This window comes from Pseudoalteromonas sp. TAE56 (genome assembly GCF_000497955.1).
Classification (GTDB): Bacteria; Pseudomonadota; Gammaproteobacteria; order Enterobacterales; family Alteromonadaceae; genus Pseudoalteromonas.
Map to the genome: position 1 here is coordinate 57,672 of NZ_AUTN01000104.1, position 57,671 is coordinate 115,342.

46 protein-coding genes and 3 pseudogenes (2 of these 49 cut by a window edge) are annotated in these 57,671 nt (G+C 39.0%); 25 read left to right on the forward strand and 24 right to left on the reverse strand.

Features of this window, described 5'->3' with window-relative positions; genetic code table 11:
* From aceK to L656_RS0111770, 3 genes are all read left to right on the forward strand, one after another.
* Positions 1-1,772 carry the 3' portion of a bifunctional isocitrate dehydrogenase kinase/phosphatase gene (gene aceK, locus L656_RS0111760; RefSeq protein WP_024599362.1) on the forward strand. It extends 1 nt beyond the left edge of the window, so the window shows 1,772 of its 1,773 coding nt (coding positions 2-1,773); only part of the start codon is in view: it crosses the left edge, with 2 bases visible at positions 1-2; it ends in the stop codon at positions 1,770-1,772.
* Between the two features lie 64 nt (positions 1,773-1,836).
* Positions 1,837-2,799 carry a zinc-binding dehydrogenase gene (locus tag L656_RS0111765; RefSeq protein WP_024599363.1) on the forward strand — a complete coding sequence of 321 codons (963 nt, stop codon included), beginning with the start codon at positions 1,837-1,839 and terminating at the stop codon, positions 2,797-2,799.
* 62 nt (positions 2,800-2,861) lie between these two features.
* A complete protein-coding gene (locus L656_RS0111770) occupies positions 2,862-3,113 on the forward strand; it encodes a DUF2999 family protein (RefSeq protein ID WP_007582532.1) in 252 nt (83 codons plus the stop codon).
* Positions 3,114-3,192: 79 nt separating this feature from the next.
* Here L656_RS0111770 and L656_RS01000000122225 read toward each other — a convergent pair.
* A pseudogene (locus tag L656_RS01000000122225) lies at positions 3,193-3,658 on the reverse strand (fasciclin domain-containing protein).
* Between the two features lie 182 nt (positions 3,659-3,840).
* Between L656_RS01000000122225 and lepB the strand changes: the two are divergent.
* Positions 3,841-4,491 carry a signal peptidase I gene (gene lepB, locus L656_RS0111780; protein WP_024599364.1) on the forward strand — a complete coding sequence of 217 codons (651 nt, stop codon included), beginning with the start codon at positions 3,841-3,843 and terminating at the stop codon, positions 4,489-4,491.
* A gap of 36 nt (positions 4,492-4,527) precedes the next feature.
* On the opposite strand, the gene L656_RS0111785 is transcribed toward lepB, so the two are convergent.
* The 3 genes from L656_RS0111785 to metG form a co-directional block, all read right to left on the reverse strand.
* Positions 4,528-5,094 carry a bifunctional 4-hydroxy-2-oxoglutarate aldolase/2-dehydro-3-deoxy-phosphogluconate aldolase gene (locus tag L656_RS0111785; protein ID WP_050581865.1) on the reverse strand — a complete coding sequence of 189 codons (567 nt, stop codon included), beginning with the start codon at positions 5,092-5,094 and terminating at the stop codon, positions 4,528-4,530.
* A 197-nt stretch (positions 5,095-5,291) separates the two neighbouring features.
* A complete protein-coding gene (locus L656_RS1000000123095) occupies positions 5,292-5,441 on the reverse strand; it encodes a hypothetical protein (protein WP_241763433.1) in 150 nt (49 codons plus the stop codon).
* A gap of 128 nt (positions 5,442-5,569) precedes the next feature.
* Entirely contained in the window at positions 5,570-7,591 is a 2,022-nt protein-coding gene (gene metG / locus L656_RS0111790; protein ID WP_024599366.1) for a methionine--tRNA ligase, read from the reverse strand.
* A 187-nt stretch (positions 7,592-7,778) separates the two neighbouring features.
* On the opposite strand from metG, the gene apbC reads away from it, so the two are divergent.
* Positions 7,779-8,855 (forward strand): iron-sulfur cluster carrier protein ApbC, encoded by a 1,077-nt coding sequence (gene apbC / locus L656_RS0111795; RefSeq protein WP_024599367.1) that lies wholly within the window; start codon positions 7,779-7,781, stop codon positions 8,853-8,855.
* 6 nt (positions 8,856-8,861) lie between these two features.
* Positions 8,862-9,446, forward strand: coding sequence for a dCTP deaminase (gene dcd / locus L656_RS0111800; protein WP_007582539.1), 585 nt, complete (start codon positions 8,862-8,864; stop codon positions 9,444-9,446).
* Positions 9,447-9,462: 16 nt separating this feature from the next.
* On the opposite strand, the gene L656_RS0111805 is transcribed toward dcd, so the two are convergent.
* A complete protein-coding gene (locus L656_RS0111805) occupies positions 9,463-10,248 on the reverse strand; it encodes a CLCA_X family protein (RefSeq protein WP_024590432.1) in 786 nt (261 codons plus the stop codon).
* 24 nt (positions 10,249-10,272) lie between these two features.
* Complete coding sequence (locus L656_RS0111810) at positions 10,273-10,869, reverse strand: tRNA-uridine aminocarboxypropyltransferase (RefSeq protein ID WP_024599368.1); 597 nt, start codon at positions 10,867-10,869, stop codon at positions 10,273-10,275.
* A 137-nt stretch (positions 10,870-11,006) separates the two neighbouring features.
* On the opposite strand from L656_RS0111810, the gene L656_RS0111815 reads away from it, so the two are divergent.
* Both L656_RS0111815 and L656_RS0111820 read left to right on the forward strand, forming a co-directional pair.
* Positions 11,007-11,351, forward strand: coding sequence for an Hpt domain-containing protein (locus L656_RS0111815; RefSeq protein ID WP_007582543.1), 345 nt, complete (start codon positions 11,007-11,009; stop codon positions 11,349-11,351).
* A 105-nt stretch (positions 11,352-11,456) separates the two neighbouring features.
* Positions 11,457-12,674: a pyridoxal phosphate-dependent aminotransferase gene (locus tag L656_RS0111820; RefSeq protein ID WP_024599369.1), complete on the forward strand. Its 1,218-nt coding sequence runs from the start codon at positions 11,457-11,459 to the stop codon at positions 12,672-12,674.
* A 73-nt stretch (positions 12,675-12,747) separates the two neighbouring features.
* Here L656_RS0111820 and L656_RS0111825 read toward each other — a convergent pair whose 3' ends face one another.
* From L656_RS0111825 to L656_RS0111850, 4 genes are all read right to left on the reverse strand, one after another.
* Complete coding sequence (locus L656_RS0111825) at positions 12,748-13,215, reverse strand: glycine zipper 2TM domain-containing protein (protein WP_024599370.1); 468 nt, start codon at positions 13,213-13,215, stop codon at positions 12,748-12,750.
* 178 nt (positions 13,216-13,393) lie between these two features.
* Entirely contained in the window at positions 13,394-14,014 is a 621-nt protein-coding gene (lpoB, locus tag L656_RS0111830) for a penicillin-binding protein activator LpoB (RefSeq protein ID WP_007375407.1), read from the reverse strand.
* A gap of 11 nt (positions 14,015-14,025) precedes the next feature.
* Positions 14,026-14,451 (reverse strand): YcfL family protein, encoded by a 426-nt coding sequence (locus L656_RS0111835; RefSeq protein ID WP_007582549.1) that lies wholly within the window; start codon positions 14,449-14,451, stop codon positions 14,026-14,028.
* Positions 14,452-14,724: 273 nt separating this feature from the next.
* Positions 14,725-16,089 carry a COG3014 family protein gene (locus tag L656_RS0111850; RefSeq protein ID WP_024599371.1) on the reverse strand — a complete coding sequence of 455 codons (1,365 nt, stop codon included), beginning with the start codon at positions 16,087-16,089 and terminating at the stop codon, positions 14,725-14,727.
* Positions 16,090-16,597: 508 nt separating this feature from the next.
* Between L656_RS0111850 and L656_RS0111855 the strand changes: the two genes are divergently transcribed.
* Complete coding sequence (locus tag L656_RS0111855) at positions 16,598-17,467, forward strand: DMT family transporter (RefSeq protein WP_024590438.1); 870 nt, start codon at positions 16,598-16,600, stop codon at positions 17,465-17,467.
* Between the two features lie 23 nt (positions 17,468-17,490).
* On the opposite strand, the gene L656_RS0111860 is transcribed toward L656_RS0111855, so the two are convergent.
* The 7 genes and pseudogenes from L656_RS0111860 to L656_RS01000000122230 form a co-directional block, all read right to left on the reverse strand.
* The gene (locus L656_RS0111860) at positions 17,491-18,177 is read right to left on the reverse strand and encodes a M15 family metallopeptidase (protein ID WP_024599372.1); all 687 of its coding nucleotides are present in this window, start codon (positions 18,175-18,177) and stop codon (positions 17,491-17,493) included.
* On the reverse strand, positions 18,177-19,307 hold the full coding sequence (dapE, locus tag L656_RS0111865) for a succinyl-diaminopimelate desuccinylase (protein ID WP_024599373.1): 1,131 nt from the start codon (positions 19,305-19,307) through the stop codon (positions 18,177-18,179). Before dapE ends, L656_RS0111860 begins: the two co-directional genes overlap by 1 nt.
* Positions 19,307-19,651, reverse strand: a complete 345-nt coding sequence (locus L656_RS0111870) for an ArsC family reductase (RefSeq protein ID WP_024599374.1) — start codon at positions 19,649-19,651, stop codon at positions 19,307-19,309. The genes dapE and L656_RS0111870 overlap by 1 nt, the downstream gene beginning before the upstream one ends.
* Before the next feature lie 4 nt (positions 19,652-19,655).
* Complete coding sequence (locus L656_RS0111875; protein WP_007582561.1) at positions 19,656-20,153, reverse strand: PTS glucose transporter subunit IIA; 498 nt, start codon at positions 20,151-20,153, stop codon at positions 19,656-19,658.
* A gap of 3 nt (positions 20,154-20,156) precedes the next feature.
* Complete coding sequence (locus L656_RS0111880; protein ID WP_007582563.1) at positions 20,157-20,543, reverse strand: ACT domain-containing protein; 387 nt, start codon at positions 20,541-20,543, stop codon at positions 20,157-20,159.
* A gap of 226 nt (positions 20,544-20,769) precedes the next feature.
* Complete coding sequence (gene pta, locus L656_RS0111885) at positions 20,770-22,929, reverse strand: phosphate acetyltransferase (protein WP_024599375.1); 2,160 nt, start codon at positions 22,927-22,929, stop codon at positions 20,770-20,772.
* Position 22,930: 1 nt separating this feature from the next.
* Positions 22,931-24,104: pseudogene (locus L656_RS01000000122230) on the reverse strand (acetate kinase).
* Positions 24,105-24,388: 284 nt separating this feature from the next.
* Between L656_RS01000000122230 and yfbV the strand changes: the two are divergent.
* Positions 24,389-24,835: a terminus macrodomain insulation protein YfbV gene (yfbV, locus tag L656_RS0111895; RefSeq protein WP_007582569.1), complete on the forward strand. Its 447-nt coding sequence runs from the start codon at positions 24,389-24,391 to the stop codon at positions 24,833-24,835.
* Here the strand turns inward: yfbV and L656_RS0111900 are convergent.
* The 3 genes from L656_RS0111900 to xthA are packed head-to-tail and all read right to left on the reverse strand — an operon-like array spanning position 24,832 to position 27,103.
* Positions 24,832-25,647 carry a putative RNA methyltransferase gene (locus L656_RS0111900; protein WP_024599376.1) on the reverse strand — a complete coding sequence of 272 codons (816 nt, stop codon included), beginning with the start codon at positions 25,645-25,647 and terminating at the stop codon, positions 24,832-24,834. The two genes, yfbV and L656_RS0111900, sit on opposite strands and share 4 nt — an antisense overlap.
* Positions 25,644-26,291, reverse strand: coding sequence for an energy-coupling factor ABC transporter permease (locus L656_RS0111905; RefSeq protein WP_024599377.1), 648 nt, complete (start codon positions 26,289-26,291; stop codon positions 25,644-25,646). The genes L656_RS0111900 and L656_RS0111905 overlap by 4 nt, the downstream gene beginning before the upstream one ends.
* Before the next feature lie 5 nt (positions 26,292-26,296).
* Entirely contained in the window at positions 26,297-27,103 is an 807-nt protein-coding gene (gene xthA, locus L656_RS0111910) for an exodeoxyribonuclease III (RefSeq protein WP_024599378.1), read from the reverse strand.
* Between the two features lie 240 nt (positions 27,104-27,343).
* Between xthA and L656_RS0111915 the strand changes: the two genes are divergently transcribed.
* From L656_RS0111915 to rluB, 4 genes are all read left to right on the forward strand, one after another.
* The gene (locus L656_RS0111915; RefSeq protein WP_007582577.1) at positions 27,344-27,775 is read left to right on the forward strand and encodes a hypothetical protein; all 432 of its coding nucleotides are present in this window, start codon (positions 27,344-27,346) and stop codon (positions 27,773-27,775) included.
* 207 nt (positions 27,776-27,982) lie between these two features.
* Positions 27,983-28,498 carry a calcium-binding protein gene (locus tag L656_RS1000000123495; protein ID WP_050581866.1) on the forward strand — a complete coding sequence of 172 codons (516 nt, stop codon included), beginning with the start codon at positions 27,983-27,985 and terminating at the stop codon, positions 28,496-28,498.
* A gap of 152 nt (positions 28,499-28,650) precedes the next feature.
* Entirely contained in the window at positions 28,651-29,241 is a 591-nt protein-coding gene (scpB, locus tag L656_RS0111925) for an SMC-Scp complex subunit ScpB (RefSeq protein WP_024599380.1), read from the forward strand.
* Positions 29,238-30,110 carry a 23S rRNA pseudouridine(2605) synthase RluB gene (gene rluB / locus L656_RS0111930; RefSeq protein ID WP_007582584.1) on the forward strand — a complete coding sequence of 291 codons (873 nt, stop codon included), beginning with the start codon at positions 29,238-29,240 and terminating at the stop codon, positions 30,108-30,110. Before scpB ends, rluB begins: the two co-directional genes overlap by 4 nt.
* A gap of 80 nt (positions 30,111-30,190) precedes the next feature.
* On the opposite strand, the gene L656_RS0111935 is transcribed toward rluB, so the two are convergent.
* Positions 30,191-30,937: a YciK family oxidoreductase gene (locus tag L656_RS0111935; RefSeq protein WP_024599381.1), complete on the reverse strand. Its 747-nt coding sequence runs from the start codon at positions 30,935-30,937 to the stop codon at positions 30,191-30,193.
* Between the two features lie 206 nt (positions 30,938-31,143).
* Here L656_RS0111935 and L656_RS0111945 point away from each other — a divergent pair, with 206 nt between their 5' ends.
* Complete coding sequence (locus L656_RS0111945) at positions 31,144-33,573, forward strand: VolA/Pla-1 family phospholipase (protein ID WP_024599382.1); 2,430 nt, start codon at positions 31,144-31,146, stop codon at positions 33,571-33,573.
* A 100-nt stretch (positions 33,574-33,673) separates the two neighbouring features.
* Positions 33,674-34,690: a protease SohB gene (sohB, locus tag L656_RS0111950; RefSeq protein WP_024599383.1), complete on the forward strand. Its 1,017-nt coding sequence runs from the start codon at positions 33,674-33,676 to the stop codon at positions 34,688-34,690.
* A 96-nt stretch (positions 34,691-34,786) separates the two neighbouring features.
* Here sohB and L656_RS0111955 read toward each other — a convergent pair whose 3' ends face one another.
* Positions 34,787-36,121 carry a dicarboxylate/amino acid:cation symporter gene (locus L656_RS0111955; RefSeq protein WP_024599384.1) on the reverse strand — a complete coding sequence of 445 codons (1,335 nt, stop codon included), beginning with the start codon at positions 36,119-36,121 and terminating at the stop codon, positions 34,787-34,789.
* 194 nt (positions 36,122-36,315) lie between these two features.
* On the opposite strand from L656_RS0111955, the gene L656_RS0111960 reads away from it, so the two are divergent.
* Positions 36,316-39,639, forward strand: coding sequence for a hypothetical protein (locus tag L656_RS0111960; protein WP_024599385.1), 3,324 nt, complete (start codon positions 36,316-36,318; stop codon positions 39,637-39,639).
* A gap of 248 nt (positions 39,640-39,887) precedes the next feature.
* Positions 39,888-42,590, forward strand: a complete 2,703-nt coding sequence (topA, locus tag L656_RS0111965; protein WP_024599386.1) for a type I DNA topoisomerase — start codon at positions 39,888-39,890, stop codon at positions 42,588-42,590.
* Positions 42,591-42,905: 315 nt separating this feature from the next.
* Here the strand turns inward: topA and L656_RS0111970 are convergent, their stop codons facing one another.
* Positions 42,906-43,148, reverse strand: coding sequence for a hypothetical protein (locus tag L656_RS0111970; protein ID WP_007582596.1), 243 nt, complete (start codon positions 43,146-43,148; stop codon positions 42,906-42,908).
* Between the two features lie 239 nt (positions 43,149-43,387).
* Between L656_RS0111970 and L656_RS0111975 the strand changes: the two genes are divergently transcribed.
* Positions 43,388-43,933 (forward strand): TIGR00645 family protein, encoded by a 546-nt coding sequence (locus L656_RS0111975; RefSeq protein ID WP_024599387.1) that lies wholly within the window; start codon positions 43,388-43,390, stop codon positions 43,931-43,933.
* 92 nt (positions 43,934-44,025) lie between these two features.
* Here the strand turns inward: L656_RS0111975 and L656_RS0111980 are convergent, their stop codons facing one another.
* Complete coding sequence (locus tag L656_RS0111980; RefSeq protein WP_024599388.1) at positions 44,026-45,648, reverse strand: alpha-glucosidase family protein; 1,623 nt, start codon at positions 45,646-45,648, stop codon at positions 44,026-44,028.
* 662 nt (positions 45,649-46,310) lie between these two features.
* On the opposite strand from L656_RS0111980, the gene L656_RS0111985 reads away from it, so the two are divergent.
* From L656_RS0111985 to L656_RS01000000122240, 6 genes and pseudogenes are all read left to right on the forward strand, one after another.
* Positions 46,311-49,094, forward strand: coding sequence for a TonB-dependent receptor (locus L656_RS0111985; protein WP_024599389.1), 2,784 nt, complete (start codon positions 46,311-46,313; stop codon positions 49,092-49,094).
* A 109-nt stretch (positions 49,095-49,203) separates the two neighbouring features.
* Positions 49,204-50,694 (forward strand): tryptophan halogenase family protein, encoded by a 1,491-nt coding sequence (locus L656_RS0111990; protein WP_024599390.1) that lies wholly within the window; start codon positions 49,204-49,206, stop codon positions 50,692-50,694.
* Positions 50,695-50,696: 2 nt separating this feature from the next.
* Positions 50,697-52,547: a glycoside hydrolase family 13 protein gene (locus tag L656_RS0111995; RefSeq protein ID WP_024599391.1), complete on the forward strand. Its 1,851-nt coding sequence runs from the start codon at positions 50,697-50,699 to the stop codon at positions 52,545-52,547.
* 90 nt (positions 52,548-52,637) lie between these two features.
* Positions 52,638-54,497, forward strand: a complete 1,860-nt coding sequence (locus tag L656_RS0112000) for an alpha-amylase family glycosyl hydrolase (protein ID WP_024599392.1) — start codon at positions 52,638-52,640, stop codon at positions 54,495-54,497.
* Positions 54,490-55,995, forward strand: a complete 1,506-nt coding sequence (locus L656_RS0112005) for an MFS transporter (RefSeq protein ID WP_010555040.1) — start codon at positions 54,490-54,492, stop codon at positions 55,993-55,995. Before L656_RS0112000 ends, L656_RS0112005 begins: the two co-directional genes overlap by 8 nt.
* A 10-nt stretch (positions 55,996-56,005) precedes the next feature.
* Positions 56,006-57,671: pseudogene (locus L656_RS01000000122240) on the forward strand (glycoside hydrolase family 15 protein) (it continues 723 nt past the right edge of the window).

The following is a 57,671-nucleotide window of genomic DNA, read 5'->3' on the forward strand; positions in this document are numbered from 1 at the left end:
TGCAAAATAGGTTAACAAATCAATCGAATAATGCGCTACAACATGTTGTAGCCAGTAAGCTTGCACGATCTGTTTTTGCTGGATTTGAGGCGATGTTTTCGCAATTTTTAAATATTACACTGGGTGCACAAAGCCGTTTTGAACAACGACAGTACCATAGTGTGCAAAGTGCTATGCGTGAACGTTTACAAGTGTATGAGCGCGAAGTGAAAAACGTGAGTGAAGCCGTGAGAGTTATTGCTTATGCTGAGCTTACTTGCCCGCAAACGTGGCAGTTAGCTAAAAATATTTACGGCGATATGGTACAAAATCACGAAAACAAACCTATTGCGCATACTTTTTTTAATTCAACGTTTGGCGCAATTTGGGACGATAAAAAAATTCGTACTGTGCATTTGTTTGTATTAAAAGCAAAGTATCGTAGTGAGCCGCGCTCTTATGAAAGCTTAGTGAGCAGGGTATCGCTACATAATGGGTTTAATAACGCCGTTAAAACGCTTATCACTAATCAAGTATTTAGAGTGCCGTTTAGTCATTTAGAACTTGATGTAGCCACATTACAAAGTACGTTAATGCAAGGCGCTAAGCAGCAATGCAAACAGGTGTACGAACTTATAAATTTAAACGACGGGTATATTGAATACGCCAACTCATTATTTTTTAGAAACAAAGCCTGTTATTTAATTGGGCGCTGCATTGCTAAAAATGGCGACAATATGCCTTTTGCTATCGCTATTTTAAATACTGATGAGGGACTAAAGCTTGATGCTGTAATGATGGGTGCCGATCAATTAAGTTTATTATTTGGTTTTGCACGCACCTATTTTATGGTTGATACCGATAAGCCCGCACGTTATGTAGATTACCTAAGTGTATTAATGCCACACAAACAACGCTTTGAGTTATTTAACGCCATTGGTTTTATAAAGCACGCCAAAACTGAGTTTTATCGGTATAAGGTCGATACGACTAAAAATAGCCCAGCCAACTTCAAGTATGTTAAAGCGCCAGGTACGCCAGGTATGGTAATGCTGGTATTTACTATTGAAGGGCTAGATTACGTTTATAAAGTAATTAAAGACAAATTTAGTGCGCCAAAAACAGCCACCAAAGCACAAGTGATAGACAAGTATAACTTTGTAAAACAAGCCGATAGGGTTGGTCGTTTGGTAGATACGCACGAGTTTAGATATTTAGCATTTGATTTAAGCCGTTTTAGTGATGAATTGCTTGAGCAGATGAAAAGCCAAATTGGTAGCAGTATGGTTATATCGGGTAAGGCACTCATTTTAAAGCACGTTTATGTTGAGCGTAAAATGACCCCGCTTAATTTATATATTAACCAATGCGATAACAAAACCCTAGAACGAGTAATGCATGACTACGGTAAAGCAATTAAAGAGTTAGCGGGCGCTAATATATTTCCGGGCGACATGCTAATGAAAAACTTTGGGGTAACGCGATGGGGGCGAGTGGTGTTTTACGACTTTGACGAAATTTGCCCACTAACCGATTGCAACTTTAGAGACGTTCCACAAACCCAAAATGCACTCGAAGAGCTAAGTAGTAACTCGTATTTTGATATAGCTGAAAACGATATATTTCCGAGCCAATTTAAGGTGTTTTTTAGCGCCAACGATATTGCGTTTAACTATTTTAATAATGAGCACAGTAACTTGTTTTTAGCGACGTTTTGGCAGAGTTGTCAGCAACAAGTACATAATGGTTATCTACCCGATGTTTATCCTTACAAACAAAGTTGGCGCTTTTGAGGTTGTTTGAATCTGTATTCATCCCCATTTATATGTTATTACAGTTTTTAAACTTGGAGCAACAATGAAATATATTTCTCATGAAGATGGTAATCTTGCATTTAGTGAAACCGAAAAACCGGTTTTAAAGAGCCATGAAGTACTTGTTAAAGTTGCAGCAATAGGTGTAAACCGTGCAGACAGCATGCAGCGCCAAGGTAAGTACCCGGCCCCTGCGGGAGATAGCCCTATTTTAGGTTTAGAATGTGCGGGTACAGTCACCGAGCTCGGTAAAGATGTAGATAACACTTGGCTAAACAAACGTATTTTTACGTTGTGCTCAGGCGGCGCTTACAGTGAATATGTAGCCGTTGATGCAAAGCAGCTTATGGAATTACCCGATGATGTAACAATGGCTGAAGGCGCTGCAATAAGCGAAGTGTATTTAACAGCATTTGGCGCGTTATTTGAGCTTGGTAAATTACAAAAAGGGCAAACAGCGCTTATTCATGCAGGTGCTAGTGGCGTGGGCGGTGCAGCAATTCAAATGGCCAAAAGCGCAGGTGCTACCGTTGTTATTACCGCAGGTACGGATGACAAATGCCAACATGCAAAAGAGCTCGGTGCCGATCATGCAATTAACTACAAAACCACCGACTTTGTAGAATATATGAAAGCAAATGACTTAACAGCAAATGCAATTGTAGATCCGGTGTCGGGGAGTTATTTAAATAAAAATGCCGCTATTGCAGCGATGGATTGCCAAATTGTGATGCTTGCATTTTTAGATGGACGTTTTGCAGAAGTTGATTTTGCGGCGCTTTTACGCAAACGTATTTCGTTTCATGCATCAACACTTAGAAACCGCAGCATTGATTTTAAACGCCAGGTGCGCGACGACTTTGTAGCGCGTTTTTACAATGATATTGCCACTAAAAAGTACGACTTTAACCTGTATAAAACATTGAATTGGAGCGACGCAAACGAAGCTCATGCTATTTTAGAGCGTAATGAAAATGCTGGTAAAGTTGTTTTACTTGTAGAGTAACTCTTTAATTTTAGGGTTTAGCCCATATACTAAGCCCTATAAAAAACACTTAAGGTTTAATAATGAATCCAATACTAGCAATACTTAAAGAGCACAATGTAAGCGACGAAAAAGTAAAAGCATTGTTTGAAGCGTTTACTCAAAACCCAATGATGGCAATGGCGCTTGTTCAAGAGCTTGGTATTCCGCCAGAAAAACTACAGCAACTAATGGCAGTAGTAATGACTCAACCGCACCTTATTAAAGAAGCGACTGACGAACTTGGTTTAGATTTTGAAAAAGTAAAAGAAGCGAAAGAAAAACTAAATCAATAATTTGTTATGTGATGAAAAAAATAAATAAAAAAGCATAAGTACTTACTTATGCTTTTTTATTTGGCTTATTCTTTTATGACTACTCTTTTGGAAGTAGTACTGTGTCGATAACATGAATTACGCCGTTGCTTGCTTTTACATCAGCTTTTACAACTTTAGCGTCATTTATCATTACGCCCATACTGTCGGCTTTAACCATCACTGATTGGCCTTGTAGTGTTTTAGCGCTATCTACCTTCATTACATCGGCTGNCCGCCGTTAGCTTGTCTTTGTTTTCAGGCTTGAGAAGCATTTCTACAGTGCCTTCAGGTAATTTAGAAAATGCAGCATCTGTTGGTGCAAAAATAGTAAATGGTCCCTTACCTTGTAGCGTTTCAACTAAGCCTGCGGCTTTTACAGCAGCAACAAGGGTAGTAAACGAACCATTTTCAACGGCTACTTCAACAACGTCTTTTTTCATACCGTGATGATCAGCATAAGCCGCTGTAGTAAATCCAAGGCTTGCAGTTGTAAACAATAATGCAGTAGTAATTTTCTTAAACATTTTATTTTCCTTTAAGTTAATACCCGTTGGTTTCGTTAAATGTTACGACGCTCTAAATTTAATCGATCATTTATATTTTGAGTAAACATGTTTTGTTACATCATTGATTGAACTGCAGCTAATTAGCAAAGTCATATAAACAGTTACTCAATTAAAGACTTGTTCAATTGAAGGGAATAGGCATGAAATTAGTTTATAAGTTTTGGAAAAATAACCGCTCTCTTATCGTATTTATTGCACTGATGAGCGTATTTAGAAGCGCTGTTGCTGATTGGTACGAAGTGCCAACAGGCTCAATGAAGCCAACAATTCAAGAAGGTGACAGAATACTTACCGATAAAATGGCCTACGATATTCGCGTCCCATTTACGCACATAAAATTACTAAAACTAGCGGACCCACAAACCGGTGATATTATTGTTTTTGACTCACAAGCTGCCGATAATCGTTTAATTAAACGTGTAATTGGTGTGCCAGGAGACACCGTTGCGCTTGAAAATAATGAGCTCATTATTAATGGTAAAAAACTTAATTATGCAGATAAGCAAAGCAATATAGACTCGCTTGATAAAATCGAAGATTTAAACGGATTAGAGCATTCGATAAGAGTGGCAAATATTCCTTCACGTTTATCGGGGTTTGATGCAATTACAATTCCTGATGATTATTATTTAGCAATGGGTGATAACCGCGACAATAGCGCTGACTCGCGTGTCATAGGTTTAATTCCGCGTAATGAGTTATTAGGAAAAGCAGAACGCGTTATAGTGTCTCTTGATTACGATAACTATTACCTACCAAGAAAAGACCGCGTATTGAAAAAGCTCAATTAAAAAAGATGATTAATTTTATAGTTAAAGTATAACTGCCTATTTAGGCAGTTTACTTATATAGTTTTTTACAAGCTTGCTAAGGTCACTACGTTCTTGTTCGGTATTTAATATCTTACAAAAATCGCCACTGACTGCAGCACCACAAGCGCCTGCTTCAAACCATTGTGATAAGTTATCCAAAGTAATACCTCCAACAGGCATTAGTTGCGCCTCTGAAAATGGGCCTGTTAACGCTTTGAAGTAACCAACGCCCATACTGCCCGCAGGAAACACCTTAATAATATCTGCGTTATATTCAATTGCATTTGCTACATCGGTAGGTGTTAGCGCGCCCATTAGTACGGGTAACCCGTGCTGGTGGGTAAGTTCGACAACTGATTTGTTGGTATTTGGCGTTACAATAAACTGTGCGCCTGCATCAATTGCTTGCTGAGCAAGGGTGGTGTTAATTATTGTGCCTGCACCAATAAGTGCGTTTTTATGCGCTGCACGCGCTTTTGCTATTTCTTGCTCAAAGACAGGTGTGTTTGAAGTGATCTCTAATGCGTTTATGCCCGCATTTATTAGGGCCTGTTGACCTTTCAGGATTAAAATTTGTTCAATCTAGGGGCTATTTAATCGCGGCGCGAGGTTTGTAACCTAGTGGGCTAAGTAAAAACCGAGCAACAAAGAGTAAATTGCCCCTAGGCAGAACCCTTCGGGCAGCGCCTGTTTGGCATTTATGCTGCGTTATCGCCTATTTATGGGGAATAACCACACTACATAGGCTCTGCCTTGCCTAAACACCAAACAGTCTGCTGCTAATTTAACCTCGAAAGATAAACAGGCCCTAAACAATCAATTAATGGTGCTACATCGGTTTGTTGTTTTAAGCGCAGTATGGCGACTAACTTGTGTTGCTTTATTTGGCTACTTACTTTTGTTCTGTTGGTATCTAAAATTTGGGTCATAATTACAATTCACTTTATTTAATGCAAAGGCGTTTGTATAAACGGCTAGGCTTAATATATGACTAAACATTACTTTTGCCCATAAAAAAACCGCTGATGTATCAGCGGTTTTTATTGTATGAGTAATATTACATTACGCGCATACCAGGCTCTGAGCCGTCATCTGGGTTAAGAATATAAATTTCTTTTCCGCCAGGGCCTGCTGCTAATACCATGCCTTCAGACATACCAAAGCGCATTTTACGAGGCTTAAGGTTAGCAACCATAACGGTTAGCTTGCCTTCAAGATCCTCAGGTGCATAAGCCGATTTAATACCCGCAAACACCTGGCGAGTTTCGCCGCCTAAATCAAGTGTTAGCTTAAGTAGTTTATCTGCGCCTTCTACGTGCTCTGCTTTAGCAATCTTAGCTACGCGTAAGTCTACTTTTGCAAAATCATCGAACTCAATCTCGTCGCTAATAGGCTCTTTTGCAAGTGGGCTGTTAGGGTCAATTGTTACTTTTGGTGCTAAGCTTTCTTTAGATTCTTCAACCATTTTATTTACTTTATCCATTTCAACACGTTGCATTAACGGTTTGAATTTATTGATAGGGTGGCTTACTAGCGCATTTTGAACACCATCCCACGCTAATTCATCATTTAAAAACGCTTCAACGTTTTCAGCCATTTCTGGTAGCACAGGTTTTAAGTAAGTAATTAAAACGCGGAACAAGTTAAGACCAAGAGAACACACTTCGTGTGCTTCTTGTTGTTTTGTCTCGTCTTTAATTAATACCCAAGGTGCTGCGCCATCAATAAATTGGTTTGCCTTGTCGGCAAGCGCCATTATTTCGCGAATTGCGCGGCTGTAATCGCGGTTCTCATAGTGTGTTGTAATGCTAGGTGCAGCCGCTTGAAACTCTGCTAACAGCTCTGGTTGCATAATAGTGCTGCTTAGCTTGCCATCAAACTTTTTAGTAATAAAGCCAGCACAACGGCTCGCTATGTTTACTACTTTACCTACTAGGTCTGAATTTACGCGTTGTGCAAAGTCTTCTAGGTTTAAATCAAGATCAACAATACCGCTGCTTAATTTTGCTGCGTAGTAGTAACGTAAGTACTCTGGGTTTAAGTTATCTAAATAAGTACGCGCTTTAATAAACGTACCCTTTGATTTAGACATTTTTTCGCCATTTACAGTAACAAAACCATGAGCGAATACGTTAGTTGGCTTTCTAAAGTTAGCGCCTTCTAGCATTGCTGGCCAAAATAAGCTGTGGAAATAAATGATGTCTTTACCAATAAAGTGATAAAGCTCAGCGTCTGAACCTTCAGCCCAAAACTCATCAAAGTTGATGCCTTTTTTATCACATAGGTTCTTAAAGCTCGCCATGTAACCAATAGGTGCATCTAACCAAACGTAAAAATATTTGCCCGGTGCATTTGGAATTTCAAAACCAAAGTAAGGCGCATCACGGCTAATATCCCACTGTTGCAGACCATCGGTAAACCATTCGTCTAGTTTGTTAGCCATTTCTTGTTGAATAGTGCCCGAGTGTAACCACTCTTTTAGCATGCCTTCAAATGCTGGCAGGTCAAAAAAGTAATGTTCAGAATCTTTAAGTACAGGCTCTGCACCTGACATTACAGAACGCGGATTAATGAGTTCGGTAGGGCTGTATGTAGCACCACACGAATCACAACTGTCGCCGTTTTGGTTTTCAGATTTACACGTTGGGCAAGTACCAGTTACAAAACGATCGGGTAAGAAAATACCTTTTTCTGGATCGAATAATTGCGAAATAGTGTGCTTTTTAATATGACCGGCATCGTTTAGGCGGTTATAAATAAGTTCGCTTAATTCTTTGTTTTCTTGGCTGTGCGTGCTGTGGTAGTTATCAAATTTGATATTAAAGTCAGCGAAGTCGCGTTGGCGCTCTATGCTCACTTGTTTTACCATTTCTTCAGGCGTGATCCCTTGCTTTTGCGCATTAAGCATAATTGGTGTGCCGTGGGCATCGTCTGCGCAAACATAATAAGCTTCGTGGCCCTGTAGTTTTTGAAAACGTGACCAAATATCAGTTTGAATATATTCCAATAAATGACCTAAGTGAGTAGGGCCATTTGCATAAGGTAATGCGCTGGTAATCAGGATCTTTCGCTGCGTCATAATCATTCCGAATTGAGGATAAAACGCCGTTTTTATTATACAAACGGCAATTATCATTAATTTATCTACAAGCTATCTGCTTAGAGTGCGCACAGCTTATGGATTTTTATTAATTGACTGGTGTTAATGCCCTGAATGTTACATAATTCCGTGGCACTTTTCATCAAAGAAACGCTATTTAATTGCTATGTTTGGACTGTCGAAACTATTCTCTTCTAAATCGGTGCAAAAACAACCGATTATTACTGCCTTAGCGGCATATCGTAGTGCGGCTTTTGCCGTCGGTATTGACGAAAGCTTCATTGATACTATTACTCAAAATGACGATAAATCACTACACATTAAATTAACCCTGCCATTTGCTGGGCAATCAGAAATGCCTTTAGTTGAGCAACACGTAAGTGAAAGCTTAAATGTGTCTGTAACAATTAGCGCCAAGGTTATCATTAAAGAGGCAGCTAAGTTTAAGGCGATTAAACATATTGTGCTTATTGCCTCAGGCAAAGGCGGAGTAGGTAAATCGACTACTGCTGTTAACTTGGCGGGCGCCCTTAAAAACGAAGGCGCAAAGGTGGGTATTTTAGACGCTGATATTTATGGCCCATCTATTCCAATGCTTTTAGGCTTGGTGGGCGCAGAGCCCGTCACTAAAGATAACAAACAGCTACAGCCTTTTGATGCAAACGGCATTAAAGCGCAGTCAATTGGCTTTTTAGTCCCAAGCGATGATGCCACAGTATGGCGCGGACCAATGGCGTCAGGCGCGCTTAGCCAATTGCTTAACGAGACTGATTGGGGCGAGCTTGATTATTTAATTGTAGATATGCCACCGGGCACTGGTGATATTCAACTTACAATGAGCCAAAAAGTACCAGCGAGCGGCACTGTTATTGTCACTACGCCGCAAGACTTAGCCCTTGCCGATGCGCAAAAAGGCATTGCTATGTTTAATAAAGTAAACGTGCCAGTGCTGGGCTTAATTGAAAACATGAGTTATTACATTTGCAGCCACTGCGGTGAAGCTAACCACGTATTTGGTAAAGACGGCGCACAAAAACTTGCGCACAAGCACGGCGTACCCGTACTTAGTCATATTCCTCTTGCAATCGATATACGTGAGTATTCTGAGCAAGGAAAACTTATTGCCAACGATAACGACGCGGCAATAAGCAAAACATACAGCGCAGCAGCGAGGCTTATAGCCAGCACGCTCTATTATCAACAGCATCACAATGCGATTGAAATTGTGATTACAGAAGATTAATAAATAATGAGACTTTCAGACACACATATTAATGAATACCTAAGCGATGGTCGCATTGTTATTGAGCCTGCGCCAACAAGTGACATGATTTCAGGTGTAACTGCTGATTTACGCTTAGGTAATAAATTCAGAACTTTTAATGCACACAACGCAGCATACGTCGATTTAAGTGGTCCAAAAGATCAGCTAAATAAAGCCATGGAATCAATCATGAGTGAAGAAATAGTGCTTGATGAAGGTGAAGCATTCTTTTTACACCCAGGTGAACTTGCACTTGCTATAACACACGAAAAAGTAACTCTGCCAGCAGACATAGTAGGGTGGTTAGATGGGCGCTCATCGCTTGCGCGTTTAGGTTTAATGGTGCATGTAACAGCGCACCGAATAGATCCAGGCTGGAGCGGTAATATTGTTTTAGAGTTTTACAACTCAGGCAAATTACCACTGGCGCTTCGTCCACTGATGAAAATTGGTGCTATGAGCTTTGAAATGCTATCGGGCCCGTGTGAAAACCCATACAACATTCGTAAAGATGCAAAATATAAAGATCAAAACAGCGCAGTAGCAAGTCGCATTAGTGACGATAAGTAACCACTAAATAAAGCTTTTATTCGTCTATTTTATGAAGCGCGTAACCCAGTAGTTCAAAATACTGGTTAAGCGCTTCATTTGCTTTATTAATATGCCCAATATTTGGGTATATTAAATTACTACTTTGTAAGCCCCCCACTAAAAAGCTATTTTTTATATTTGAATGCTGCTCAATACAGGCTTCAAAACAACGTGCGGCAAGCTCCTCTGGCATACTCATATAATTCATATTGTGAGCTTTATCGTGTTCTATGCATGTTTGTACAAAGTTATTAGCATCAACGCCGTGCTCATCTAAAAATACATTTTTATAAAAACTGTTCAAAGCATTATTAAGTGGGTGCGATAAATTAGGTGTGTTTGAAAGCCATAGTTTTGAGGCAAAACCAAATCGTGGTTTTGCTGCAAATAAATGCTCGCTTATATGATGATCAAACGCATGAAACCATTCGTGAGCAAGTGCACCACCGCCTGCATTTTTTGCAAGGGCAAGCGTTTGAGATGCTGCATTATAATGCGCTTGTACACCTTTTTGGCCGCCATGGCCGAATGCAAAGTTAAGCTTCCCGCGCAGGCCAATAGCTTTGGGCGGTAAATGCAGTATTTGTGCAAGGTCGGCCAGTGCATCGTAAATTAAATTAGCGCTAATGTAGCGCTCTTCTTTAGTTACCCATTTACCGACGACCATAGATCTAAAGCCAAAGGTATCTCTTATATCGCTAAAGTCGACTTGGTCGTCAAAGCGATAGTCGGGGCCTTGGCGAGTAAAGCCACGTTTTAGCCTGTTAGGGTAGTTACGCATTGCAAGTTTCATATAGTAACGAATTTAATCTAAGTAACGTGCTTTTACGTGCTCGGGCATGTGTTGGGTTTGTTTTTGTATTAATTCATCAAGCACATTATAAAGTGGTGCAGGATTTAGCTGCTCTATTAAAAACAAACTATGCGCTACAGCTTCAAGTGTGGATAGGCTGTCAGCCCTAGGGGCTTTACGAATAGCATAACGATTTTTAGGTAACTGTTTAAAACTGACCGTTTTGAATTGATTTAGCAATGTGGTGAGCTGCAAAATTTTGTAGGCTTTTTTCCATGTACCATCAACCACGATTAAATGGGTGATGTTTTTTATATTAGATTGCTCAGCGCTATCGTCTAAATTAATAGCGTTTTCGTTAGGGTAGAGCAAAACAGTTGAGCTTACGGGCAGTGATTTAAGAATAGAAAAGTCGTCATTATTTTCGCCTTTGACTATTTGGCAATCAGTTAGACACAACTTGAGTAGTTTAGCGGTATTTTTTGCTATTTTTTCTTCGCTTGGGTGCTGTAGAATAATAATCTTAACTTTGTTGTTTATATTTGTAATTGCGCTGCAAATACAGGTGTTAAGTGCAAAGTTACAATGATTACAAAGTGTGCGTGCCATTTAATAAACTTTTTGTTGCCAGTATGATCCTCGCAATTATACATTTATGAGGTAATTAAGTTGGTTTTTTTTACGCATCAATATAAAGTAGTACTATTAAACTGTAATTTACATGGATTGTTTTAAGGGCTTAAAATATGACAGAAATAAATATTGATACATCAGCATTAGAGAGTATGGAATCGTTATTGGGTGAGCAGTTTGCTGATACACTTGATTTTTGCTGCTCGGAGTTTGAGCGATTAGGCTCTGAAGTTTTAGCAACCATTGGAAAAGACAGAGAAGCGGCGATTCGTCATTCTCATAGCTTAAAATCTAACGCTGCGCAGTTTGGTGCTTCAAGCCTTGCTGAAGTATCTCGCGTTATTGAACAAAATTTAAACCTAGATAACTTAGCTGAAGCCATCGACGCATCTAATAGCTTAATGGCTCAAGTAACAGGCTCTCAAGCTAAGCTAAATGAATGGTTAGCATCTCGTTAATTATTGAAACTGAAACGTGAATTTATTTCAGTATTAAGCGTTTAAATAGGCTGGCATTTTACGCCTTTACTAGGTTAGTCTAAAGACTCACTAGTCGAGGTAAAAATGTCTGATATTAAAAAGAGTCACAAATTAGAAGGTGTATGTTATGACATTCGTGGGCCGGTTTTAGCGCAAGCTAAAAAAATGGAAGACGAAGGTCAAAAAGTATTAAAATTGAATATAGGTAATCCGGCTGCTTTTGGTTTTGATATGCCAGAAGATATGCACCGAGATATTATCCGCAACTTATATTCAGCCCAAGGTTACTGTGACTCTAAAGGCCTCTATTCAGCCCGCGTGGCTATTTATCAGCATTACCAACAACGTGGATTACATAATTTAGATGTAGATAACATTTATATTGGTAATGGCGTAAGCGAACTTATTCAGATGATCACCCAAGCGCTATTAAATAATGGCGACGAAGTGCTTATTCCTGCTCCAGATTATCCACTTTGGACTGCTTCGGTCACGTTATCGGGTGGTAATCCGGTGCATTATTTATGCGATGAAGAGCAAGATTGGTTTCCGGACATTGCAGATATAAAAAGTAAAATCACGTCTAAAACTAAAGCTCTGGTATTAATTAATCCTAATAATCCTACTGGTGCGGTTTACAGTGATGATTTGTTAATGCAATTAATTGATATAGCGCGTGAACATAAACTGCTGTTATTGAGCGATGAAATTTACGAAAAGATTTTATACGATGGTATAACGCATACTTCAATCGGCTCACTTTGCGACGATGTGCCTATTATTACTTTTAATGGTTTAGCTAAAACCTACCGTGCAGCGGGGCTGAGAATGGGGTGGATGGTTCTAAGCGGTCGTACCTCGGTAATGGATGATTTACGCAAAGGCCTAGAAATACTTTCATCTATGCGTTTGTGCGCAAATGTACCTGCACAGTATGCGATTCAACAGGCTTTGGGCGGCGTGCAATCAATTGATAATTTAATTAACCCTGGTGGTCGCTTATACGAGCAGCGTGATATTGCATGGCGCGGGCTAAATGCAATTGAGGGCATAAGTTGTAAAAAGCCAAAAGGGGCGTTGTATGCGTTTGCAAAGGTAGATACCGCACATTTTAATATTAAAGATGATGAGCAAATGATGTTTGATTTACTCAAAGCCGAAAAAATATTACTTGTGCATGGCAGGGCATTTAACTGGCCAGAACCTGATCATTTTAGATTGGTGTTTTTGCCAAACAAAGATGATTTGTCGGATGCGATGATAAAAATGAAACGCTTTTTTAAAGATTACCGCCAAGTTTAATTTAAAAATAAATAAACAAAAAACGAGCCAATTTAGGCTCGTTTTTGTTTTAAACGTCAATAGACATAACTATTTAATACGCAGTATCTACTCGAACAGTGTTGTCGGTTAAGTATACTAACCTTACGTTGTCACCTTTGCTAAAACGCATTGATTGGTCTTGATCTTGAACGACCATAAATTGATCTCCATTTTCAACTTGTATCAACAACTCTACAAAATGACTTTGTTCGTAATGACTTTTTTGCTGACTATTATGCGCTACGTTACCACCTATTATAGAACCAAGTATGGTGGCAACAGTGCGTCCGCTTCCGCCACCAAACTGGTTGCCTACTACGCCACCGAGTAATGCACCGCCGAAGGTTTTCCAGCCGTTGTTTTTGTCTTGAATGATTTCTTGTTCGGTAATATTGCGTACCGATTTTACGTCACCAAATAAAACTTGCTGCACAGGGACTGCTTTATTGCGCTCGTATTTAGCAAACGTAGGCGCGCTTATTGTAAGTAAAGCGCACATAATTACAGTAATTGCTTTCATAACTTGCTCCTTTTATATCAACCTGCATAAATCTTTGATCAATTTAACGAATTAAATTGCGCTATAACGTCGTTAAAAATTTTTTATTTAGAACAACTAAATACAAAAATTTTTGCCTAGTACTAGCGTAATTTTCTTAACGTTAAATAGACCCCATATATAAGCAGATTGGTATTGGCTACCAGCCAAAGGTTGATTTTTCTTTAGTTTTACGAATTTCAGTTTCGTCTGCCCACTCAACTAGGCCGCTTTCCATATCCATTAAACGCATTGTAAATTTGTAGTATACGTCTGATTTATCGGCATTTGATTTAACGATGCTCGATAAATTTCCGTATAACATATATTGCGCGCCAATTTGTTTACCAAATGCAACGGCTGTTGCAGGGTTAACAAGGGCATCTTCGTTTTGAAACGTTAATTGCTCACGTACTGACTCAACACGCGTCATATCTACAAAACGGAACTTACCACTGCGTAGCATTTGCGTTGAGATTGAATCGGTGATTGATTCAGTATCAATGTGCTCACTAGTTTTGTTTTTAATACGCTCAACAAATACTACAGGGCGTTTATTAGCGGTCATTGTGCCAACAACGGGTGAGCTGAGTAATGAGTCGGTCATTTGGCTCGCTACTTTTTGTAAGTCGGTAGAACCAAAATTAATATCTGTTGTTTCTACTGCTTGTGCATCGCCATAACTTACTACGGCTTTATTAGCACAGCCACTTAATACTAAAGCGCTTAGGCCAACTAAAGCGTAAGTTGATGCTGTTTTAAATTTGTTACTGATGATCATGGTTGTTTCCTTTAATCTTTAAATTCTTGTGATTCGGTAGACACTTCTCTTACTGCTAAAGAAAAGGTAACCGCATCAGAGCTAGGTGCTAAGCCCGGTAATTGTGTTTTTGCAAAACCAAATAAGGTGAGTGCTTGCCAAGGTGAATGATTGCCTTTAATAACAAAGCCGTCTTTATCAAACCAATTAAATTGATATTGCAAATACTGTGATTTTTTATACTGGCTCGAAAGTGTCACTACTACATCGGTCAACTGGTTGGTTTGACGTGTTTTAACATCAGTAATGGCCAGCTTTTTACCGAGCTCTGGGTTATCTACACGTAATTGCTCATTAAACTGATTTTTATTTTGTTCAACAGAAATACCCGATGTAACCGGTTTGCTGGAACATGCACTGAGCATTAAGACTGCTAATAATGGCGCTATGTATTTCATGATGGCTCCTGGGCCTATTGACCTTTATGGATTAAAATTTATTTTATCTAAGGGCGATTTAATCGAGCCGCGAGGTTTGTAACCTAGTGGGCTAAGTAAAAACCGAGCAACAAAGAGTCAATCGCCCCTAGGACGAACCCAACGGGCAGCGCATGTTTGGCATTTATGCTGCGTTATCGCCTATTTATGGGGAACAACCACATTACATAGGCTCTGCCTTGCCTAAAAACCAAACATACTTCTGTAAATTCAACCTCGAAAGGTTAATAGGCCCTAAAGTTGAACTACGTGATAATTAAAGTAGTTATTAATAGAGGTTAAGTAAATTAACGTTAACCCTTGCTTACTAACGGTAAAATTTATAGGTGCTTGTGTGCCTATATGCAGAGAATGCTCACCTGTATTTAGGCTTTGCCTTGCAACACTTATTTGATTTGGAAGTGTAAGCCAGCTACGTGTATCAGCTTGCTCAGACGCCAAATTATAAATATTAGCAAGTATGTTACCTACATCACCGGCACTGCGAGCAAGTTCTGCACGCACTTTCTCTTTAGCTACTAATCTAAGTACTTGGCGAGCTACTTTTGCAGGTATTTGATCTTCTAATGTTTTTGCTGCAAGTGCTTCAATGTGTACTAATGGGCTCAGCTCTAAGCTTTGTGCATCTATGTTTATATTATTAAGGCGGCGTACATAGGCATTATCTTTATATACTGGCATTGCAAGGCTGTAAAAGCGTGCATCGCCGCGTGATGAATAAATTGGTAAGCGCAGTTTAAATTCATCTTGTTTTGGTACTAAGCCTTGTTCAAATAAAACAATTACTTCGCCTTGCGTTGCAGAAATTGTGGGTGCATCACTAAAACGTTTTTTAAATTCGCTTAGGTCTTGGTCAAACCCTTGTTTTTTAGCAAGGCGCATTACGTCCTGCTGTAAATAAATATTGTTAGGTTGTATAGCCAGTGCTTTTTTATAATCAATATAAGCATCGTCATACTGTTTAGCACTTTGGTAAAGCAAAGCAGATAAATAAAATGTGTAGGCATTTTGAAAGCCATTTTTCACGTCTCTGGTCACATTGCCCATGCTAGGGTAGTGCTGCTGCGCTTCCTTAACTGTTGAGTCGCCATCTGTTTTATTTTCGCTTAGTGCATCAACTTGTACTTTATTAGCGCGGCGAATTTCGACCAAAGCGCCTTCTACATCATTTTTATACACGTAGTTAAGTGCTTTATAACTATGAAGCATACTCATTTCGTAAGCCGGTGGCACATAAGTTATGGCTGAGTCGTTAGTAAATAACGCATTGCTTTGCTCAAGCCCCACACTTACTTGTATTTTGGCGGCTTCACGTTTTTTTTGCATTTGCGTATACACGTTCTCAAATTTACTTTGTGCCTCTTGTGGCGTATTGGCTAAGTCGTTTAAGCGAGCTTGCTCAAGTTGGTTGAGTAAGTAGCTGCTGTGCATGGTGCTATTATCGGCAATAAGGGATTGCGCTTCTTCGATATTGTTTTTCTCGATCGCATTTCTTATTGGTGTCATTTGCGTGGCATAGTCATTAAATAGGTCATTAAAGCCCATTGTGCTACACCCACTTAAAATACAACAAAAGCTTAAAATTATACTTAGGCGCACTGCGCACTCCTCTCAATTTACCTGCATACATTAACATACTATTTTTGGCTAAATGTGTGAAATATTGTAAAAAATCGTAGAGTAATACTGACTGTTAGCATTCAAATATAAGATGATATTAGTGAACAAAGTGTGAATTTTTCTTGTTGAGTAACAATAGTGAAATGCTTAAGGTACTTTATTGGTCTTATTGAATACAATGATCCCTAAAGCGTAATGATAAATGAATTTTTTAAATGAAGTAATTGCTATTCACTAAGTCGTATACGAAAAAGACTAAAAGGATATCTTGTGTTGTAGACACCGTATTTTGCAAATGCGGCTAAGATTTGAGTATAAATGATCTAGTTTATTAAAACTAAATACTCTCTTTGCACAGTTATACCAATCCTGTTTAAATGTGCTGCTCATTAAGCGGTTTTATAGGCGCTTATGACAATGTTTTTAGCTTAGTAGGTTAATTAATTGAAATAACGCTGTAATTTGTTTTTATTGCTAAGGAATTTTTTTGAAAGCTACGTTGTACACAATCATTGCTTTAATTGCGTTTGCTGCAAACTCTCTTTTTTGCAGAATGGCTTTAGCCGAAGGCTATATAGATGCTTGGAACTTTACAGTTATTCGCTTACTCAGTGGTGCTGCGTGTTTGGGTATTATAATGGCTATCTATACTCATAATTTAAAACGAAAAGGCACATTTAACCCCGCTATTTTAAGTGATAAAGGAAGCTGGCGAAGCAGTATAAGCCTTTTAGTTTATGCACTTTGTTTTTCGATTGCATACGTAGAGCTGGATACAGGCACCGGTGCACTGATTTTGTTTTCAGCCGTGCAACTCACTATGATTGGCTGGGGTATATATCAAAAAGAGCAGTTGAGTGTGCTTCAGTGGTGCGCGTTTATAGTGGCGCTAGGTGGGTTTGTATATTTAATGCTGCCATCTGCTGCTGTACCTTCATTATTAGGTGCATCACTTATGGCACTCAGTGGTGTGGCATGGGGTATTTACAGTATTCGCGGTAAAGTGTGCGTATCGCCACTGCGTACTACGGGGTTTAACTTTATAAGAAGCTTAGTGGCTATCCCTGTTTTATTACTTGTTGGCATGAGTTATTTAAAAAATATGAGTATTGAAGGGGTTTTGCTTGCATGTGCCTCGGGTGCGATAGCGTCTGGAATTGGTTACAGTGTTTGGTATGTGGCTATGCCACTGCTTAAAAGTACCCAAGCTGCTGTTGTGCAGCTTTGTGTACCTGTACTTGCAGCCGTTGCCGGGGTCTTGTTTTTATCAGAGCAGGTAACAATGGAATTTATAGTAGCAAGCTCGTTAATATTAGGCGCTGTGCTGGTATTTATTTTAAATAAAAAGAAGGTTTAATATCATTTAAGTTAACCTTCTTTTTAAGGGGGACTCACGTTTGTTACAAAGCGTGTATAAATAGCGGGTAAGTTATCAAGTATTGCCTGCTTACCCTGTAGTTCACTGTTTTTTATGCATTCAAAAAGTACTTGCTCGGTAAGCTTATTCACTAATAATTGCGATTGCTTAATATGGCTTATATGCCAAAGCTCAGGTGCGACACCACCTAAATCATGCTGGTAAGGGCGATAAAAGCCAAATTTATCTAAGTTAGTATCAAGCCAATTACTTAAAGGCGCAAACGGCCCACCTTTCAGGTATTCATCAGGTGTTAGCTGTAGTTTATAATCATCACTTACCGCAGCTTTATCAAACACATCTAAATCGGTGCCTAAATGGTGCCTGCTTGCCCCAGGTAATGCAGAGTAGAGCATTATTGCTATGCATTTATCTACATCATTTAATTTAGTTAAATCTACAACCTTTTGCTGTTTATTATAAACAGGTCGAATACCTAAAAACTTATTATTCCAAATAATTGATTGACGATTAAAGTCGCGAAAACTTGAGGCAATAGTAAGCTCAAATCCTGCTTTTTGTGCTGCACTTTGCAGCGCTAAAAAGTCGCTGATAATAGCGCTGTGCAAGCGATGATTTTGTATATCAGTTAAATGTGTATCACTTTGCCCTGTGATACACATTATTGGTGTTGGTTTAGTTACATCCATTATGCTAAAAGTTGCTCTAATATTTGCTCGTAAATGTCGGTAAGGGCTATTAAATCATCGGTACTTACGCATTCATCCACTTTATGGATAGTGGCGTTACGTGGACCTAGTTCAATTACTTTAGCGCCTGTTTGTGCAATAAAGCGACCATCTGATGTACCACCCGTGGTTTCTAGATTAGTGGTTAAACCGGTTACTGATTTAATCGCTTTAACTGTGGCATCAACAAGCGGGCCGTGCTCGGTAATAAAAGGTAAGCCATTTACTATCCAACTTAATTCATAATTTAAGTTATGCTTTTGTAGAATGTCATTTACACGATGTTGTAATTGCTCATGTGTTACTTGCGTACTAAATCTAAAGTTAAACTGTACTTCTAGCTCACCTGGGATCACATTACCAGCACCTGTGCCGCCATTAATATTTGAAATTTGAAAGCTGGTAGCAGGGAAGTACTCATTTCCGTTATCCCACACCGTTTGGCTAAGCTCAGTAAGTGCAGGCGTTGCTAGATGAATTGGGTTTTGTGCTAAATGTGGGTAGGCAACATGACCTTGTACGCCTTTAACCGTTAGGTAAGCGGTAAGTGAGCCTCTTCGGCCATTTTTAACAACATCGCCTAATACATCTCGTGATGAGGGTTCGCCTACTAGGCACATATCTATTTTTTCACCACGCGCTTCTAGTGTATCTATTACACGTGTTGTGCCGTTTATAAACGGTCCTTCTTCGTCAGAAGTGATTAAAAAAGAAATCGAGCCTTTATGATCTGGATGTTTAGTAACAAAACGCTCTGTTGCTACAAGCATTGCGGCTAATGAGCCTTTCATATCGGCAGCGCCACGCCCGTGCAGTAGGCCATCTTTTATTAATCCTGAAAACGGCGGGTGTTGCCAATTTTTTTCAGGGCCTGTTGGTACAACGTCGGTGTGACCTGCAAAACAAAAGTGCGGCGATTGTGTGCCTTTTCGAGCCCAAGTATTAAGTGTGTCGGTAAAAAATAATGATTCTATATTAAAACCAACCGCAGCAAGGCGATCGTTCATCATTTGTTGGCAGCCAGCATCTTCGGGCGTTACCGATTCACGTTGGATTAGCGCTTGGGCGAGTTGAATTACGTCATTAGTCATTATTTAAAAATCTCGTCGTATTGGGCTGCTTTAAAACCTAAATGGTAACTGCCATTGTTTACCAGTACTGGACGTTTGATCATGGCAGGTTGTTCAACCAACAATGGGATAGCACTTTCTTTAGTTAGGTTTTGTTTTTGCTCATCAGTTAATGCGCGATAAGTTGTTCCACGTTTATTAACGAGTTGTTCCCAATCGAGCTTGTCTGCAAAATCTCTCACCATTTGCTCATTTACACCATCTTTGCGGTAGTCATGAAACGTAAATTCGATGTTGTTATCAGTTAAATGTTTTTTAGCTTTTTTTATCGTATCGCAGTTGCTAATGCCGTATAGAGTGATCATAAATCTAGTTCTTCTTAATAATAGTTAATAGTGTGTCTTCACCCGCATTTACATGCGAGTGCGAGTAATGAAATGTGCCAAGGTTATGGCCGTTTAGTAAAATTAAACTAGCAAGCATTGGAGTATCAAGTTCTCGTAAATCAAAATAAGCAAGGCGTTGACCTTTGCATATTTTGCTACCATTGAGTTGCGCAATATGAGTATGCGTAATTGATTGCGAATCAAAAATAGTTAAGTTAATCAAGACTTTTAGACCATTATTAGCTTGTAGAATAAACTCAGTACCTGCATTTTTTACTTGTAATAAAGTTCCATCAAACGGTGCTAAAATTTTATGACTTGTTAGTTGCACCATAATACCAGGGCCCAGAGTGCCAAAACGAAAAAAAGGTTCTGGGTGCTCTTTCAGTTCAATTACTTTACCTGTAAATGGGCTGGTAATATTTATTGCATTAAGAGGCGTTTTATTTTGAGCTAAATAGTCAATTTTTTGAGCTTTCATAAGTTAATTTACCACCACGTTATAACCCTCTTTTTTTAAAGCGGAAATAGCATTTTCTGCAGTGTGTTTTTTTATGAGAATATAATCAGTATCGTAGGTTGAGATTGAAAAGATAGAAATTTTAGCGCGCGCTAATACCCCTGAAATATTAGCCATAATTCCGGTTAACGAAAAGCCAAGTGGACCTACAACCTCTAAAGCTTGCCAGTCGGGTTCGGTATCCAGGCTTTTTACTTCAAAATCGCTTGGGCATACAATTGAAAGTTCATCATGGGTTTTAGAAATAAAAAACAAAGATTGCTTTAAAAGTGCCGCAGGTATGTCGGCATCTACATCTAAACTGTGTATAGATAAAATGGTGCTGTGTAATTGTAATGTTTGTTTTGACATTAAAAGCCTGCGAACAGCAATATTGATAGCTTTATAGTATAGATTATTGGCTTTAAATTAAAGGTGTAACAACGACTAACTCAGCAGTAAATAAGTAGATAAAAGAAGGGGGTAAAAACTTACCCACAATTTCTGTGGATAAGTATGGGGGTTGCAGGGTATAAATAACCTAACTAGTTAATTATTAAATAAATAATAGCTAGGCTATAAAAAGCACACGTTACGTCTAATGAGTAATTAGCGCTTCTGCTTGAGCTGCCTGAATGGCAGTTAAGGCGATTGTATACACAATATCATCAACTAATGCACCACGGCTTAAATCGTTCACAGGTTTACGCATACCTTGCAGCATAGGGCCAATACTTATCAAGTCGGCACTACGTTGTACTGCTTTATACGTGGTATTACCCGTATTTAAATCTGGGAATATAAATACGGTCGCTTTACCGGCTACAGGGCTGTTAGGTGCTTTTTTAAGTGCTACGTTTTCCATTATAGCGGCATCGTATTGTAGTGGGCCGTCGATAATTAAATCAGGACGTTTTTGTTTTGCTATTTTTGTGGCTTCACGTACTTTTTCAACATCGGCACCTGTACCAGAAGTGCCCGTGCTGTAGCTGATCATGGCAACACGTGGCTCTATGCCAAATGCAGCTGCAGAGTCGGCAGATTGAATCGCTATGTCTGCAAGTTGTTCAGCATTAGGGTCTGGGTTAATCGCACAATCACCGTAAACTAACACTTGGTCAGGCAGTAGCATAAAAAATACAGATGATACTAGTGATGACCCTGGTGCTGTTTTAATCAATTGCAGTGGTGGGCGAATTGTATTTGCCGTAGTGTTTACCGCGCCCGATACTAAACCGTCTACTTTACCTTGCTCAAGCATCATTGTACCCAGTACAACGTTATCTTGTAGTTGCTCTTGTGCTACTACGGCAGTTAGGCCTTTGCTTTTACGAATTTCGACCATAGGCGCAATATAATCATTTATAATGCTTTGAGGCTCGATAATACTTACATGTTCGTTTAGCTCAATACCTTGCTGCTGCGCAATACGCATTATTTCTTCGCGATCGCCTAGTAATATAGTTTTAGCAATTCCGCGTTGACCACAAATAGCAGCCGCTTTAATTGTACGAGGTTCATTGCCTTCTGGCAGAACCACGGTTTTACCTGCTTTACGCGCTTTAGTGGTAAGTAAGTAACGAAATGCGGGTGGTGATAACTTACGAGTTTTACCTACACTTTTAGCTAGAGTATCTAGCCAGCTTGAATTGATATGCTCTGCGTTGTGATCTTTCACTTTTTCAATACGTTGGTCATCATCATTTGGTACTTCCATATTAAAGTTATGCAGTAGTAATGATGTACGCCATGTGTCTGCATCGGTTGCGAGTATTGGTAAACCGGTTTGCATGGCTTGCTCACACAAGGCCATAATACGTGGCTCTGGCTCAAAGCCACCGGTGAGTAATATAGCGCCAAGTTTAGTGCCGTTCATAGCAGATAAGCACGCAGCAACAAGTATGTCAGAGCGATCGCCCGGTGTTACTAATAAAGCGCCTGGCGTAAAATAATTTAAAATATTTGAAACCGTACGAGCACAAAAAGTAATACGGCGCAGACGACGATGAAGCATATCGCCTTCGTTAATAATCGTGGCTTTTAAGTATGCGCTTAAGTCTTTTACGCGCGGCGCTACTAAGTCAAAATCCCACGGGATTGCACCAAGTAACATAAACGGATTTTTTTTAAAAATAGGTAGGGATGCTAAACGATTTAACTCGTTCTCAAGCTCTTCAGGTTTATAGGCATCGACTAAATCGGCGCGTGCACGACCTTCTTCATCAAGTGGCGCATTTACTTTATTAAAAATACAGCCCAGTACGCGAGGGTGATCGATACCACCATAGTTACCTGCTGCAATTTCAAGGCGGTCTTCTATTTGAGTAATGGTGTAATTACCTGGGGTAAGTACAAATACAATTTCGGCGCCGAGTGTTTGCGCAATTTCGCGGTTTACACGCCCAGCATAAGGTTGACGACGAGTAGGTACCATACCTTCAATAATAGCGACTTCGTCATCGTTTATTTTACTTTCAAAGCGTTCAACAATTTCCTCTAGGAGGTCATCACCTTTACCGTCGCCAATCATTTGCTCAGCATAATCAAGTGCAAAAGGCATTGGGGGATTAATAGGTGAGCCTTGAGTGACTATTTGTGTTGATTTTTCAGGGCCTGTTTCACCAGAACGTGGCTGAGCTATTGGTTTAAAAAAGTTAACTTTAACTGTTTTTTGTTCAAGTGCACGCACTAAACCAACTGATACCGACGTCAAACCCACACCGGTAGAAACAGGAATTAACATAATACGACGTGCCATATTAAAGCTCCTTTACAATATTTGCAGCATCAAGGGCAATAACCCATTCTTCATTGGTTGGCATTACAACTGCTTTGACGTGTGAATTTTTACAGCTAATAACGCCTTCTTGACCAAAGCGCGCATTGAGGTTGGCTTGCGGATTACAATTAATGCCTAAAAAGGCAAGTTGTGTAATTACTTTTTCACGAATAATATCTGAGTTTTCACCAATACCACCAGTAAATATAACAGCATCAAGGCGCTGTAATGGCACCATATACGCCGCGATTTGTTTTGAAAGTCGGTAGCAAAACATTTCAATTGCGAGTATCGCTTTTTTATCACCGGCTATAGCGGCTTCTNAAGCCACTTTTTTGATTTAGTAGGTTATCTATTTGCTGGGCTGTGTAATCAAGTTGAGTGGTTAAAAAGTTAAATAAACCAGGGTCAATATCGCCGCTACGTGTGCCCATTATCAGCCCCTCTAAAGGCGTTAGTCCCATGCTGGTATCAACACTCTTACCATTTTTAATAGCGCATACAGAACAGCCGTTGCCTAAGTGGGCACTAATAAAATTGCTTTGCTCGATAGGTTGCTCAAGTAACTTTGCTGTTTGCCCTGCAACATAAAAATGACTTGTGCCGTGAAAACCATAACGCCTAACACCAAACTCGGTGTACAACTTATATGGAAGAGCGTAAAGAAAGGCAACTTCATTCATAGTTTGGTGAAATGCAGTATCAAACACCGCGACTTGTGGCAAACCTTCAAACGATGCCTGCGCCGACGATATACCTAGTAAATTAGCGTGCCCATGAAGCGGCGCAAGCGTTGCCGACTGTGTAATGCCTGCAATTACTTGTTCGTCAATCAATACCGATTGCGTAAAGTGCTCGCCGCCATGTACAACACGATGGCCCACTGCGATAAGTTGCTCGTCTAAGTTGTGATCTTTTATTAAGCTTACAAGCGTATTTATAGCCTCAGCATGTGCTTGATTAGCCGCTAAGTCGATAACTGTTTTAGTACCATTAAATTTGTATTTAATAGAGGGCGATTTGTCGCCTAAGCGTTCAGCAAGACCTGAAATGATTTCGTGACCATCGTTGGCATCAATAATGGCAAACTTTAAGCTAGAGCTACCACAATTTAAAACTAAAACGTGTTGTGATTCAGGAGGGGTTGTTGGCATAGATTCAATTTCCATAAACAAATTTAGTAAGTAAACGTTAATACGTAATCGTTACACTTACGGTATTAAATAGAGCTAAAACAATTGAATGTTCAATTGCAAAGTGGTTAACGCAATGTTAATTACTTTACCTTAATTAAGATGTTTAAGTTAGGATTGTTCGCCATTAAAAGGTAAATTTAAGCTGTTTTACTGAGAAAGTGTAACTCTTTCATTTTGTGTTACACTTTGAGTATAGCTCGTTTTTCCATTGTATTTAAAAGCAGTATCTGTGAGGAGTCATGATGCAAAAAAGTGTGATGTCACAATTACAAACTGGCCGTTTGTATGGTAAAAAATGGCCAATGCGCAAAGAGCTTGCGCCTTTGTTTTTAGAGTTTAGAGTAATTAGAGCGACTGAGCTTGCCATTACAGTAATGCCAATCTTAGCCATGCTAACATTGTTTTTTCAGCTAAATTACTTGGGTTCTGATTTTTTACCGCAAGCCATTGCAAGTGCATTATTTTTTATATCTTTACCATTACAAGGCCTATTTTGGTTGGGTAAGCGGGCGCAAACGCCTTTAGAGCCTGCGATGCAAAAATGGTATAACGAGCTGTACACTAAAATGGCAGCTAATGGATATCAAACGCAGTTAAGTGAAAACAAGCCCCGTTATATGGAGCTTGCCAATTTACTTAAAGATATGTTTGATAAAATGGACAGGGCGTTTACTAAAGAGCAGTTTTAGAGAGTTACATCATTATCTATTTTGGTAAACTGAGTAATATAAAATGATAAGGTGACAGTGTGTTCACCTTTTTCTTCGAGTGCTGTCCAGTGCTCGGGTCTAAATTTCCATGCAAATGGCGTCATCATTATTAAGTTTTTAATATCAGTAAAGCTAAGCGCTACATGCTCTGTTAAAAGGATCTGCTCTGATTTTTGAAACCCTTTTGGAGTGGCTATTTCAGTATGTTCGTTTACTTCTGAATATATATACGATTTTAGCTCTTTTAAATGACAAGGTCCTGGGCTTGCAACCACTAATGTTGCGTTTTGATTTGCTAGGCGTTCAAGCTCTTGCTCAAATAAAGGTGCAAATACGCTAACAAGTACATCAGCAAATTGGCTTTTAAAGGGGGCTTGGCTGATTGATGCCACACTAAAATGGCAATTAGGGTAGCGCTTTGCTGCATATTTAACCGCTGATTTTGAAATGTCGACACCGTATACAACAGCATTTGTTTTATTCGCGATTGCTTGGGTATAAAACCCTTCACCGCATCCTAAATCAATAATAGTATTCGCACTTATTCGACCGACTAAATCGCTAAGATTTTGTTGTAAAAAGCGGTAGTATCCACGCTCTAAAAATGCACGTCTGGCTTGTACCATTTCAAGTGAATCACCCGGTTGTTTTGAGTTTTTTTGTTGCACAGGCAATAAATTAACATAGCCTTCTTTAGCAAAATCAAAGCTGTGGTTGTTAGCACAACGAAGTGTTGAATCAGCTTTTAAAAGTGCTAGGGTACACAGCGGGCATTGATATTGTAGACTCATGAGCCTAGGTAGTCCTTATCGTAAAAAGTTTTTACCCAATGCGGGCGATAGGTGATCATAATTGTTATAGCCATGCCGTTGAGCATTGCTTCCGGAAACCAGATTATGGCACTTAAATAAACGTAGTTATCTGCAAGTTCTTGCCAATTGTATTGCCCTATAGCTAAGTAAAATAAAGCACCTAGGCTTATTTTTATACAGGCTATGAACCCTGCAGTTATAAACGCACAAACAAATATATAAACAAAAAAATGACGAGGTAAATATTGGTAACTAAATATAAAGCCAAGATAGCTCAATAAAATAGGAATAAACGCACCAATAAGCAGTTGTACTGGTAACAGCTCAAGTTCAATTTGACCAAATGCAGCGAGTAGTGCTGTGGCAAGTAGGCTACTTAAAATAGTCAATCGCCAGCCTAAAATTAATGTAGCGGCCGTAACACCTAGTATGTGCAAATCAAGGCCCGTTAAAATTCCTGCCTTTATTCGCCAAAGCACTGCAAACACTAACGCACACGCAAGCACGCCAGTTTGACGGACTGGCGTATTAAGTAATGTTTTATATGTTTTTTTATCAAAGCTTAAAATAGCAATGATATTTACAAGGGACCAAAGCAGTCCCTGCGTTGTTATGCTGAGCATAATAATTACTTAAATGTTGACCATATAGGGGCATGGTCTGACGGTTTTTCAATACCGCGAAGTTCGTAATCAATACCGGTATCTATGCAACGTGCTGCAAGTTCATTGGTTGCAAGGACGACATCTATACGAAGTCCTCGATTATCTACAAACCCTTTAGAGCGATAGTCAAACCACGAGTATTGATCGTCTATTTCGGGGTTTTGCTCTCTAAAGGTGTCTTTAAAACCCCAATTAAGTAGTGTTGCAAGCCATTCACGCTCTACCGGTTGGAAAGAACATTTACCTGTTTTTAACCAACGTTTAGCATTTACTTCGCCAATACCAATATCTAAATCGGTGGGTGATATGTTGATATCACCCATGACAATTACATCTTGATCGGGTGTGTGGTTGGTTTCAAGGTGTGTCATTAAATCTTTATAAAATTGACGTTTATAAGGGAATTTAGTTTCGTGATTAATATTATCACCTTGTGGGAAATAGCCATTCATGACAGTAAGGTCGCGACCGTTTTCTTGTTCAATAGTGACGCTTATCATGCGTTTTTGCGATTCATCTGTATCGGTGGCAAAACCTTTTAAGACCGATTTAGGCTCTTTTTTGCATAACATAGCTACCCCATAATGCGCTTTTTGACCATGAAAGTAGACGTGATATCCCATTTTTTGTACATCTTCTAATGGGAATGCTTCGTCGTGAACTTTAATCTCTTGCAAGCCAATAACGTCTGGTTGATGTTTGTCGATAATTGCTTGTAATTGGTGAAGACGAGCACGCAGACCATTGATATTGAAAGAAATCACTTTCATAAAATTTACCTTAAAATTGGTTCTATTTAATAGCTTAAATTGTATCAGTAAATACGCGTACATAACATGACTGAATTGAGATAATAGCTGCGTAAATGTTGATCAAATGATGGGTAAAGTTTAAACATTGTGAATACAATATTAATTATTTAAATAAATAAAAAATTCAATTGAACTTAACTTTATTGAATATATAATGCGCGAGATTCACTTGTTTAGCTCGTTCAAATAGGATCTCTCATGAAAACACAACTACTTTTAGCCACTGCTTTACTAGCATCTGCAACTGCGTCAGCACAAAGCAATACTTACTTTAGCCAAGATAACAAAATTGAGTCTAAGTTATGCGTACTAAGTGCAAACGAAGGCTTTAGCGTTGCTCGTAAAGAAGCTGCCCAGCACGGTGTTTACCTATCTCGTTTTTCTAAAAGCATTTTATGTAATGGCGAAGATATTCGTGATATTGCTAAAAAAACGACATTAAGCAACGCATCAGTTGAGAAAGTAGAAGTATTTGCAAAAGACGCTCAACAAGAAACTCAACTATGTATGACGGCTTTAAAACAAGGTTTAGCACCTGTTCGTCAAAAAATTGGTAACCTGAACTCATTAAAATGTAATGGTCAAAACGTTACTGAGTTTGTTAAGCGCTACCAAAACGCAGCAATCTAATTGTTAGCTTAACTATATAAGTAAAATTGAAATACCTGGTTTTTACCGGGTATTTTTTTGCAAAAATTACAAGGTAGTTTGCAAAGCTTGCAAGCTTAACTTATTGAAACTGCTTAATAAATATACCGATTGAGATTAAGTTATTGATTATTATAAGTTAACTATTATTGGCATTAGATTTGTATTAGTTAAAGTGACATTTAATTAATTACGAAGGATACGTCTTATGAAAAAGTTAACATTAGCAGCCNGGCTTGTTCATCTAATCAAGGTCTTGAAAGAATAGATAGTGACTTTGCAAGTTTAGATAATGATAGCGATGGCTACATCTCAAAAGTTGAAGCTGATGACGATAGCATTTGGGGTCACTTTTCAAATATTGATACCAATATGGATAACGAAATTAGCCGCAAAGAGTTTAACACTTATATGAAGCTTAATAATGGCAAAGTAGCTTCTGATGCTGAGGTAAGTGAATCTGCATTTAAAGCTGAAATCGCTAAATTTGATAAAATTGAAAGCAGCTTTGCAAGTCTAGATAACGATAGCAATGGCTATATCTCGGTAGTTGAAGGTAACGATGATGATATTTCAAATCATTTTGGTTACATGGATAAAAACCAAGATAAGCGCATCAGTAAACGCGAGTTTATGGGTTACATTAAAAAATACGGTAACGCAGTCGCTGAAGATGATGCATTAGAAGCTATTAAAAGTAACTAATAGTTACCATTTTAGTAAGTAAGATTAAAGCCAGTGATAGTCACTGGCTTTTTTTGTGCTTTAAATTAAGTAAATTGGTAGATATATTTTCCTAGTTTGATGTTGTTCTGTCATAATAGATGGCTGTGTATTTTTATTTGTTAAGAGTGTGTATGACGGGTCGGCGAATTAGTGATGAACAACTAGTTGAGATCATTGAAGCAGCTATTTTTGTTGCAGATAAGCCTGTTAGTAAACGCCATATTAAAGACACTGTATTAATAGATTTAGCTATTTCTATGGCGCGAATAAATGACGCAATAGATACAATACAAGAACATTTTCAAACTCGTGGTATTCGCTTAGTTGAAGTGGGTAGTGGATATCGGTTTCAGGCATGCAGTAGTTTAGGCCCTTGGTTAAATAACTTGTGGCAAGAACGCGCACCAAAATACTCGCGTGCTTTACTGGAAACATTATCACTTATTGCATACAGGCAGCCCATTACACGCGGCGAAATTGAGCAAGTAAGAGGTGTTACTACGGGTTCGAATATTATTAAAACCTTACTCGAAAGAGAATGGGTTAAAGTGGTAGGGCATAAAGAGGTTCCGGGAAAACCGGCTTTGTATGCAACTACTAAGCAATTTTTAGATTATTTTTCGTTAACTGGGCTTGAAAATTTACCTGCGTTGCCAACAGAGCAGCAAAGTAAAATTAACCAGTTATTGAGCGATCCTTCTGTGAGAGAACCATCCGAATGAGTATTATACAAGGTGAAAAGTTACAAAAAGTCTTAGCCCGTGCAGGCGTAGGCTCACGCCGTGAAATGGAAAAATACATTGACGCAAACCGCGTTAGTGTAAACGGTAAAGTGGCAAAGTTAGGTGACCGTGTTGAAGAAACCGATTTGATTCGTGTTGACGGTCACAGTGTAAAAATTGAAGAAAAAGCAGATAGAATCTGTCGTGTAATTATGTATAACAAACCAGAAGGTGAGTTAAGTACACGTAAAGATCCAGAAGGGCGTCGTACTGTATTTGACCGACTTCCGCGTATTGATGGCGATCGCTGGATTGCGGTTGGTCGATTAGACGTCAATACATCGGGTTTAATGCTTTTTACAAACGATGGTGAACTGGCAAACCGTTTAATGCACCCAAGCTATGAAGTAGAGCGTGAATACTCTGCACGTGTATTTGGTGAAGTAACCAACGAGACGGTTAAAAACTTACTACGCGGTGTTGAGCTTGAAGATGGTCCAGCCAAATTCACGACTGTAACCCCTATGGGGGGCGAAGGCGTTAACCGATGGTTTAACGTAACGTTAAATGAAGGGCGTAACCGTGAAGTTCGTCGTTTATGGCAGTCTCAAGATGCAGAAGTATCTCGTCTTATTCGTATTCGTTACGGTAAATTGGAGCTTGATAAGCGCGTGCCACAAGGTGGTTGGATGGAGTATGATTTAGAAACAGTAAACTACTTACGTAAAACTGTTAAATTAGGCCGCGAAACACAAACTAAGCTTTCTGTTATGCCTGAAAAACGCAAAGATAAACGCGCTAAAATCAACCAAATTCGTAAAGCAGTTAAAAAACACAATCAGCGTGTTAAGCCGACTAAACGTAAATAATCAATTAGTTATTTATTGAACACAAAAAAGCCGCTAATTGCGGCTTTTTAATGTGCTGTTTAAATTATTTAAACTCTAAATTACTTTTTTACTTGAGCATCTAACGATTCGCCATTCACATTACTAGAATCGTCACTCATTAGATATAAATATGTAGGCATTAAATCCTCTGGTGTAGCAAGCGTTTCTCTATCTTCGCCAGGGTATGCAGCTGCACGCATAGAGGTACGCGTTGCACCTGGGTTAATACAGTTTATACGAATATTCGTTTTACCTACTTCACATGCCCATGTTTGCATCATACCTTCTACTGCGAATTTTGAGATGGCATAAGGCCCCCAAAATTCACGACCTTTGCGGCCTACACCTGATGACGTGAATACTATCGATGCATTATCAGACTTACGAAGAACAGGAAAAAGTGCTTTAGTGATCATTGCTTGTGCAGTCACGTTTACTTTCATTATGTTTTCGAACGTAGATGAGCAAAAATGTTCAAGCGGACCGAGTGACCCTAAAATACCTGCATTATTAAGCAATCCATCAAGGCGTCCAAACTGATATTCGATTGTTGCAGCAAGGTCACGGTAGTTTTGCTTCGTAGCGCCTTTTAAATCCATAGGGACTATTGCAGGTTTAGGGTAGCCAGCATTAACAATTTCATCGTAAACACATTCAAGTTTATTAGTTGTTTTTCCTAATAAGATAACTGTAGCGCCGTATTTTGCATACGTAATTGCTGCAACTCGGCCAATACCATCACCGGCGCCTGTTATTAAAATAACTTTATCTTTAAGTGCGTTTTCAGCTGCTTGATATGTGTGCATAAAAGTACCAATTCATATAATTTTTTTGATTTTAACATAGCGAAACGTGAAGTAATCGAATTTATTGTAAAATTAGGTGGCGAAAATAGAAACTTTACGTTAAGTTTAACTGGTCTAATGTCTCATTAATAATCTGATTACATTGTTTTAACTTAATACACTGATTAAACACACTATAAAAATAAAATACGTGCGGAGCCAACAATATGAAAAAAATGCTACTTTCACTCTCGGTTACAGCAGCTTTAGCAGGCTGTGGCGGTGGAGAAACGTTAACAGATGTCAAAAACGACACAGCACCAGTCATTCCTACAGCAACAGTTACATTTGATCCAGCGGCAGGTATCTTATCAGTTCCTAATGATTTATTAATGAGCGGAACTCAAGACGGTACACTTAATATTCCTGGTGAATTAGATGACAATAACGTGTCTATTTCGCGCGCAGCTTATGCAGACCCTCAACTTGCACTAGGTGCACTTGATGGTTGGTCTTCGCAGGTTCCTTATAAAATCGATTTAACATTCCCACCAAATGTTAGCTTAGATGAAACGTCTGCTGGAACACCTGGTACAGTAAGAATTTTTGAAGTTGTAATGGGTGCAAGCTTAACTGACGCAGAATGTTCAGTTGTAGCTGCCGGTACAGCTTGTAAATTGGTCGGTGAGCTTACTTTTGGTGTTGACTTTGTTACTCAAGCTTCTGGTGATGCCGTTGCAATTATTCCTTTAAAACCATTTACGGCAGGTAGCTCATACATCAATGTATTAACTACAGGGCTTAAAGATTCATTAGGGCGTTCTATTGAGCCTTCTTCTACTTATGGATTGGTTAAACAAGAAGCGCCATTAATTACAGAAGCCCAACTTGGTTTGCAGGGGGCTGTTAACAGTTACGAAAATGTAGTAGTTAGCTCAGGCGATATCACAAAAGAAGATATTATTTTTTCTAGTGCGATGACTATTCAATCAGCAGGTCCTGTACTTGGGACAATTAAAAAGTTACTAGCTGCAAGCTTGCAAGAGCCAGCGTTACCAACGCCTGCACTTCAAGTTCCTGAACAACCTATGGTAAATGTACAACAAGTATTTGCTTCTCAGGGTGTAGAAGTCTCTGCTGCATTCTCTGGTGTGCAATATCAAAAAGGTAGCATTATGTTACCGATGTATTTAGGTACACCAACGGGTACTGATATTAGTGATTTAAGTGATACATATTGGCAAGGTATGTGTGATAACGCGGTGGCAATAATTGGTTACAAGGCCGTTGCAGGCGATGCATTTCCTGCAGATCCTATTAGTGAAAATGATGGTTTATGTTCTGCATTAAGTGACGGACAATTACGTGACTTAGGACTAGACAGCACACGTCATTTAACAAAATACAACTCAATTCCAAAAGTACAAAGCATGGCAAATGTGCCAGTGCAAGTTACTAAACCTATTTTACCGATAATTAATGGTGTTCGTGCACAGTTACAATTAGATCCTATCGCTATGCCTGAAGGTGGATGGCCTGTTGTTATTATGCAGCACGGTATTACAACACAAAAAGAAAGTATGCTTGCTTTAACTGCCCAACTTTCTATTCAAGGCTTTGCAACAGTTGCTATTGACCATCCAAGACATGGTGAGCGTGGAATAGATGTTGATGGTGATGGAACTGACGACTTCAATGCAACTACAGGTTCTGTGCTTAGTTACATGAACTTAAGTTCATTACTGGTTGCACGTGATAGCTTACGTCAATCAGCAGCTGATTTATTAGGCCTTCGTTTAGGTTTAAACTTTATTAACGATTCAACTATTAATAGTAAAGACGTTACCTATATCGGGCATTCGCTAGGTTCGATTGTTGCTCCAGCCTTTATTGCTCAAGCTAACACGCCAATAGCCGAGACGCTTGATCCGCTATTTAATGTAAACACGGTAGCTCTTGCAAGTGGTGGTGGCGGTATAGCAAGCTTCTTACTTGAATCTGCTGCGTTTGGTCCATTTATTCAAGGTTCAGTACTTTCACAAGCCGGTACAACAGAAGCTGATGAATTTACTGCATACTTACAAGCTGATGCAGTGTCTAACTGTGGTGCACTATTGCCAGATATGGAAGCATATTTAACTTGTGGTTATAACGAGTATGTAGCTTCTTTAACTACAGCTGGTGAAACAAGTAAGCTTACTAATATTCAAGGAGTGTTTACTCAGTTTGCATTTGCTGCACAAACAGCGCTAGATAGTGGCGATCCAACTAACTACGCAGCTACTGTAAAAGCATTAGGTACTCCTGTTTATACTAATGTTGTTGTGGGTGATGGTGTTGATAACAAGCCTGACCAAGTGATACCACCAATGGCAGCTAATAATCCTATTTCTGGCACAATTCCATTAGCTAACTTGATGGGTCTTGAAACAGTAAGTACTTCGCAAGCATTGAGTGAAACACCAGCAAGCTATTTAGTTAAATTTACCAAAGGGCATCATGGTTCTATATTAACACCAGCTCAAGATGCTGCGCAGGCTGCAACTGTTGAAGGCAGTGCTGCTGCTAATGCAGAAATGCAGTTGCAAGTAGCGACTTACTTAGCTGCTCGAGGACGGATGTTATTAGTTTCCAACCCTGAGGTTGTGACTGATTAATAACCAGTAAAATAATTAACCTTTAAAAGCCACTGAAAAGTGGCTTTTTTTTGCTTTAAAGCATGCTAAATTAGCTGAAATTTATAAATGGAGAAACCAGTTGGAATTTTTATACGAATACGGTTTGTTTTTTGCTAAAACAGTTACTTTTGTTATCGCTATAGCAGTTATTTTAATGCTAATAGTTGGCGCTGCGGTTAAGCCAAAGGCCAAAAAAGGTGAAATACAAATTGACGATATATCAGAGCAGTTAGTTGAACTTAAAGAGAGTTTTTTACAAAATACGTTGGGCAAAAAAGAGCTTAAAGCGCATCAAAAACAACTTAAATCAAAAAGTAAAAAAGCAGATAAAGATGAGCCTAAACCTCGTTTATATGTAATCGACTTTGTGGGTAGTATGGATGCTCACGAAGTAGAAAGTTTACGAGAAGAAATAACGGCGATTATCTCTATTGCCGATCCAAGTAAAGACAAAGTACTTATTCGTTTAGAAAGTGGTGGTGGAGTTGTACATGGCTATGGACTTGCTGCATCTCAGTTACAGCGTATTAAAAATGCTGGTATTCCCCTGAGTGTTGCAATTGATAAAGTAGCAGCAAGTGGTGGTTACATGATGGCGTGTGTTGCGGATGAGATACTTGCAGCCCCTTTTGCAATAGTTGGATCTATTGGTGTGATAGCTCAAATACCTAACTTTAATAAAATATTAAAGAAAAATGATGTTGAATTTGAGCAAATAACAGCAGGTGAATTTAAACGCACACTTACTTTATTTGGTGAAAACACAGATAAGGCCCGTGAAAAATTTCGTGAAGAAATTGAACAAACACATGATTTATTTAAAACGTTTGTAAGCACTCAACGTCCAAGCTTAGATATAAACTTAGTTGCGACAGGTGAGCATTGGTTTGCAACTCAAGCGATTGATAAAGGCTTGGTAGACGTGATAAAAACAAGTGATGATGCATTGCTAGAGCAGCAACATGAGCGCCAAATTTATAAGATTAAATACAAAGTTAAAAAAGGGTTGAGCGATAAACTAGCTCTTGGTTTGAGTAGTGGTGTAAATAAAGTGGGAATAAACTTACTTTCTAAGTTTAAGTCGTTAAATCCTTAGATTAGAATCTTTTCAGGATTCAGTTTAATTATTTTTACTCGAAAAAAAACCTTGATGGATTCCATCAAGGTTTTTTTATAGCTGTATAAATGTAGCTTATGAATCAATAGATTTATGATAATCCTCTAAATCTTTAGCTGCATTAGGGTCGTTGAAGATGCTTTCATCAAGCTCACCTTCAGACTTGGCAACAACACAGGTAACCATACAATCACCGGTTACGTTAACTGCTGTACGTGTCATATCAAGTAATCTATCTACACCGATAATAATTGCAATCCCTTCTACAGGTAAGCCAACTTGGTTAAGTACCATTGCGAGCATTATTAAACCAACACCAGGTACACCTGCTGTACCTACAGAGGCAAGTGTTGCTGTTAATATAACCATTAGGTAATCAGATATTGTTAAATCAACACTAAACACTTGTGCAATAAACACGGTAGCCACACCTTGCATGATAGCGGTGCCATCCATGTTAATGGTCGCGCCTAGAGGGATAGTGAATGAGGCAACGGAGTTGTTAGCGCCTAGCTTTTTAGTTGCTGTTTCAAGTGTAATAGGCATAGTTGCGCTTGAGCTTGAAGTACTAAATGCAAATAAGCATGTGTGCTTCATTTTTGCTAAGAAAATAAGTGGGTTTAAGCCTGTAAGTACTTTTAGTAATACGGTGTAATTTACAAGCGCATGTAATAACAGTGCTAATACTACAACGCCAAAGTATTTGGCTAAGCTCACAATTAAGTTAAGCTCAATTGTTGTGAACAGTTTTGCCATTAAAAAGAATACGCCATAAGGGGCAATATTCATTAAAAGCGTAACTAGTTTTAAAATCACAGTGTTTAAATCTTCAAATACGGTAGCAACACGTTTTCCCGCCTTACCACTCAATGCCATTGCTACACCAAATAAAAGTGCAAACACAATAACTTGAAGCATATTGCCTTTGGCCATGGCTTCAAAAGGATTTGTAGGAAACATATCTATAATTACACGGGCAAGAGTAGGCGCTTCTTTAGCATCATAAGTTGCATTAGATGGCAAGCTGATGCCTTCACCAGGGCTAAATAATAAGGCAAGCGTAATTGCTACTGTTATAGCAATAGCTGTAGTCAATAAATATAAACCAATAGATTTACCACCTAATCGACCTAGTTTTTTAGGGTCGCTTAAGCTACAGGTACCACAAACAAGCGATACAAAAACAAGAGGCACAACTAACATTTTCAAGCTGGCAATAAATATTTGACCACCAACATGGAAAATACCATCAACAAAAAAGGCTTTAATTGGCAAAGAGAATAACCCAAGTGGTATTAGATAATCGTCTTCACCAGCTAATATAGCCTGAAATATAAAACCTACTGCAACCCCAAGCGCCATACCAATCATGATGCGAGTGGTTAAACTCATTGAACGGATTTTTGACATATTTCCTGATCTACATTTTTATAAATTTGCCATAGACTACCAGCAAGGAAATATTTACTACAGAAAAAGTTAGTATTTATTTAAAAATATTTTGCACAAAAAAGTAATAAAAAACTGTGATTTTAGACTAAGTTATAGGTTAATATTAAGTGTAAATTAATTTTGATTATAATAACAACGCTAGGGAGAGGTTCATGCCTTTAATGCGACTGCTCGGCATTTCATTGCTAAGTTTTTTACTCACAGCCTGTGGTGGCGGTGGGTCACTTGAAAAAGACGGTTCTATTAGTGATGGTGATTCCACTACAGAGACTAGTACATATTTGGTTTCACTGAAGGGATATTCTCAAACAGACGCAACAGAGTCAAATTCTGTTACTGCTACCTCCTCTTTAGATTTACGTGCAACTCTTACTCAAGACGGGGTAATTGTCGCGGGTAAGCGTATTGCTTTTACATTAGAAGATGAAATTGGTGAATTGTCTCCATCAAGTGCATTAACTCAAAACGATGGTATTGCAACGGTTGAACTTACCGCCGGTACTGAAGCCGGTGCGGGTGAAGTAACTGCTACTTATACAGTCGATGGTGAATCTTATACAAGTACTTTTGCTTTTCAATCAAGTGGTGGGCAAGGTGATGATACGGGGGTTAGTGGTTCAACAACCTTAACGGTAAATATAGTCGATGAGAGTGGCGCTAAGTATTCGGATACAAATCCGGTTACAACCGATAATTTAGGGACGGTTACAGCGACTTTAAAAAATGATGGAGTTGCACTTAGCGAGCAACTTGTTACATTTACTACAAACTTCACAGGCAAAATAACGCCTGACTTAGGTACTGCAATTACTAACTCAGCGGGGGAGGCAAAAGTAACTCTCTCTAGTGGTAGTTTTAAAGGTGCAGGTCAAGTTGTCGCAACTTATAATCCTACTAACTCAACAGAAGTGAGTAATACAGCTGTATTTTATTCTTCAGGTGATTCTGCACCAGTTGATTTGGCACAATTCTCTATATCAGTAAAGCTTTTAACAGGCTGTAACGCAGGCTGGGATGATAATCGTTCTAGTGTAAAACTTGACCCTACTCAAACAGCATCGGGTTGTACGGTAGCCAACACAATATCTTCATCAGAACTAGGTGAATTATTTGTTGAAGTTATTGATGAGCAAAGTGGTGATGGTAGTAAAAATTCGCTTGTTAATATTTCAACAAATTTAGGTTCTGTTCTCCCTTCATCTGGGACAGCCCTTACCGATAACTTTGGTATTGCTTTACTAAAATTGCAACCTGGTAATACTGGTGGAGCTGGTACCGTGACTGTAACGTCTGTAGGTGAAAGTAATTCAACTAATTTTGCTGTAGGTATTGCTGATTTAACCCTAGAGGTTGATAACGGGCTTAATACAGATATTTCAGGAAATGTTATCCCTTTAAAAGCAGGTGGTAGTACAGTTATTGGAGTAACACTTTTAGATGAGGATGGTAATTTATACTTAACTCCAACAGATGTTGAGTTCAGCTCAACGTGTGTAATTAGCGGCGACTCAGTAATTGATGCATCAGTAAAATCATCAAGTGGTATAGCAACATCAACATACCGAGCTACAGGTTGTAGTATTGATGATGATATTAATATCACGGTTGAAACAGGTGGTAAAAACTTCACTGCAACTACGATTATTCCTGTAGAAACATCAGCGGTACAATCAATACAGTTTGTTGATGTCAGTGAAACATTTATTGCATTACCTCCAGGTGAAGGCGGAGCTCCGACTCAATCGATTGTTAGATTTAAGCTAATAGATGCGGATGGTCTTGCTTCCACGCAGCAACGTATTGATTTCAAGTTAACAGATTCAGTGGGTGCAGCTAAACTTTCACTTAGAACAAGTGATACAAATAATGAAGGCTTTGTTCAGACAACGGTTGAATCTGGCATAGTACCTGGTCCATTAGTGGTAAAAGCGTGTTTTATTTCTAAAGAAGATGTTAATAATTTACCTGAAGGTGATGACTTAACATGTTGGGTTGATGATGTTGCGCTGTGCTCTGCAGATCCAACCAATGAAATTTGTCCAGATGGGACACTAACTTTAGTTCCGTTGAGTGAGCAAATAAGCTCTGTATCAGCTCAGTTAACTTTAGCTTCGGGCGTGACAGACCAAAACAGTTTTGATGCAAGCCCAAATACGCTTAATACGAACTCACTTAACTATAACGGTGTTTTAAATGATATTACGGTATATTTTGGTGACCAATTTAATAATTATAATGGTGACGGTGTAGAAGCAACTATTTTAGCTGAAGCAGGGGTCATTGGCTCATCTAGCAATGAAGTTACTTGTAAAACTGACGATGCTACTTGTGTTGTAACCTGGCGCTCTCAAGGAGACCGTCCATTTTATGATTATAAATGGGGTAACCGAATTGGTGACATCGATGGTGATTCAACCACGACGGAAGGAATAAATCCAAAAACAGGTATTATAAATTGTGACCCATATTTTGGTATTGCAGCTCCTTGTATAAATGGTATTACACGCGCTAAAAATAATGCTGATGGCGTTGTTATGGGTGGACGTGTAAGTATTCTAGCTGTCACTAAAGGGCAAGAAAACTTTGTAGATGAGCAAACCACTGATGATGTTAAGCGTACCAATGGTTTATTTGATATTGGTGAGTATTACGCAAGTTACGATTTACCTGAAGCGTTTATAGATCACAATGAAAATGCGACCTTTGATAAAGCAAACTGTAGTGATGCAGACGCTTCAAGTTATGACCCCTCTACAGATGAGTGTTCTGAGCTAATTTCACGTGGTGGTCATAATGAAACATGGCGAGACCTAGATAATGACGGTATTTATGACTTTGCTGATGGTAAATATAATGGCCTATTATGTGGTGAAGCTGCTGAAACTGCAGGTGAGTGTTCTCGAGAGCTAATTGAAGTGCGTAAGCAAATTGAATTGGTTATGTCTGGAGATAACCCATATGTTCGTTTTTCTGTGTTGAAAACAACGGATATTCTTGATGCACCATATCCTGTTTATGTACCAGCAGATTGCTCTGTTTCAGTTGTTGCAGTACTTGAATCTTCTGATGTATCTGAACGTTGTGATATATCAGCAGTTGATTTGTCAAATGTTTTTGCAGATAACCCTGCGTATGACGAAACTGACCCAGATGAAACTGATCCTGAACAATTAGAAGTAGGTTTAGCTGGTATTACTGTTCGTATTCACTACACGGATGAGTTTGGTAATCCGTTGCCTGCAGGTACAACAGTATCAATATCATCTACAAATGGTGACTTATCTATTATCGAAAATAACGCGATTATCCCAAGTACGAATACGGATAAACCAATGTATTCAGATGTTCGTATTTCTCGAGAAGCAGATGGTAATGATAAATTTGACGGTGTACTTTCAATAACATTTGAGTTTACTACTCAGGCTGGTGGAACTAAAACGGTCTCCAAGGGAATTGAAATTTACGATAGTAAATAAGGCTTTATTTTAAAAATGCCAACCTTTAGGTTGGCATTTTTGTTTCTGTTCTATATATTCCACATCAATTAATCTAAAAACACCTGTTTGTTTAATTTAACGACAAAAATTGTTCGTTTATTCAGTAAATACTGAAAAGTTTGTATTAAAAGCTTGTAACAACTAGTGTTTGTAGATATACCTATAAATATTCGCGCCGCTTATGTCGGCAAAACACATTTTTAATATTTGGTTAGAAATAGGCAACTATGGGCAAATCGCTAGTAATTGTAGAGTCTCCTGCTAAGGCTAAAACAATTAATAAATATTTAGGTAATGACTTCATCGTAAAGTCCAGTATTGGGCATGTACGAGATTTACCTACTTCAGGTTCGAGCAAAGCTAAAGTGCCGGCAAGTAAAACGCCAGCAGAAGTTCGTAAAATGGAACCTGAAGAGAAAGCAGCGTATAAAAAGCAACGAGATTATACAAACTTAGTCGCGCGTATGGGTATTGACCCAAACCAAGGCTGGGATCCGCATTACGAAATACTGCCTGGTAAAGAAAAAGTTGTTCAAGAATTACAAAAGCTGGCTGAAAATGCAGACCAAATATATCTCGCAACGGATTTGGATAGAGAAGGGGAAGCAATTGCTTGGCACCTTCAAGAAATCATTGGTGGTGATCCTGCTAAGTATAAGCGCGTAGTTTTTAACGAAATTACTAAAAACGCAATACAGCAAGCGTTTGAAACACCTGGCGAGCTTAATACTGATATGGTTTATGCTCAGCAAACACGTCGCTTTTTAGACCGTGTTGTTGGTTTTATGGTATCACCTTTATTGTGGGCTAAAGTGGCCCGTGGACTTTCTGCAGGACGAGTTCAGTCTGTTGCGGTACGTTTATTAGTAGAGCGTGAGCGTGAAATTAAGGCGTTTATCCCTGAAGAATTTTGGGATATTCACGCTGACGTTAAAAATGCTGAGTCTGAGTTACGTTTAGAAGTAGCCAAACAAGCAGGAAAGCCTTTTAAGCCTGTAAATGAAGCTCAGGCTAGCGCAGCGGTTAAAAGCCTTGAGAATGCAGAATACAAAGTAATTAGTGTTGAAGAAAAACCAAGTAAAAGTCGCCCAAGTGCACCATTAATTACTTCAACCATGCAGCAAGCGGCAAGTACACGTTTAGGTTATGGCGTTAAAAAGACCATGATGCTTGCTCAGCGTTTGTATGAAGGCGGTTATATTACATATATGCGTACCGATTCAACTAATCTTTCAAAAGATGCCGTTGAAATGTGTCGTGAGTATGTAACAAACGAGTTTGGTGCTAAATACTTACCAAAAGATCCAATTAGCTACAGCTCCAAAGGCAATGCACAAGAAGCGCATGAGGCAATACGTCCTTCAAGCGTCACCGTGTTATCTGGTCATGTTGAAGGTGTAGACGCCGATGCTAAAAAGCTGTACGAGCTAATTTGGCGTCAGTTTGTAGCGTGCCAAATGGTACCTGCTGAATACGATTTAACAACACTAACTGTTGCGGCTAACGACTTCCAGCTTAAAGCGAAAGGCCGTGTGCTCCGCTTTGATGGTTGGACAAAAGTACAACCTGCAGTACGTAAGAAAAACGAAGAAGATCAATCGCTACCGGCTGTTAAAGAAGGTGAGATCCTTACTTTAATCGAACTTGATCCCAAGCAACATTTTACTAAACCACCAGCGCGCTTTAGTGAAGCAAGTTTAGTAAAAGAGCTTGAAAAACGCGGTATTGGTCGTCCATCTACTTATGCGTCAATTATATCAACGATTCAAGATCGTGGTTATGTACGTGTAGAAAACCGCCGTTTCTTTGCTGAAAAAATGGGTGAAATAGTTACTGATCGCTTGGTTGAAAATTTCACTGATTTAATGAACTTTGATTTTACAGCTAAAATGGAAGGCCGTTTAGATGATATCGCTGAAGGCGAGCGAGTATGGACTCAAGTTCTAGATAAGTTTTATGCTGATTTTTCAACGCAATTAACTGTCGCTAAAGACGAGCCAGAGAATGGTGGCATGCGTCTTAACGAGATGGTTGAAACCGATATTGAATGCCCTACATGTAGCCGAAAAATGGGTATACGCACGGCATCAACCGGTGTTTTCTTAGGGTGTACTGGTTACAGCCTTCCGCCAAAAGAGCGTTGTACTACGACAATGAACTTAGTGTCGGGTGATGAAGCTGTTGCAGCTGATGTAGAAGATGTAGAAACTGAAAAGTTAATGCAAATGAAGCGTTGTCCTATTTGTGAAACTGCAATGGACTCATACCTAATCGACGAAACCCGTAAATTACATGTGTGTGGTAATAACCCGGCATGTAAAGGGCATATTGTTGAAGAAGGTACCTTTAAAATTAAAGGCTATGACGGACCAATTATCGAATGTGATAAATGTGGTTCTGACATGGAACTTAAATCGGGTCGTTTTGGTAAGTACTTTGGCTGTAATAATGACGAGTGTAAAAACACACGTAAACTACTTAAAAGTGGCGAAGCTGCTCCACCAAAAGAAGATCCTGTTCACATTACTGAGTTAGAGTGTGAAAAGTCAGATGCGTATTTCGTATTACGTGATGGCGCCGCGGGTATATTTTTAGCTGCAAATACTTTTCCCAAGTCTCGTGAAACACGTGCACCTAAGGTAGAAGAGTTAAAACGCTTTAGAGACCGTATCTCGCCTAAGTTTTATTACTTAGCTGATGCACCTGCTAAAGATCCTGATGGTAATCTTGCTGTTGTACGCTACAGCCGTAAAAATAAAGCTCAGTATGTTATGACTGAAGTTGACGGCAAAGCAACTGGCTGGACTGCTCATTATGAAGCAGGTAAATGGACAGAAGAAGCTAAGAAAAAGGCAGCACCTAAAAAGAAAGCTGCTGCAAAAAAGGCACCTGCTAAAGCAAAGCCTAAAGCTAAAAAAGAAGATGAATAAGCACATTATCGCTTATTCATAACTTTTTATAGGCTGAAAAACTATAAAAAAACCGGAACGCACAGCTTGTGTCTATTCCGGTTTTTTTGTGCCTAGTTAAATGTTTTCGCAACGGCTTTATTAGCAGTACATTCAACTAAGCGTATTGGATATACCAATTTTATTAAAAACATGGTCGTTATGTTGCACTAAATAACCCACTCACTGTGTTAAAAAACATTTATATAAAACAACTATATGTCATGCTTTTCGACTTGCTATTGAGCTATTTTTTTAGCGCTATAATAGCTCACTAATTTAATGCAATTGGTATTATTAAATCTTAACAGAAGATACTTTTTTATAGCCTTCAGATTCAAGCTCATCATTTACGCATTTTAATACGTAGGCATTTAGCTCTTCATTGCTTACGTCATCATCTTTAGCCCAGTTAACACACATTTCTGTGTATTCTTTTACCATTTCGGCTGAAGCTGTTGGCGCATCGTCTGCTACCGCGTAAGTCGCAGATACTGCAAATAGTGGAGCTACGATTAATGCTAGCAATGCTTTTTTCATTCGTTTATTCCTAAAAAAATGGTGTGATGACTGATTTACCCAGTTTAAGGTTAGGTTTAAACCAGTAGTGCCCAATCCAGAACAACTCTGTTGGTATATTGATTTTTAAACGAAAACGAAATAAAAGATAACGAAATATTTTTATCGTGAGGATGAGTAATTCACTTGTCAGGATTTCGCAACATTGTGTTGTAGTGGTTTATAAGCTAAGGTCGCTTTTTTAATTAAAAGTCAAACCAATGTCATTACACACCCCTAATAAAAAACCACGCCAAGCTAATAAAGTAGAGCATGCATTAGAATCTTTTATTTTTAAAGGGCGTTGGTTACTAGCCCCATTTTTTGTGGGTCTACTATTTGCAGTTGTACTGTTGTTAATAAAGTTTTTTAAGCAGCTTTATTTAATGGGTATTGCGACATTTACAGCAACCAATCAAGAGTTACTTGTCGGTATTCTAACTTTAGTTGATACGGCATTATTAGCGGGGTTATTGCTGATCATTACATTTAGTGGTTACGAGAACTTTGTTTCTAAGCTTAATATTGATAATCACGAAGACAGACCATCTTGGATGGGCAAAGTTGGTTTTTCAGGTCTAAAGATGAAATTAATAAGTGCGATAGTGGCTATTTCTGCTGTTGAGTTATTAAAAGTTTTTATTAACTCAGGTGCATATCCAAGTGATGAGCTACTTTGGAAAGTGACTATTCATGTCACGTTTGTAATGTCAGGCGTTTTATTTGCTTTAACTGATTACTTAAACAGTAAAACCCAAAGTCATTAGAAAAATTAAATGCACAAAAAAGCCCAAGTAATTTACTTGGGCTTTTTATGTTTAGAGCTTAGCTGTAACATTAAGTGTAATTATTGATGTCATTAACACTCTGCATAAAAGCAAGCGAAAGGCTCAAGCGTTAGTCTGTCTTGGCTTAATTTTGCGCTGTGGTGGCTAAGCTCGTTATATTCTTTAACGATTGATGTCGGCATATCAATATTTGTTTGTTGAGAACTTAGATTAAACAGGCAAAGCATTTTTTGCGTTCCAAGCGTTCTATAAAAAGCAAGCACAGGCTCAGGCGTTTCAATAAACTCAATATCACCCTCAAGTAAAACGGTTTGCTTTTTTCGCCACGCCATAAACTCACGGTAGGCGTTTAAAATTGAGTGACTATCATTTGTTTGCATCGCAACTGATTGATGTTTGTGTGCATCATCAATGGGTAGCCAAGGTTTTACATCACTAAAACCGGCATGAGATGAATCAATTTGCTCCCATGGCATTGGCGTTCTACAGCCATCACGCCCTTTAAAATTAGGCCAAAATGTAATCCCATATGGGTCTTGTAAGTCTTCAAAGGCAACAGATGCTTCACCTAAACCAAGCTCTTCACCTTGGTACATACATACACTGCCACGAAGGGAAGCAAGTAGGGCGGTTAGCATTTTACATTGCTGAGGGTTTATTATGCCATTTTCGCTCCAGCGACTCGCTACGCGCTCTACATCATGGTTGCTAAATGCCCAACACGGCCAACCCTCAGTCATACGTTGTTCAAGAGTTTGAACCGTAGTTCTAATATATTCACTTGAATAATCATTTGTTAAGAGCTCAAAGCTATATCCCATGTGCAGCTTATCGCCACCTTGGGTGTACTGCGCCATTGTCGCTAATGAATCCTCTGATGAGATTTCGCCAAGCGATACAGTACCTGGGTATTTATTAAGTAATGTGCGAATGTCTTGCATAAACTCAATATTTTCTGGCTGAGTGTTGTTGTAGTAATGATACTGAAATGCGTATGGGTTATCCTCACTAAAACCACGACCCTGGCGCTTATCTTTTGGTTTAGCTGGGTTATCGCGAAGTTGTGCATCGTGATAGCAAAAGTTAATAGCATCTAATCTAAAGCCATCTACGCCTTTTTTAAGCCAAAACTCTACGTTATCAAGTACAGCTTGTCTTACGTCAGGATTATGAAAGTTTAAATCGGGTTGTTCGGTTAAAAAGTTATGCAAATAATATTGCCCACGGCGAGGTTCCCACTGCCATGCGCCACCACCAAAAATAGACAGCCAATTATTAGGTGCTGTGCCGTCATCTTTGGCTTCAGCCCAAACATACCAATCCGCTTTATCGTTATTTTGATTTTCGCGGCTATTTGTAAACCATTGGTGTTGATCTGACGTATGGCTTAGTACTTGGTCAATTATAATTTTAATATTGCGATCATGGGCTTGGCTAATAAGTTCATCAAAATCGTTTAAATCACCAAAAAGCGGGTCAATGTCACGGTAGTCACTAATATCGTAGCCAAAGTCTTTCATTGGCGATTTGAAAAAAGGTGAAATCCAAATTGCATCAACGCCTAAGCTTTTAATGTAATCAATACGATTAATAATCCCTTTTAAATCACCAATACCATCGTTGTTGCTATCTTGAAAGCTACGCGGATAAACTTGATAAATAACCGCACCTTTATACCACTGCTTTTGGGTCATGCTTTTCTCCGTCATTCCACACAGTATTTAGACTATTCTTTATTGTGATTACGATTAATCACGTTATTTGCAAAAAGCATACGTGAAGCCTTTAATCCTGTAAAAAGTCTGCATACGTATGCACTAAAAATAATGCAATAAATTTATTAAAAATAAGTGGTTAGAGTGGCTTTAGTAGCGTTCATTTTGCGTATCTATTGTTTACCAATTACGTCAGTCATTGATTTATTAGTTAAATTGAATCTAACAGATTGTACTGTAAGGGAAATATATCCCAAGATCTATATGAAATGGTCTGACCAATTTAACGCTTGGTAAATGTGGAATAATTTAAACGTTATTTGACAGTGATAATTAATTTCACCTTGTTTACATTTAAGTAAAAGTGCCATTAAGTTTCAATAGAATTGATTTGACTATTGATGTTTGTCTTATGTTTTTTATCTATCTTATTACCAATAAAATCAATTGGTTAAAAATACATGTGTGTAATATGTGTTAATGTTAGGCTACATTGAAATTGTTGAATACGTATGCATAAAGTTGTTAATAAAATAAATCTGGCGTTAATATTCATCCTGACAACAAAATTAGCTCGCCTTGTTTAACTATCACTTAAACATTGAACGCGGGTATCACAATATGGGTAACGGGAAAACATTATGTCTATGTTCAAACCAAGTATATTAACTTTGGCATTAACAGCTGCAGGCTTATCGAGCTTTGCTACACAGGCTGCTCAAGAAGATACAATAAAAAAAGATGATGTAGAAGTTATCGAAGTTAAAGGCTTTCGTGGCAGTGTGGTTGAGTCTATTAACACAAAACGCTTCTCTACACAGGTTGTAGAATCTATATCGGCTGAAGATATTGGCAAATTGCCAGATTCTTCAATTGCTGAATCGATTGCGCGTTTACCCGGTTTAACAGCTCAGCGCTTAGACGGCCGAGCAAGTCGTGTCTCTATTCGTGGTTTTGGCGAGAATGAAAGTGGCACAACGTTTAATGGTCGTGAACAAGTATCGATTGGTGATAACCGTGGTGTAGAGTTTGACCTTTACCCATCAGAAATAATGAGCGGTGTAACTGTTTATAAAACGCCAAATGCAAGTATTGATGCTGAGGGTATTGCTGGTGTTATTAATATGCAAACAGTTCGTCCTTTAAGCAAAGGCGAACGTGTTGTACAAGTAAATGGACAGTATGAGCAAACCAGCTTTAGTAAATTAAACCCTGACGGCAACGACGACGGTTACCGAGGCACTATTTCATACATTGATCAATTTGCAGACGATACCATTGGTGTTGCATTTGCACTAAACACCATGAGTTCACCAAATCAAGAAAAACGTTGGAACTCATGGGGTTATCCAGAATTCACTGAAAATGGTAACGATTATTCAATTTTAGGTGGTGCTAAACCTTACGTACGTTCATCAACGCTTGAGCGTGATTCGGCAATGCTTGTTTTAGAAGCGGCGCCCACAGATAAATTAAATATGACGTTTGATGCGTTATATGTAGATTTTACAGATGAAAAAATTCTACGCGGTATTGAAGTTCCATTTGCATGGGGACAAGGTAGTATTGATGCAAATAGTGTTGTAGTTGATGAAGCATCTGGCTTTATAACAAGTGCAGTAACACAAGGTCAGCGTGTTGTAGTTCGTAACGATTATGAAGAACGCGAAGCCGAACTTACAGCCTTTGGTTTTAATACTAAATACGATATTGACGATTCATGGTCAGTTGAGTTTGATGCAAGTTACTCACAAGTAGAGCGCAAAATATGGAGTGTTGAAAGCTATTCAGGCACTGGTCGTGGTGATGCTCGCGGTGTAGCAGATAACTTGGGTTACACATTTAATGGTGGTAACACTGGAGCTACTTTTTCACATGATTTAGATTATAGCGATTATGGTTTAATACAATTAGGTGGCCCACTATCGTGGGGTGCAAGCTCTGCACTTAACGATAAATATGGTTTGACTGGCACTGAGTATGAAAACCAAGCGCAAGATGGTTTTATTAATGCACCGACCATTGAAGATGAATTATCAACATTAAAAATAGCGGCTTCAAAGGTATTAGAAAACGAGTACATAAGCTCTATTGAATTTGGTATGTCTTACAAAGAACGTGAGAAAACAAAAGATTCAGAAGGTTACTTTATGACGTTATCTAGCTTTTCGCTTGATAACCCAGGCATGCTTAGCGTGCCAGAACAGTACCGTAACGGAAGTGTTGACCTAGGCTTTATAGGCATGGGCGATATGATTGCTTATGACGTAAATGGCTTAGTTAACGATGGTTATTACGACTTACTTGCAGAGAGCTTAACAAATACAAGTCATGCGACGAAATCGTGGACTGTAAGAGAAGAAATTACTTCTGCATTTGTTCAAGCAAATATTAATGCTGAAGTAAGCGGTCTTGCATTAACGGGTAACGTGGGCGTGCGTTATGTACAAACTGATCAATCATCACAAGGTAACGCATTTAGTACTGTTGATGGTGTGGTTGTTACATCACCTACAAACATAAGTCATGATTACTCACACGTATTACCTAGCTTAAACCTGTCACTTGCGATTGATGAGCAACAAACGATACGTTTTGGTGCTGCTAAAACAATTTCTCGTGCACGCTTAGATGAAATGAATTCATCAGTTAATGCGTCATATAATCAAACGCCAGATGAAAATGGTAACTATTGGTCTGTATCGGGTGGTAATCCAAATTTAGAGCCTAAAGAAGCAACAGGCTACGATTTTACTTACGAGAATTACTTTAGTGATGAGGGTTACTTCTCTGCAGCGTTTTTCTATAAAGATTTAACTCAGTGGATTTTTGACGGTACTTACGCAATTGATATGTCGGGTGTCGCAGATCCATCTACCGGAGAATTACCAGCAACATCATCGGGTACTGGCAGTGGTAAAATAAATGGCGGCGGTGGCGATTTATATGGTTATGAGCTGTCACTGGCATTACCATTTAAAATCTTCCATCCGTCTCTTGAAGGTTTTGGTTTAATTGCCAGCCATACTGGTATTGAGTCTGATATTGAGGACCAAAACGGTAACGATTACGAACTACCTGGTCTTTCAGATAAAATTCAAAGCTTAACGGTTTACTACGAAATGCATGGTATGCAGTTACGTACCAGTATGCGTAAACGGAGTGCCTTTAAAGGCGATGTATATGGTTTAGGCTTTGATACGGAACAAGTTGATATTTTAGGTGAAACTATTTGGGATGTTCAAGCGGGTTACGACTTTAGTGAAGCAGGTATAGAGAGCCTTGAAGGTTTATCAATTCAGTTCCAAGTACAAAACCTAACCGAAGAACCGTTTACGTCGCTTTCAGGCGACAATGCTTTACAAGTACGTGATTACCAAGATTACGGTCGCACTTACTTGTTAGGCTTTAGCTACAAGCTATAATAAAAGCTGTGTGTAGAAGCCCTTGTAATTTGTGTTACAAGGGCTTTTTTATAGCTAGTTTACCTAACTTTTTAACCGTACTTACATTTAATAAAACGTGGATAATAATATGAAACCAATAAAACACGTGGTAATTGCAGGCGGTGGTACCGCAGGCTGGATAACAGCAGCACTGCTTAATAAAGTGTTAGGTAAAGTAATTAATATCACACTAATAGAATCATCGGCTATTGGTACCGTAGGAGTGGGTGAAGCAACAATACCGCCTATTATTCAACTTAATAACGCGCTGGGTATAAACGAGCAAGATTTTATTAATGCCACTAATGCTTCAATAAAATTAGGTATAGAGTTCGAAAACTGGAAAACCCAATCGCATAGCTATATGCATGCGTTTGGCTCGTTTGGTAAAGATTTTCCCTTTTGTGATTTTTATAATTTTTGGTTAAAAGGCCAAGTTACGGGTTGCGAAGACGAACTATGGGATTTTTCACTCAATTACCAAGCGGCTAAACAGCATAGGTTTGCCCCTTTAAATACCATCCCAAATACTCAACTACCTGGGCTGAGTTATGCATATCATTTTGATGCGACGCTTTACGCTGAATATCTAAAAAAGTTGGCTATATCGCGCGGTGTTAAATATATAGATGCAAAAATAGACCATGTTGAACAATGCTATACAGGCAATATTAAAAGCCTAACACTTAATAACGATAGTCAAATTAGTGGTGATTTATTTATAGATTGCACCGGGCTGCGTGCCTTGTTAATTGAGCAAACACTTAATACAGGGTTTATTGATTGGTCTCATTACTTACCATGCGATAGTGCAGTGGCTGTTCAAACGCAAAGTACCAATGAGCTAAAACCTTATACGCGATCTATTGCACATAGTGCTGGTTGGCAATGGCAAATACCACTGCAAAATCGTATTGGCAATGGCCTTGTTTATTGCAGTAGATACTTGTCAGATGATGATGCTAAGCAGTTACTGCTAAAAAGCTTACCCGCTGAGCCAATTACAGAGCCCCGTATTATAAAATTCAAAACAGGTCGGCGCTTAAAGCAGTGGCATAAAAACGTGGTCGCGGTTGGTTTATCAAGTGGATTTTTAGAGCCGCTTGAGTCAACCAGTATTCATTTAATTCAAACTGCGGTTACACGCTTAATTAAACTATTTCCACATAATGGCATTAGCGATGCGTTAGTAACGCAGTTTAATAAACAAAGCGTTATTGAAATAGAGCATATACGCGATTTTATTATTTTGCATTATAAACTCACCGAGCGAGAAGATACCCCGTTTTGGCGTCAATGCATGCAAATGGATATACCAAATTCCCTTACCCATAAACTGAGTTTATTTAAACAAACAGGCAAAGTAGTGCGGGAAGATGATGAACTATTCGCTGAAGTTGCTTGGCAGCAAGTCATGATAGGGCAAGGGCTTATCCCTGATGACTATAACAGTATTGTTGATTCACTAAGTGATGATCAACTAAGCGATTTATTCTCTACTTTAAAAACATTGATAAACTCAACAGTTGCGCAGCTACCAACTCACCAGAATTTTTTAGCCAGCATTAAAAAGGTATAACAATGCGATTTTTAAACACACTTTTACTAGTAAGCGCATGTAGCTTACCAAGCTTTAGTTATGCACTTAATGTAGAGCCTGCCAATTGGTGGGTAGGCATGAATAAAAATAACATTACAGTACTCGTACATGAGCAAAATATAGCGAACGAAGAATTTAAATTAGATAAGTATAAAGGGGTTAATCTTAATAACGTAACCCGCACTGACAACCCTAATTATGCTTTTCTACATTTAAATATTAGCGATAACGCCAAAGCAGGAACGCTTCAATTTAAGAGTAGCGATCCAGTACATAGCTTTGAATTTCCTTTACTTACCCGAGATAAACATAGCGCGCAACGCCAAGGTTTCACAAATGCAGATGCTTTATATTTAATTAACCCAGATCGCTTTGTAAATGGTGATGAAAAAAACGATACAGTTAGAGGTATGTTAGAAAGTGCAAATACAAGCTTTAAAGGCGGGCGACATGGCGGTGATATTCAAGGTGTAATTAATGCGCTGCCGTATTTAAATAATCTAGGCGTGACACAGCTTTGGCTTACTCCAGTGCTTGAAAACAACATGCCAGATTACTCTTATCATGGTTACGCGATTACAGACTTTTACAACGTTGATCCACGTATGGGTTCAAACCAGTTGTATAAAACGTTGTCAACAAAGGCTAAAGAGCAGGGAATTGGGCTTGTTATGGACATGGTGCTTAATCACTTTGGCTCTGAGCACCTGTGGATGAAGGATAAACCAACTCAAGATTGGATTAACTTTAATGGGCAGTTTGAAAATGGCAAAAATGCCACAAGCCATGCGCGCCAAACAATTCAAGATCCACACGCAAGTAACTACGATAAACGCCAATTTAGCGATGGTTGGTTTGTCGCTAGCATGCCCGATTTAAATCAGCGCCAACCATTATTAAATGAGTATTTGATTCAAAATGCAATTTGGTGGATTGAATACGCAGATTTAAGCGGTATTCGTGTAGATACCTATTCTTATTCAGATAAAGCGTTTTTAAGTGATTGGACCAAGGCCATTATGGATGAATACCCACACTTTAATATTGTTGGCGAAGAGTGGACTTCAAACCCTGCAATAGCGTCGTATTGGCAGCGCGGCAAAGTTAATCAAGATGGGTATGTGTCAAGCTTACCCAGTGTGATGGACTTTTCGTTGCAAGAGGCGGTAATTCGAGCTTTAAATGAAGATGAAAGTTGGAGTACAGGCTGGGTTAAAGTATATCAGTCATTAGCTAACGATTTTTTATACCCAGACACCAATAACATTATGGTGTTTGCTGATAACCACGATATGAGCCGTGTATATACGGAGCTTGGGCAAGACTTAGCTAAAACTAAAATGGCGATGACTTTGTTTTTAACAACGCGCGGCATTGCACAAATATATTATGGAACCGAAATATTATTAGATAACACGCCGAGTAAAGATCATGGTGATATACGCATTGATTTTCCAGGTGGGTTTAAAAATCAAAACGCCAATGCGTTTACTGGAATAGGTTTAAGTAAAGAGCAGCGCGATATGCACAAGACTATAAGCACGCTACTTAACTTTAGAAAGCAAAGCCCGGCACTTACAAAGGGTAAGCTCGTTCATTTCAGCCCGAACAATGGTGTGTATAGTTATGCTCGCGTTAGTGATACGCAAACAGTATTAGTTTTTATGAATAAAAACAAAGTAAAACAAAAGCATAATCTTGATTACATGCAAGAAGTTATACCAAAAAATGCCAATGCGCAGGCATTATTCAAACAACACACTTTTAAACTAACTAACAATATTAACTTAAAGCCAATGGCTGCTACGGTATTAGTGATTAATACGCCGTGAATGTTTAAGTGAATACGTATGCAGCAACTGTATGCTTGCTGCAGATATCTTTAGTATAAAGCTATAACACTACTGACAAAAAGACACACAATGAAAAAATCAGTTTATGTACCCGCATTACTGTGTAGCGCACTTATAACAAGTGCCTGCTCAGATAATAAAGAAACCGAACAACAGCAAGCGCCTAAACAGGCGCAAAATGAGTTAACAAAGCCTGTTGTATACCAAGTATTTACACGCTTATTTGGTAACACACTAACCGCAAATGTACCTTGGGGTACAAAAGAGCAAAATGGTGTAGGCAAATTTGCTGACTTTAACGATGCTGCACTTAAAGGTATTAAAGAATTGGGTACGACCCATGTTTGGTATACCGGTGTTTTACATCATGCGCTAGTGGGCGATTATACCGAGTATGGGATTACGCAAGACGACCCTGATGTAGTTAAAGGCCGTGCAGGTTCACCTTATGCAATCAAAGATTACTACGACGTAAACCCAGATTTAGCGATAAATGTGACTAATAGGTTGGGTGAGTTTAGTGATCTGATTGAGCGCACTCATCAACATGGTATGAAAGTGGTTATTGATATTGTGCCTAACCATGTTGCGCGTGATTATAAATCAGTAGCAAAACCCAAAGGAGTAAAAGACTTTGGTGAGCAAGACGACACCAGCAAAGAGTACGATAAAAATAATAACTTTTATTATGTACCAGGTCAGTCTTTTCAGGTTCCAACATCACAAAGCTATACAGTTTTAGGGGGTAATACTCACCCTTTAGCTGATGGTTTTTTTGACGAAACACCCACTAAATGGACGGGTAATGGGGCGCGTGCACCCAAGCCAGATATTAACGATTGGTACGAAACCGTAAGAGTGAATTATGGCGTTAAGCCTGATGGCAGCTATGACTTTCCTGCATTACCCAAAGAACTAGAAAACCAAGATTATCGCGCTCATTATGCGTTTTGGCAAAATAAAGAGCTTCCTAATAGTTGGTATAAATTTAGAGACATCACTTTGTACTGGCTCGATAAAGGCGTTGATGGCTTTAGGTACGATATGGCCGAAATGGTACCGGTTGAATTTTGGAGCTTTTTAAATTCATCAATAAAAATGCAAAAGCCCGATGCGTTTTTATTGGCTGAAGTTTACAACCCACAAATGTACAGAGCGTATATTCAGCAAGGAAAAATGGATTACTTGTATGACAAAGTCGGCTTTTACGACACATTAAAAGCCATTATGCAGAATAAGCAAGCTGCCAATACTATTTTTCCAGCCCAAAGCCAAGTTACTGATATTGAAGCGCACATGCTGCACTTTTTAGAAAATCACGACGAACAACGCATTGCTAGCCCTGATTTTGCAGGTGATGCACGCTGGGGGAAACCAGCAATGGTCGTTTCTAGCTTAATTAGTCGCGCACCCACTTTATTATATTTTGCCCAAGATGTGGGAGAGGACGGATCTGAAAACGCAGGTTTTGGAACACCTACTCGCACCAGCATTTTTGATTATATTGGTGTACCAGCGCATCAAGCATGGATGAATAAAGGTAAATTCGACGGCGCTAACTTAACGAGCGAACAAGCATCACTTCGTGATTATTATAAAGCAATAATGGCTCTTAATAGTTTACCCGCTGTTGTAGGTGGAACCATGACAGCGCTTTCGGTTAGTGGTAGCGAGCGTGTTGTTGGTTTTGTACGCACGCTGGGACAGCAATCTATTTATGTTTTTAGTAATTTTAGTGAGGAGCCACAAACGGTATTAATTAATTTAACACCAGAGCAAGTAAAGACCTTTGAGCGAAATAAACCGCTACACGACTTACTTGAACAAAATACGGTAAAGATCATCACTGACAAAGAAGTTACAAAGCTTATGCTTTCGCTAGATGCATTTAGTAGCGCAGTTTTAACTAATAAGGCTAATCATGAATAATCAAAATAATAATTATGACAGCAACAAACCAAATCTAAGTTTTTGGCAAATATGGAATATGTGCTTTGGCTTTTTAGGCATTCAATTTGGTTTTGCACTACAAAACGGCAATGTGAGCCGTATTTTTCAAACCCTAGGCGCACAAGTTGATGATATTCCTATTTTATGGGTTGCAGCACCGCTAACAGGTTTAATAGTGCAACCAATAATTGGTTATTGGAGTGATAAAACATGGGGACGTTTTGGTCGTCGACGTCCATTCTTTTTCATAGGGGCGGTACTTACTACTATCTCACTCTTTATCATGCCGCATTCACCAACCCTTTGGATTGCGGCAGGTATGTTGTGGATTATGGATGCATCAATCAACGTCACTATGGAACCTTTTAGAGCACTTGTAGGCGATAACCTGCCAGAAAAACAACGTGCTACGGGCTATGGCTTGCAAAGCTTTTTTATTGGTATTGGTGCGGTATTAGCCTCAGCACTACCATGGATGATGACCAATTGGTTTGACGTAAGTAATACTGCTGCGCCAGGGCAAATCCCTGAATCTGTTAAATATTCATTTTATTGGGGTGGGGTTGTATTGCTAGTTGCAGTTCTCTGGACAGTTATGCGAACTAAAGAATATAGCCCTGAGCAATTAGCTGCTTTTGAAAACCACACTGCCAAACCGACTAACACCGCATTAGTAGATATCAACTTCAATAAAGGTGCCATTATTTTTGTGGTGTTAGGTTTAGCAACACTTGCTTTAGTAATGGGTTTATCGCTTGAAAAAGAGTTATACCTACTTGCTGGTGGCTTACTAGCGTTTGGTATTGTGCAGTGGATAGCAAGCGCATTAAAGGCTGCTAACAAAATACAAGGCGGTTTTTACCAAGTAGTACAAGATGTATTTACCATGCCAGAGGCAATGAAGCAGCTTGCTTGGGTGCAGTTTTTTAGCTGGTTTACGTTATTTGCTATGTGGATATACACCACAGCCGCAGTAACAAGCTTTCATTATGGTAGCAGCGATGCAACCAGTAAAGCATTCAACGATGGTGCCGACTGGGTCGGTATTTTATTTGCAGCTTACAATGGTTTTGCGGCCATTGCTGCTATGTGTATTCCATTCTTAGTTAAAAAGATGGGCTTAAAAGGCGCACATTGCTTTAACTTATTACTAGGCGCATTGGGCCTTGCGAGCTTTATGTTTATAACAGATCCAAAAATGCTCCTTATACCTATGATAGGTGTTGGCTTTGCATGGGCATCTATTTTGTCGCTTCCTTATGCAATGTTAAGTAATGCACTACCGAGTAACAAAATGGGCGTGTATATGGGTATTTTTAACTTCTTTATTGTTATACCGCAATTGCTTGCCGCTAGTATTTTAGGGCTTATTTTACGCCACGTATTTTCTAACCAGCCTATTTACGCATTATTAATTGGTGCCGCATCATTTGTTGTTGCTGCGATTGCTGTAATGCGCGTTAAAAATTCAAACTAAGGGTCACACAATGAAAAAATATAACCTTATTACTACCGCTCTTTTAACTTTGGGCTTAACAGCCTGTGGTGCACAAAATACGAATAACGAAAATATTGACGCTACAGTTTCAGCAGCCCCTGGCGCACCAGGTGTTGAACCATTTTGGGCTTACGCGGGTAAAACCGGAATTGGTACTTCTTTTGAGCAATACCAAAACGGCCAATATAATAACAACGCTGCGACAGGTGAAGTATCAAAAGTATGGTTTTCAATTGCCAAAGGTATGATCACCGAAACTATGTTTGGACTCATTCACCAAGCTCAAATTAAAGATATGCAGTTTGTAGTAACCGGTAAAGATTTTACAGTCACTGAAGCTGACGACTTAGACGTTACAATTGATTACTTACATAAAGACGATAAAGGCAGACCACTATCGCTTGCTTACAAAGTCACAAGTACAGATAAGAAAGGGCGTTTTACCCTCGAAAAACACATATTCACCGACCCTGACGGACAAACATTGTTTGTACGCAGTATTTTTAATACATCACTTAAAGGCGTGAAAGCGTATGTTGCTGTTAACCCTTATATAAACAACAACGGCTTAGGTGATTTTGCAAAAACCACTGAGCAAGGCTTAGTGGCATGGGAAGATGATAATTTTTTAACGTTACAATCATCTACGCCATTCAAAATGCAAAGCGTAGGCTTTACAGGCGTGAGCGATGGCATCACCTCACTTAAAAAACAACACACACTAAGCAAACAATATTCAAACACTGGCGATAAGGCCGGTAACGTCACTCTGCTGGCAGAGCTTGGTACTATCGATAGTAATACCACATTTGATTTAGCACTAAGCTTTGGTAAAACGCAGCAGCAAAGCCAGCAACAAGGTGCACAGAGCTTATCTAAAGGTTATCAAAATGTGCTTGATGCCTACAACGGTAAAGGTGAAGCGCTAGGCTGGGAAGATTATTTACAAAGCCTTGAGCCATTAAATACAATGGTTAAGCAAACAGCCGATGACGGTAAGCTACTTTATACCAGTGCAATGGTACTAAAAGCGCAAGAAGACAAAACTAATGCGGGTGCGCTCATTGCCTCACTTTCTAATCCTTGGGGTGAAACTGTTTCAGCCAAAGAGGGTTCGACTGGTTACAAAGCGGTATGGGTTCGTGATTTTTATCAAGTAGCTATGGCATTTATGGCCTTAGGCGATACAGCGACTGCAAAAACGGCCTTCGAATACCTTGAAAAAGTACAAGTTACTAGCAAAACCCCCGGTAACAATGGTGATACAGGATGGTTTTTACAAAAAACACATGTTGATGGTGAACTTGAATGGGTAGGGGTACAGCTAGATCAAACAGCTATGCCAATTATGCTCGCGTGGAAGTTACATCAAGCAAACGTACTAAGTGATAACGAACTTAAAGATTGGTACGCACGCATGCTAAAACCGGCAGCTGACTTTTTAGTTGATGGCGGAAGAGCTAAAATTTTATGGAACGACATGCAAATCACTCCACCTGCAACACAGCAAGAGCGCTGGGAAGAGCAAAGTGGTTATTCTCCTTCTACAACGGCTGNCAGCCAGTGACATAGCAACACTCAGTGGTGATACTCAAAATGCAGATCGTTATTTAGCAACGGCTAAAAAGTACAACAGTGATATAGAATCGCAAATG

Bases quoted from the DNA above. Each gene is read 5' to 3' on its own strand.
- L656_RS0111765 (WP_024599363.1), top strand. From the start codon at position 1,837: ATGAAATATATTTCTCATGAAGATGGTAATCTTGCATTTAGTGAAACC.
- L656_RS0111770 (WP_007582532.1), top strand. From the start codon at position 2,862: ATGAATCCAATACTAGCAATACTTAAAGAGCACAATGTAAGCGACGAA.
- lepB (WP_024599364.1), top strand. From the start codon at position 3,841: ATGAAATTAGTTTATAAGTTTTGGAAAAATAACCGCTCTCTTATCGTA.
- L656_RS1000000123095 (WP_241763433.1), bottom strand. From the start codon at position 5,441: ATGACCCAAATTTTAGATACCAACAGAACAAAAGTAAGTAGCCAAATA.
- metG (WP_024599366.1), bottom strand. From the start codon at position 7,591: ATGACGCAGCGAAAGATCCTGATTACCAGCGCATTACCTTATGCAAAT.
- apbC (WP_024599367.1), top strand. From the start codon at position 7,779: ATGTTTGGACTGTCGAAACTATTCTCTTCTAAATCGGTGCAAAAACAA.
- dcd (WP_007582539.1), top strand. From the start codon at position 8,862: ATGAGACTTTCAGACACACATATTAATGAATACCTAAGCGATGGTCGC.
- L656_RS0111805 (WP_024590432.1), bottom strand. From the start codon at position 10,248: ATGCGTAACTACCCTAACAGGCTAAAACGTGGCTTTACTCGCCAAGGC.
- L656_RS0111810 (WP_024599368.1), bottom strand. From the start codon at position 10,869: ATGGCACGCACACTTTGTAATCATTGTAACTTTGCACTTAACACCTGT.
- L656_RS0111815 (WP_007582543.1), top strand. From the start codon at position 11,007: ATGACAGAAATAAATATTGATACATCAGCATTAGAGAGTATGGAATCG.
- L656_RS0111820 (WP_024599369.1), top strand. From the start codon at position 11,457: ATGTCTGATATTAAAAAGAGTCACAAATTAGAAGGTGTATGTTATGAC.
- L656_RS0111825 (WP_024599370.1), bottom strand. From the start codon at position 13,215: ATGAAAGCAATTACTGTAATTATGTGCGCTTTACTTACAATAAGCGCG.
- lpoB (WP_007375407.1), bottom strand. From the start codon at position 14,014: ATGATCATCAGTAACAAATTTAAAACAGCATCAACTTACGCTTTAGTT.
- L656_RS0111835 (WP_007582549.1), bottom strand. From the start codon at position 14,451: ATGAAATACATAGCGCCATTATTAGCAGTCTTAATGCTCAGTGCATGT.
- L656_RS0111860 (WP_024599372.1), bottom strand. From the start codon at position 18,177: ATGGATGTAACTAAACCAACACCAATAATGTGTATCACAGGGCAAAGT.
- dapE (WP_024599373.1), bottom strand. From the start codon at position 19,307: ATGACTAATGACGTAATTCAACTCGCCCAAGCGCTAATCCAACGTGAA.
- L656_RS0111870 (WP_024599374.1), bottom strand. From the start codon at position 19,651: ATGATCACTCTATACGGCATTAGCAACTGCGATACGATAAAAAAAGCT.
- L656_RS0111875 (WP_007582561.1), bottom strand. From the start codon at position 20,153: ATGAAAGCTCAAAAAATTGACTATTTAGCTCAAAATAAAACGCCTCTT.
- L656_RS0111880 (WP_007582563.1), bottom strand. From the start codon at position 20,543: ATGTCAAAACAAACATTACAATTACACAGCACCATTTTATCTATACAC.
- pta (WP_024599375.1), bottom strand. From the start codon at position 22,929: ATGGCACGTCGTATTATGTTAATTCCTGTTTCTACCGGTGTGGGTTTG.
- yfbV (WP_007582569.1), top strand. From the start codon at position 24,389: ATGCAAAAAAGTGTGATGTCACAATTACAAACTGGCCGTTTGTATGGT.
- L656_RS0111900 (WP_024599376.1), bottom strand. From the start codon at position 25,647: ATGAGTCTACAATATCAATGCCCGCTGTGTACCCTAGCACTTTTAAAA.
- L656_RS0111905 (WP_024599377.1), bottom strand. From the start codon at position 26,291: ATGCTCAGCATAACAACGCAGGGACTGCTTTGGTCCCTTGTAAATATC.
- xthA (WP_024599378.1), bottom strand. From the start codon at position 27,103: ATGAAAGTGATTTCTTTCAATATCAATGGTCTGCGTGCTCGTCTTCAC.
- L656_RS0111915 (WP_007582577.1), top strand. From the start codon at position 27,344: ATGAAAACACAACTACTTTTAGCCACTGCTTTACTAGCATCTGCAACT.
- scpB (WP_024599380.1), top strand. From the start codon at position 28,651: ATGACGGGTCGGCGAATTAGTGATGAACAACTAGTTGAGATCATTGAA.
- rluB (WP_007582584.1), top strand. From the start codon at position 29,238: ATGAGTATTATACAAGGTGAAAAGTTACAAAAAGTCTTAGCCCGTGCA.
- L656_RS0111935 (WP_024599381.1), bottom strand. From the start codon at position 30,937: ATGCACACATATCAAGCAGCTGAAAACGCACTTAAAGATAAAGTTATT.
- L656_RS0111945 (WP_024599382.1), top strand. From the start codon at position 31,144: ATGAAAAAAATGCTACTTTCACTCTCGGTTACAGCAGCTTTAGCAGGC.
- L656_RS0111955 (WP_024599384.1), bottom strand. From the start codon at position 36,121: ATGTCAAAAATCCGTTCAATGAGTTTAACCACTCGCATCATGATTGGT.
- L656_RS0111960 (WP_024599385.1), top strand. From the start codon at position 36,316: ATGCCTTTAATGCGACTGCTCGGCATTTCATTGCTAAGTTTTTTACTC.
- topA (WP_024599386.1), top strand. From the start codon at position 39,888: ATGGGCAAATCGCTAGTAATTGTAGAGTCTCCTGCTAAGGCTAAAACA.
- L656_RS0111970 (WP_007582596.1), bottom strand. From the start codon at position 43,148: ATGAAAAAAGCATTGCTAGCATTAATCGTAGCTCCACTATTTGCAGTA.
- L656_RS0111975 (WP_024599387.1), top strand. From the start codon at position 43,388: ATGTCATTACACACCCCTAATAAAAAACCACGCCAAGCTAATAAAGTA.
- L656_RS0111980 (WP_024599388.1), bottom strand. From the start codon at position 45,648: ATGACCCAAAAGCAGTGGTATAAAGGTGCGGTTATTTATCAAGTTTAT.
- L656_RS0111985 (WP_024599389.1), top strand. From the start codon at position 46,311: ATGTCTATGTTCAAACCAAGTATATTAACTTTGGCATTAACAGCTGCA.
- L656_RS0111990 (WP_024599390.1), top strand. From the start codon at position 49,204: ATGAAACCAATAAAACACGTGGTAATTGCAGGCGGTGGTACCGCAGGC.
- L656_RS0111995 (WP_024599391.1), top strand. From the start codon at position 50,697: ATGCGATTTTTAAACACACTTTTACTAGTAAGCGCATGTAGCTTACCA.
- L656_RS0112000 (WP_024599392.1), top strand. From the start codon at position 52,638: ATGAAAAAATCAGTTTATGTACCCGCATTACTGTGTAGCGCACTTATA.
- L656_RS0112005 (WP_010555040.1), top strand. From the start codon at position 54,490: ATGAATAATCAAAATAATAATTATGACAGCAACAAACCAAATCTAAGT.